Raw genomic sequence first — 57,671 nt, 5'->3', positions numbered from 1 at the left:
TGTGTACTGACATTAAAGCACGTTCTGCACGACGGCATACAGCACGAGCTTGATGTGCATAACTACATGCTAGGCTACCCGAAGGCAAGATAAACTCTTTGAGCATTGGCAGAGATTCATTCATGTGATCAATTTCTTTTTCAAGAAATTCGATACAAATTGGTTGGAGTAAGTGGTAGTTGGGAATACAAATTTCGCCGCCTAAATCAAATAACCAATGTTGAATCAAGCTTAAACTTTTATCCCAATCAGCTTTATTTTCAATTTGAGATGCGCTGATTTGTGCTCTTAATACACCAATCGTGGCATTAAGTTCATCTACATCACCTAGCGCATTAATTCGTAAGTCATCTTTAGCGACACGTGAGCCATCCCCAAGTCCTGTTGTGCCTGAATCACCTGTACGTGTATAGATTTTACTTAAACGATGTCCCATGAAGCTGTCCTACAAATAAAAAGGGGATAATGTCGGTCAGAACATTACCCCGAAATTGGAGTTAAGAAAATATTTTTATTGTCTCGATTATGCGATTAGTAACGGAAAGTCACACCCGCAGAAGCTTGGCGACCACCGTTTACATACCAACCATCACCAAAATTATCAGCAGTTCTGTACTCAACATCACCCATATTCTCAATATTACTGAAAACTTTAATATTAGGGTTGATATTCCAGTACATGTTTAAATCAACGGTTGCATAACCAGGAGCTTTAACTTTATTGGCATTATCTGCATAAATATCTGAGCGTGCGATAATTGAGGCGCTTATTCCATAAATTGAATTTTCAAGTCCAGTCGTTAAAGTGAGGGTCTGTTTAGGCTTATATGCAACTCTCAGATCAGTCTTTTTATCTTTTGAATCAACATAAGCGTATTCTGTGTTTAGGAATAGGTCATCTTTTTTCCATTTAAGACCTAGCTCACCACCATTGATTTCAGCTTTATCTATGTTGATATACGTTGAGTTCGGGCTTGAGTATTTATAGCTGATTAAATTTTTTATTTCAGTATGGTAAGCAGATAAAAAGGCATTTAGGTTTTGCCCAATTCTTTGATCTACACCAATTTCATAGGAAATACTTTCTTCTGGTTTGAGATCAGGATTACCATAGGTATTTCCATAGGACTTTTCTGAAAAATAATAGAGTTCTGTCAGGGATGGTGCTTTAAAAGCTGATCCGATACTGGCATAAATACTTGTTTCGGGTAATACTTGATAACGAACAGCTCCTTGACCGATTGTATGTGTACCGAATAGTTCATTATCTTCAGTACGAACACCAACCTGAGTATTTAGCTTATCTGTCTTATACTGATGTTGAACATAATAACCGGTAGAATCGATACTTTGTTTTTTATCTTTTACATCATTACTTTTAAAATCTGATTTTAGATAAGTTACACCTGCGAGTAGATTATTCTTAGAGTCTATATTCCAGTTTAAGTTTAGATCACCTTCATTGTTTTCTGTATCAAAGTGGTCTGGATCACTATCTTTTACTTGTTGGTTATCAATAAAGTTTGAATAACGTGCAGATAATGTAAGGTTCTCAGTAACACCATATTGAATGCTTGAATTAATTAGGCGATTCTCAAATATACGCTCTGCATTATTTTTGCTGATCATGTAATTGTAGAATTGACTCAGCCCTTCATTCTGACTGATTGACAGGTCAGTTCTAATATTCTTTTTATTGTCGTAACCTACTTTCGCACTATAACCTTTCTGATCATAAGCGGCTTTTTGATCTTTGCTTTGATTATCTAGAACTCGTGTTCCATCACTTTCTAGACGTTGTCCTCTAATTTGTGTATAAAAACCATCTTGAATAAGGTCAGCTCCCGCAATGGCTTTATAGGTATTATTTTCCCCATAGATACCTGTAATAAAACCGCTATTTTTTGTTGGAGTTGAGGTTATCATTTGAGCCACTCCACCAATTGCCTCTGTTCCATATTGTACAGAGGCTGGACCTTTAAGAATTTCTATCTGTTCAAGATCAGATGAATCAAGAAATGATGGATAAATTGCAGCAAGGTGGTTTTGGCTATTTAGACGAGCGCCATCTTTTAATATGAGAGTGTGATTTGGTCGAGTTCCACGAATTGAGATTTCTGTGATCTGACCTATTCCGCCACTTTGTTTGACAAAAACAGAAGGATCACGCTGAATTAAATCTGATAAGTTGAGAGCAGGATTCTTTTCAATCGTTTTTTGATCAATCACAGTCAGACGTGCAGGAACATTCTTTAACTTTTCTTCAGAACGAGATGCCGTCACAACAATCGTATCTAGCGTCGCGGTTTTCGCGCTTGATTGATCTTGAGCAAAAGTAGTTGAAGAAAACCCCATCGCAATAGCGATAGCACCAACTAAACGTGTCGGTTGAAAAATAGTAGACATGATGTCGCTCCATACATTCACCCGTCGTGAATGTTAAAGTGGAAATAAACAACAAGCAGGTCTCCGGACTTCACTATATCATCACAATGACGATGCTATTAATCATCTTCCCACATCATTCAGATGCAGTGATTTGGCGTTTAGCTAAGATTAATAATTCGGTGTTACCGTTGCGAGGGCAGTGTTGGACTTACACCAACTTCCCTATAAGCAAAAGAATGTGCTTTAGACTTGTTGCGAAATGATGCGAAGTATAGAGTGTTCACGTTTTTTAAACAATTGCATTTGGAAATGAACTTTGACCAAAGTATGTCAAATTGCTTTACAATGTGAGAGTAGTAAATAGTCATCTCAAATTGGACATCAAATGCGTCAAACACAATTGCGAACTCGTGCCAAAATTTGTGGAATTACTCGAACTCAAGATGTTGAGGCTGTTGTACAAGCAGGAGCAGATGCGATTGGATTGGTATTCTTTCCCCCAAGCCCACGTCATGTCAGTATTGAACAAGCGCAAATTTTGGCAAGCTCAGTACCCGCTTATGTTCAGTTGGTCGGTTTATTTGTAAATGCAAGCGCAGAAGAAATCCAAACAGTGCTTGATTCAGTTCCGTTGGATGTATTACAACTACATGGTGATGAAACACCTGAACAATGCCGACAAATTGCGTTGCATTGCAAACGCCGTTGGTACAAAGCCATTCAGGTTAAACCCGATTTAGACATTTTGACCGAAATTCAACGCTATCAAGCTTTGGGAGCCAGTGCGGTTCTACTTGATGCGTGGCATCCTGATTTAAAAGGTGGAACAGGTCACTGTTTCGATTGGAATAAATTTCCAAAACTCGATATTCCACTAATCTTGGCAGGGGGCTTAACCCCTGAAAATGTGAGTGACGCTATTGATACTACAGCAGCTTTTGCTGTGGATGTCAGCGGAGGCGTAGAGTCCGCTAAAGGTATAAAAGACCAACAACTCATTGAAAAATTTATGCAAGGAGTCCAACGTGGATCAGCAAAACCTTAGTCAACAAAATCAGGCGATTGACTACACCCAGTTTCCAGATGCTCAGGGGCATTTTGGTATTCATGGTGGGCGTTTTGTGTCAGAAACGCTTATGGCTGCACTTGAAGACTTAGAACGTCTTTATGGTCGTATGAAAAATGATGCTCAGTTTTTAGCAGAGTTTGACCGTGATCTTGCGTTTTATGTTGGTCGTCCAAGTCCACTTTATCATGCTGAACGATGGTCTCAGCATCTCGGCGGTGCGCAAATTTACTTAAAACGTGAGGACCTAAACCATACTGGCTCTCATAAAGTAAATAATACGATTGGTCAGGCTTTATTGGCAAAACTTTCGGGCAAAAAACGAATCATTGCTGAAACAGGTGCTGGTCAACATGGTGTTGCGACCGCAACCATCGCTGCTCGCTTGGGTATGGAGTGCGTGGTGTACATGGGTGCTGAAGATGTAAAACGTCAGGCGATGAATGTCTATCGCATGCGTTTGCTTGGCGCAAAAGTTGTACCAGTGCAAAGCGGATCCAAAACTTTAAAAGATGCATTGAATGAAGCGATGCGCGATTGGGTCACCAATGTTGATACGACTTATTATGTCATTGGTACGGTTGCTGGTCCGCACCCATATCCACAGCTTGTACGTGATTTCCAATCAATCATTGGTCGTGAAGCACGTCAACAGATCCAAGCACAAGCAGGGCGTTTACCTGATGCCTTGGTGGCTTGTGTGGGCGGAGGTTCAAATGCAATGGGCTTGTTCTATCCATTCCTGAATGATCAGGATGTGAAAATGTACGGTGTTGAAGCGGCAGGTTTCGGCATTGAAACAGGCAAACACTCAGCGCCATTGAATGCAGGCCATGTGGGTGTATTACATGGTAACCGTACTTACCTCATGTCGGATGAGCAAGGTCAGATTATTGAAACACATAGTATTTCAGCAGGTTTGGATTATCCTGGTGTAGGGCCTGAACACAGTTTCTTAAAAGATATGCATCGTGTGGAATATGTGCCAATTAAAGATGATGAAGCCTTACAAGGCTTCCGTGATTTAACTCAGATTGAAGGCATCATTCCTGCGCTTGAAAGTTCACATGCGATGGCCTATGTGACCAAACTTGCGCCGACCATGTCCAAAGATCAAATTATTATTGCCACCGTTTCGGGTCGTGGCGATAAAGATTTAATGACGGTTGCGAAAATTGATGGTATTCCGATGGTCGACTTATAAAACTGAATAGGTGTGTGATAAGATCGGCTAAAGCGTGTGCCTAAGCCATATTAATATTGTGACTAGTTGTACATGGACGTATAACACAAGAATAATCATAAGGGATGATGAGGGATGAAATATTCCTTAGCTACGTATTTCAGTAAAGCCTTTCTTGCAATTTTAGATTGGGATTTAGTTAAAAAATCCCAAGTTATATTGCTGTATGCGAGTTTTACGGCTGCTGTTATATATTTTATACAAATAAAATATATGTATCACCCTTTAGCAAATACCGAGTTATTGCTTAAACTTCAGTGGTTGTATCCAATTGTATTTATTTTAAATATCCTTTTAATTTTGTTTGGTTTTCTTATTAAAAATAAGCCGAATGTGCATATTTATTATGTGTTGTTTTTATCGGTGTATTACCCATTTTCATTGTTAGGTTTGCCAATAGGCATTGGTTTGCTGAACATGTTAAATGGCGTTATTTTTATGGGGATAACCTTTACCGCTTTGTTGTTATTCCCTCGTTTCTCTGTTTATTTTGGCTTGGTTGCTTATGTTATTGCGTGTTATTTATTATCTGCGCTTACGGTGTTGGGTTATTTAGATTATGCAGTGGCTTATAAGCCTTATACCTTGATGCATAAAGATGTTCAGAGCGCTCAGATTATTTATTCAATGTTTTACACCACTTTATATGCGGCATTTACCATTACGTTATTTGATATAAGTATAGAGCGTTGGCGCAGATATAATTCAAAAATAGAAAAACTCAGTTGTACTGATGAGTTAACAGGGCTGTTGAATCGCCGTGGGGTCAATGAGATTATTGATTTACAGATGCAGCAGGCACAAATTACCCATCGAGAAACATCGTTGATTATGGTGGATATTGATAATTTTAAAAATATTAATGATCAATATGGACATCATCCAGGAGATTTGGTTTTAAAACATGTCGCAAATATACTGCGAAAAAATTTACGAGCCAGTGATGTGATTGGACGTTATGGTGGTGAGGAATTTGTCATTTTATTACCATTTACTTCTATTGAAAATGCAGTGTTGTTGGCAGAGGTATGTCGTAAAGCATTAGAGCAAACTGCAGTTGAAGTGAAAGAAAATGAAATGCTTTATATCAAGGCGTGTTTTGGGGTAAGTAGTACAGCCTTTAGTGGTTTTGATTATACAGGCTTGTTTGAGCAAGCAGATAAGGCGATGTACCAAGCCAAACGGAATGGTAAAAATCAGGTCAGAACGGCATTTACGTTATAATTGAGTTGGGGAAATCTTGTGAAATTGATACAGAAAAATGGCCAGCCTCGTTATGGGCGTTTTGATCAGATACCTTCACAGATCAATTTGGATGACTATATTTATAAAACGCCTTATGGCCAAGTACTAAAAGGCTGGCGCAAGCAGCTGAAATATAAAAAATTTAAATTCTGTGGTTTACAACATGAGCATTACAGCATTGGTATTGCGATTGTCGATCTATCATGGGCAGGGCATGGCTTTTTCTATGTTTATGATCATCTTTCTAAAAAAGTAATCGAATGGAATGCGATTCAGCCATTAGCGTTGAAAACCCAACTTGATGAACAACCTTTATTTAGTCAAAGCTATTTTAAAAAATCTGCTTATCAATTTGATATGCAACACGCCAATGGTGTGCGTTATATCCAAGTGACCAAACATGGCGAAGTACAACTGAAAGCGCGTATTTTTTGTGCAGGCACTGATGCTTTAAGTTTATGTAGCCCAACTGGGATCAATGGCTGGACGTATACACAAAAACAAACCACTTTGGCAGTAGAAGGCTTTTTTATTAGCCCAGATCAACAGCAGATCGAATTTAATACGTATAGTCTCGCTGCACTCGATGATACCTGTGGTTTTTTACGACCTGAAACCGCTTGGTTTTGGTTGTCTTGTCAGTTCCGTGATGCAAATGATCGCCGTATTGGCTTGAATCTCGCATCAGGTGTCAATGAAAGTTTTGGTAATGAAAATGCGTTGTGGGTTGATGGTCGTTTATATCCACTCACTGATATTTTATTTGAGCAACAAAATGAAAATTGTTGGTCAATTCGTTCTTTAGATGAGCGATTAAATTTGCTAGTTGAAACGGGTTGGTGTCGTTTTGAGAATATTAACTTACGTTTGATCGGTAGTCAGTTTAATCAGTGGCAAGCGAAAGTCTGCGGTACGATTGAACATGAAAATGTCGAACTGGTGATGTTAAATCAAGAATATGGGTTGTTAGAACAGCATTATGCGAAGTGGTGATAATGACAGAAAGAATCCCCTAAATTCAAAGGGGATTCTTTTGATACGTGAATTAAAGCCCTGCTTGCCAAAAAGCTTCACCCGCAGCAATTGGATCATTGGTCTTCGCTAAAGTATCAACCCAAACATCATATTGGCGAATAACAGGATGTTGATTTGGATGGAAATCCTTTTTAAACCAGTCACTATATTGAGATCTTTTTGCAGTCAAAATACCGTTACGACCGAAGAACCACGGTAAACCTTTACGTGCCATATCAAAGCGTTGTCTTAAATTAAAACCATCTGTTTTAAGCATGACATCTGTACGGTACAAAGTAAAACCAAACATCATCACTGTGGTGAAGAGCAGTGCAAAACGTCGAGTTGCTTCTGGTACATCACCGACTTGCTTCATCACATCAAAAGCAACATCACGATGTTCCATTTCTTCAATCGCATGCCAAGCGAATAGCGCACGAACAAATGGATCTGCCTCCGCTAAAGTCTCTTTTTTACTATAAAAAGTATCTGCCATTAACGCAGTTAAATGCTCTGCAGCTGCGGTCATGGCAATGTTGTATTGAGCTGAACGGTTTTTTAGTTCAAATCTAAAAATCTTTTTCAACCGAGCAGTGAACTGATCAACAGGCATACCTTGTTCTTTCATGATCTGATTCATTTTGTCATGTGCAATACCATGCTGTGCTTCCTGACGGATAAAATCAGCCACACGCTCTTGCAAATCAGGATCATTAATTTTGTCGCGGAATAAACGCACACATTCAATAAAATAGCGTTCGCCATCAGGGAAAGTTAGGCTTAATGCATCAAACATACGAGTACGAAATGGATCACCACCAAACCAAAAACGTGGTGCTTGGTCTAAATGAAAATCTAGTTTTGTTCTAACAACTGGCTCAACTTGATAGGAAACATGTGCATTCATTTTTTGCTATTCCTTGTCTTTTCTTCATGAACTCAGTATGGAAAAAGTCCGATGAAATGTTTTGACAGTTACAGCCAAGTTTTATACAAATAACGACAGATCAGGATGAGATCGGCATATGTCAGTTAAAATTATTATTGGATATTTGCGATTGTTTAATCGTGTTTTACAACAAGAACAAATTGATTTGTCTAAAGTTGTTGCGCCTGAGCTTTGGCAAGCTTTTCATACTTGCTTGGAAAATCCAGATGAGCATGATTTTGATGTCGAACGTTATGCGTTGCTTTTGCAATCGGCACAAGCTTATTTCCCTCGACCGATTACATTAGTATTGGCTGAACATGCCAATTTGCAAGATTTGGGTTTAATGGGATATTTGGCTTCAACCAGTTTAGATCTGCAACAGGCGTTACAGCTTTTACAACGTTATTATTCTTTAGTCTTTAAACAAACGAATTTAGAACAACTGAATGTTCAGCAGTTTTCTGATTATATTCAAATTGTTTGGGGAGCATCCTATAGTGATTATCGGGAAATGTATGAGCTAAATCTGGCGCTGATCTTTAAAATTTCTCAGTCTATTGTACAAGATGCCCTCATTCCACCACAGATGATTCAATTTGGTTACGCACCACATACAGCTTTATATCATTTTGAAAAATTTTATGGTTGTCCGATCCAAATTCAAGCTGGACAATATGCAATTCGCTTTTCAAATCAAATTTTAAAAGCAAAAAGCATCGCTGCAGACCAACAATTAAACCATGTACTCTCGACTCAAGCTCAGCAATCACTGAATAGCATTGCTTCTTTTGAGATTCAGCAACAACAGTTCCGTCAAAAAATACAAACGCATATTGAACAAGGACTTTTACAGCAAGAAGAACTACTGCTCAGTTATGTTGCTAAGCGTTTGCATTGTTCAGAACGAACATTACAACGCCAACTCAAAACCTATCAGCTTAATTTTCAAGATATTTTAGATCAGTACCGTTTGGAACAAAGTAAACTGTATTTGCAACAGGGCAAATCATTGTCAGAAATTGCGGAACGTTTAAATTATGCTGATCAAAGTGCGTTTGGGCGGGCGTTTAAGCGTTGGACAGGAATTACACCCAAGCAGTTTTTGAAATCTCTTTAACTTTAAAGCAAGCTAAAGAGATTTATGGATTGTTTTTAGCGTGTTTTTAAACGTGGATAATTAAAAACAATTGCAAGGATTGCGCACACTGCAAGAATCCAGCAATAGTAGATATTGCCAATTAGTTCAACTGGCGAAAGTTTGGCAATTGAACAAGCAAGCAGTAATTGAGCACCGTAGGGAATAATTCCTTGGATTACGCAAGAAAAAATATCAAGTAAAGCTGCACTTCGCTTAGGGTCAACACCATATTCTTTCGCTACTTCACGTGCCATATCTCCTGATAAAATAATCGCAACGGTATTATTGGCGACAAATAAATTTGAGAATATGACCAGAAAACTCATGCCTAATTCACCTGCACGCTGTTTGCCAAATTTGAATAGACGTGTAATCGTATAAATACGTTGAATAAGCCATTGCAAACCGCCTTCTTTTTGCATCAGGGTAGACAAACCACCTAGCAACATGGAAAGTAATGCCACCTCAAACATGCCAACAAAGCCATCATAAATTGAGTTATTGAGTTTTAATAAATCAAATTCAGGTTTTTCAATGAGACCAATCACACCTGACAAAATAACACCAATCATTAATACAGCAAGTACATGCAAGCGTGTAAAGGCAAGAAAAAAAACAGCTAAATAAGGCAAAATAAGCAATAAATCATAAGGTTTTGATGGAATGGAATCTGTTTGGTGACTCATCATTATATAAAGCATTAATGTAATGATTGCGGCAGGAAAGGCAATCCACACATTCACCCTAAATTTATCTCGAAGTTCAACATTTTGGCTACGTGTGGCAGCGATCGTTGTATCCGAAATCATAGATAAATTATCACCAAACATAGCGCCTCCCACCACTGCACCTATGGCATAGAGAGGTGCTATCTCTGTTGCTTGGGAAAAACCGAATGCAATTGGTGCACAAGCTGCGATGGTGCCCATAGACGTTCCCATGGCTGTTGCAATAAACGCAGCAATAATAAATAACATGGGTAACACAAATTCAGGCGAAATCAGCGAAAGTCCCAACTGTACTGTCGCATCGACACTGCCTATGGCACTGGAGACACTGGCAAAAGCACCTGCCAACATAAATACCATAAACATTAAAATCAAATTTGGATGGCTAGCGCCTTGTAGGAATTCCTCAATTGCCGTATTGAGTTTCTGTTTATAAAGTAGTAATGCCAGAATAACGGCTGGAATTGCTGCGATAGGTGCTTTGACTTGATAGAATGCAAATTCTGTCCCGATCATTGAATGATAGAGACCACTCCCGAGAAAGATGATCAAAAATACCAATAGTGGTAGCAAAGCAAGGGCATTGCTTTGTACTTTTTCCTGAGTGTGGGAAGACATAAAAATAAAAAGAAAACTTAAAAATTGCGAGTAGTATAAAGGAGCTGAGCTCATTTCTAAAATCAGCCTCGATGAAGCTAAAATTAGGAAGCTTTGATCATTGAGAAAAAGCTGAAAATATAGATAAATGTAGCAGGGCAGTTGTAAGTAGCAACATTCACTGCTGCAATCACGTCAAACTCTGTTCAATGAACAAAAAATAGCGTTACAATGCAGTGTTATTGTATGACTACAAACAACTCCTCAATTTATATAAATCAAGGAAAGCATAATCCTATGTCACGTCTTGCCACTCGTTTTGAACAGCTTAAATCTCAGCACCGTAAAGCGCTTGTTTCTTATGTTATGGCAGGAGATCCGCATCCACAAGTCACGGTTCCATTGCTTCATCAAATGGTTGAAGCAGGCGTTGATGTAGTTGAGTTGGGTTTGCCATTCTCAGACCCAATGGCGGATGGTCCAGTGATTGCCTTAGCTGCTGAACGTGCTTTAGCAGGTGGATCGAGCACACTCGATGCTTTGAATATGGTGAAAGAATTTCGCGAAAAAGATCAAACGACACCCGTTGTTTTAATGGGGTATTTAAATCCTGTTGAAGTGATTGGTTATGAAAAGTTTGTGGCTTATGCGAAAGAGTGTGGTGTTGATGGTGTACTTTTGGTGGACTTACCGCCTGAAGAATCAAAGCAATTTGGCGATGTCTTAAAACAAAATGAGATGGATCAAATTTTCTTACTCGCACCAACATCAACTGATAAACGTATTCAGCATGTTGTAAATCAAGCCAGTGGCTTTGTTTACTATGTGTCGTTAAAAGGTGTGACAGGTGCAGCAACACTAGATACCTCTGAAGCAGCAGCTCGTATTGCGAAAATTAAGAGCATGACTAACGTTCCTGTTGGAGTTGGTTTTGGGATTAGTGATGCAGCTTCTGCAAAAGCAATGGGTCAAGTTGCTGATGCCGTAATCGTAGGAAGTGCTTTCGTTAAATCTTTTGCGACATTGCCAGCAGACGAAGCTGTGCAACAGACGGTGAATAAAGTGAAGGAGCTTCGAGCCGCGCTCGATGAGTTAGTATGAGTCAAGAATTAACAGCAGGGAAGGTTCTGAGCCCATCAACGCCTTGGACAGAGCGTCAAGTGCCTGGTATTCAAGTTGCGAATGAACAACAAACATTCAAAGCAACATTTACGGAACCAACCATTGAATGTCCTGAATGTCATGCCTTAGTAACACGTACGGCAATGTCATTTAATGCCTACGTATGCCCACAATGCGATGAGCATTTGCGTATGCGCGCACGTGATCGTTTGAATTGGTTCTTTGATCAAGTCAATGCAGAGTTAGGTCAAGAATTTAGTGCGAAAGATCCATTGAAGTTTGTGGATAGCAGACCTTATCCAGAGCGTATGCGTGAAGCACAAGATAAAACTGGTGAAACAGAAGCGTTAGTTGTAATGCAAGGTTCATTAAAAGGTTTGGACTTGGTGGCTTGTGCATTTGAGTTCGACTTTATGGGTGGTTCAATGGGGACCGTTGTTGGTGATCGTTTTATTCAAGCGGCAGAACGAGCAATTCAACTCCATCAACCGTTAATTTGTTTTGCTGCTTCAGGCGGTGCTCGTATGCAAGAAGGCATGTTGTCTTTAATGCAAATGGCGCGTACTTCGGCTGCGATTCAAAAAATGAAAGAAGCTCGTGTTCCATACCTCGTTGTATTGACTCATCCCGTCTATGGAGGTGTAACAGCTTCATTAGCGATGTTAGGTGATGTACATATTGCTGAACCGAAAGCGATGATTGGTTTTGCAGGTAAACGTGTCATTGAACAAACAGTTCGCGAGAAGTTAGAAGAACCATTCCAACGTGCAGAATATTTGCTTGATCATGGTGTGGTCGATCAAATTGTTCATCGTCATGCATTACGTGATACTGTATATAGACTCGTAGCTAAACTGATGAATTTACCTTGAAACTGGACGCACCACATTCTACAGATACATTAACAACATGGCTCGATTATTGGGGCCATGTTCATGTTACAGGCATTGATTTAGGTTTAGAGCGCGTAATTCCCGTTGCTGAAAAGTTGGGAGTTATGCAACCTCAAGCAAAAGTTTTTACTGTGGCAGGAACGAATGGTAAAGGCTCAACAACAACGACACTCGCTGCAATTTTAAATGCACAAGGTTATAAAGTTGGTTTGTATCAATCACCGCATATTTATCGTTTTAATGAGCGGGTAAAACTTGCTGGGATTGAAGTTGATGATCAAAGCTTAGTTGATGCCTTTGTGTTGGTTGACCAAGCCCGCCGAGAATGTGGTTTATCATTGTCCTTTTTTGAAGCAACCACTTTGGCTGCTTTTCTTATTTTCAAACTAAAACAATGTGATGTCTGGGTACTTGAGGTTGGCTTAGGCGGTCGTCTGGATGTCGTGAATGTGATTGATCCTGATATTGCCGTGATTACCAATATTGGTTTAGATCATGTTGATTGGTTAGGTGACACGATAGAAAAAATCGCCTTTGAGAAAGCAGGGATTATTCGTCCGAATATTCCAGTGGTATTTGCTGGTCAACAGCAATTACCCCAAGCGATTCAAGATAAAGTAGCTGAAACTCAAGCAGATCTATATGCGCTGAATCGAGATTATTTTTATCAACTTAATGATGATGGTCAAACTTGGTCATTTGCATCCTCTGGCACAACGCTAAAACTGCCAATCGGTCAGCTTGCATTAGATAATATTTCGACTGCTGTTGCAGCGGTACTGGTGAGTGGTATTGAGGTCTCTCAGGCAGCGATTGCAACAGGTATTCAGCAAGCACGTTTGCAAGGTCGTTTTGAAATACGGCAAATTCAAGACAAAACAGTGATTTTTGATGCTGGACATAATCCACATGGCGTCGAATTTTTATTGAATCAGTTGCGAAAATTCTTAAAATACAATAAACAGTACACAGATGTTGTCGCAGTATTTTCAATGCTGGCAGATAAAGATATCTCGTCTGTCACCGATTTACTAAAAACAACAGTAAAAGATTGGTTTATTGCTAGTTTAAATGTACCTAGAGCAGCCCCATTGCATCAATTACATGATGCATTACAAGGTCAACAGGTATATGAGTACGGTAATATCCAGCAAGCCTTTGAAGATGTGCTGAAGCAAAGTAATAACAATCAGCTGATTTTAGTCTGTGGATCGTTTCATACCTTAGAAGCGGTTTGGGAGTATTTAGAACAATGTCAATGAATAACAAACAACGCTGGATGGGAGGCGTTGTTCTATTGGGTGGAGGTGTTTTATTGGCAGCATTACTCCTTAAAGGTAATGACGAAATAGGGCATAACAAAACGCAAACGGCAATTACACACCCAATTCCTAAAACAGAACCTAAAACTCAAACAGCTCAATCGACCCAAGAAGGTGAAATGGTTTCATTACAACCATTAGCCGTAGATGTTGAGACAGAAAAAAGATTGCTTGAAGAACAACGCCGTTCTCGTGAGAAAGCCGTTGCTGAACAAGAAGCACGTGCAGCTGATTTTCTAAAAATGCAACAAGAAGCTGAAGCTGCTGCTGCGCGTAAAGCAGCCGAAGAATACGCTGCAATTAATGCACGCCGTACAGCCGAACAGGAAAGCTCTGATAACATTCCGCCAGAGCTTGGCGAAGATGATAAAACTAAGACACAACGAGCGACCGAAGAAAAAAATAAATTAGATGAAAAGAAAAAATTAGAACAGCAAAAAGCAGATCAGCAGAAAAGTGATACTGATAAAAAGTTAGCGGAAGACAAGCGCAAGGCTGAAGCCGAAAAAAAGTTGGCAGAAGAGAAGCGTAAGGCAGAAGCTGAAAAAAAGGCTGAGGAAGATAAGCGTAAAGCTGACGCTGATAAAAAAGCGTTAGAAGAAAAGCGTAAAGTTGAGGCAGACAAGAAAATTGCCGAAGATAAACGTAAAGCCGAAGCTGAGAAAAAAGCAGCTGAAGAGAAGCGTAAAGCTGAAGCTGAGAAAAAATCGGCTGACGAGAAAAAGCGTAAAGCTGATGCTGAGAAAAAAGCCGAAGCTGAAAAGGCTCGTGATCTCATGGAAAATGGAGATAAAAAGTGGATGGTACAAGTGGCATTGGCTGCCAACCAAGCTAATGCAGATGCAGTTGTATCTAAATTGCGTGCCAAAGGTTATAAGGTTACAACAAGCCCGACTTCAAAAGGAATTCGTATCATGGTTGGACCATCGAAGGATCGAGATGTTGCAGATGCAGCACGTAAAAAAATTACTTCTGATGAAAGTTTAAATATGAAATCAGCGTGGGTGATTGATTGGGTTCCACTTGATCAGCGATAACAAAAGATAAACGACGAGATCAAAGCTGGAAAGCGTCTGGTTTTGACCTTGTTACAAGTGTTCTATTTCTGCGGGCAGTGAGTACAAGATGAGTAGCGGCTTTAAGATATTAGAACACTTTATATTTTCAGAGGATTCGAGTGTTAGTGCACTTTCTGGCGCGGCTTGTGTGGGGGATGATCTCTACTTGGTTGGAGATGATGTGGGTTACTTACTCAAAACTGACCGAAAAAATAACATCAATCGTGCGACTAATTTTGAAAAAATTCCATTATTTGAACAGCCTAAGCATACGACACTAACGGTATTTAGTAAAAAAACTAAACCAGACTTTGAAGCGCTTAGCTGTATTCGCTTTGACGGACAACCTCAGTTACTGGTGATGGGTTCAGGTTCTACAGAAAATCGAAAAAAAGCATTATTGTATAATCCAGCTGATCATCAGGTTCATGTTTTACTTGATACCTCGGATTATGATTTTTTAGAACATTGTTTGGCGTTGACTGGTGGCGCTGATCTCAATATAGAAGCAGTTTGTTCAGATCAAAACAATTTATACATTTTTCAACGTGGCAATATCAATCGTTTTCATGGTGTTTTAGTCTTTGATTTAATACAGATTCAAAATGGAAAATCATTAGAATGTGCGCTCAAAAAATCATTCAATCTGACATTACCAGAGCTTGAAGGGGCAGCAAGTGGTATTTCTGATGCTTATTTTTTTGTGGAGAAAAATCTAATTGTTGCCACTGCTGCGGTTGAGCAAACATTAAATACTTATGATGATGGCGCGGTGCTAGGCAGTTTTATTTTGGTGTTATCGCCTGAGGGAAAAATTTTATATACACATCTGATTCAGGATTCGAAAGGACAAACTCTTGCTATTAAAGTAGAAGGAATTACATGGTTAGAGTCGACATCGGATGGTGAGGTATTTTTATTGGTCACGGATAGCGATGGTGGTGATTCTGAAGTTTTTAAACTATTACTTAGCAACTCTGTTTTTGCCAATTCTTCACGTTAGTCCGTATTTCTTAACTTACCATTCAACTTATAAAATTAGGTTTTTAAAAAGCCCAATAAAAAATGCATAAAACCCAAAAATTAAAGAAACAAATCTTACACGTCTAAGCTCTATCTCTCTAAAAATTGGATTTAATCTAAAACTCATCTCGCAATCTAAATAGATGCTGGATTCGAAAGTTGTTGTTGAATCCATTTTATATTTTCAGGGGTGAAAAGGTGGTCAATATTTTTCCAAATAATATGATAGCCGTATCCTCCTTGTTTCATTTCTTTAACCGCATCTTCAATTGCCCAATGCTCAAAAATAATTCGATACATCGCAATTGTGGCACCAGTTCGATCTGAGCCATGATAGCAATGCACTAGGATTTTCTGGTTTTGTTGTTTAGCAGTTTGAATAACACGCATTGCTTCTAACAAGTCTTTACGATTGATTGCCCAAGTATTGATTGGAATGTGTACCAGATTAAAAGGCTGATCTTTTAAAACTTTGGCATCTTCATTTCTAGCTCTCAAATTGATAATCGTATTAATTTGATGAGCTTCAAGGCTTGGGATCAAATCAATACTCGGCTGTTCGCTACGAAAAACATCTGAACTAATTTGATAAAAATTATGAGTGTTAGAAATAAGAGTTCCCCAATTTTGAGGACGTTGGTCTTTTTCTAAACTCGAATGCTGCATACACCCAGAAACATTAAGCGTTGATAAAAGAACAACAGTGATAAGCGCTTTTTTCATATTATTGATAACGATCAAATTCAACAGGATCATGCGCACAAATTAACTCAATACTCGGTTCATGTTGAGCCAGATATTGTAACTGTTTAAGGTTATGTAACCTTTGTCGATTATCTTCTGCCAATAAACGTTCAGTAAAATCTAAGGCTCTCAATTTGTTTTTTGGATTGAGTTCTAAATGGGTGTAATACGCATCACCACAGAATAAAATCCAGCCTTCAGCTTTTTTAATTGCAATACCACAATGTCCAGCAGTATGACCAATCAATGGAATCATCAATATTTCATCTTGGAAAAAAGGAAGACCTTGAACCCTTTTTAAATTAAACCAAGCTTCACCATTTGTATGTTCAGCAAAATTCCAATGACGATGTTGTTTAAATTGTTCAGTTTTATAACGAAGTTTACCTTTGGCTGTTAATGTCTGTGTTGCATTAAACTCGGAAGCTAAAATATGCACGGTTGCATTAGGAAAATCTGAGATACCACCTGCATGATCAAAATCAAGATGTGTGACAAAGATATGTTGCACATCTTCAGGGCGTAAACCTAATTTTTGAATTTGTTCGATGGCACTTAATTTGAGATTGGGCACAATCGAACCAAATTGAGTCAGTAATGAACCTAGACGTTGTTCAGTGTGCAAATAGTCCTGTGTACCCAAGCCTGTATCAATTAAAACCAGACCTCGATCAGTTTCAATAAGTAGGCAATGACAAACTAGATGTGCTTTCCAGCCTTTCTGTCCAAATAGGGGAGCACAAACAGGGCAGAAGCTTCCGCAATGGAGATGATGGATGTTATAAATCATCGTGATTGTTATTCTATTTTGAAGAGAATTATTTTTATAACGTATCGACTAAAAAATACCAACAAGTTTTTATTTTGCGATTTAAAAAGCCTATCGGGTCGATAGGCAATAGAGTTTGTTATTCAGATTCAAAATTTTTACTGTTCGACTTGCGTTCGTAACGAGCGTTATTCGTTTTGTGTACTGCGCACTTCGTTTGTATTGCGCTGGGTTTGAAGCCTTTAGTCGGCTTCAATCTTTTAACTCACAGTATAGCTGTTTCGACTTGCGTTCGTAACGAGCGTTGCTCGTTTTGTGTACTACGCACTTCGTTTGTCTTGCGCTGCGTTTGAAGCCTTTAGTCGGCTTCAATCTTGCTCAGGTTGTGGTGTTAAACGTAGATAAGGTTTCACTGCGGTATAGCCTTGAGGAAAGCGTTGTTTAATTTCCTCTTCATCTTTCAACGACGGTACAATGACGACATCTTCGCCATGTTGCCAATTTGCAGGTGTTGCGACTTTATGTTTATCTGTTAGCTGTAATGAATCAACCACTCGCAACACTTCATTAAAGTTACGACCTGTTGAGGCTGGATAAGTAATAATCAAGCGGACTTTTTTATTCGGATCAATAATGACCAGTGAGCGAACAGTTAAGGTCTCACTCGCATTTGGGTGGATAAAACCATATAGTTCAGAAACTTTACGATCTTTATCCGCAATAATTGGAAAGTTGACCGTTGTGTTTTGAGTTTCATTGATATCCTGAATCCAGCTTTTATGTGATTCCACATCATCCACAGATAAAGCGATTGCTTTTATGCCTCGTTTTGTGAATTCATCTTTGAGCTTTGCGGTGAACCCCAGTTCTGTCGTACAAACAGGTGTAAAATCAGCAGGATGTGAAAATAGAATCCCCCAGTGGTTACCTAGAAACTCATAAAAATCAATTCTTCCTTCGCTCGATTCTTGTTGGAAATTTGGAGCAATATCACCTAAACGTAATGTCATACTTCGTCCTTAGAACATTTTTAATCTTATGTGTGTTGGATTAATATGCGCCAGAAGGCTTAGAAGTAAAAATATTGTTTTTTGATGTTTTTATGAGTTTAAAAGATATAGAGTTTAGTTTGGTTGGAAAATTGATCGGAAATTCACATTTTAGTCGATGTAACTTATAGTCAAATTTGCTACATTAACTGACTTTGGTTGCTTGTGGTCAGAATTGCCTCGCAGATTTTTTTACCTGTTTGGATGTAAAGCCCTTGTAGTTCTTATTTCTGACTCCATAATAACAGCTAAGAAAAAATTACCTATTTAAACAAACAGGATTAGAGAGTTTATTCATGTTGGCAAGTCTGATCGGAGGTATCTTCGGTACTAAAAATGAGCGTGAGCTCAAACGCATGCGTAAAATTGTTGAACAAATCAATGCGCTTGAACCGACGATATCTGCTCTTAACGATGCAGACCTTTCTGCAAAAACTCAAGAATTCAAAGAAAGATTTAAAAACGGTGAAAGCCTAAATAAATTATTACCTGAAGCATTTGCAGTTTGTCGTGAAGCCGCAAAACGCGTGATGGGAATGCGTCACTATGATGTTCAGTTGATTGGTGGTATCACACTGCACGAAGGCAAAATTGCTGAGATGCGTACAGGTGAAGGTAAAACCCTGATGGGTACTTTAGCGTGTTACCTCAATGCATTGAGTGGTCAGGGTGTGCATGTCATCACCGTCAATGACTATCTTGCACAACGTGATGCTGAACTCAACCGCCCATTATTTGAGTTTTTGGGTTTAAGCATCGGTGTGATTTATTCGATGCAAATGCCTGCTGAGAAAGCACAAGCTTATTTGGCAGACATTACTTACGGTACCAACAACGAATTTGGTTTCGATTATCTACGTGACAACATGGTATTTTCTCTACAAGAGAAAAAACAACGTGGCTTAAGCTATGCGATCATCGATGAAGTTGACTCAATCTTGATTGATGAAGCACGTACACCACTCATTATTTCTGGACAAAGTGAAGATTCATCTCATTTGTATCAGTTGATTAATAGTATTCCACCAATACTACGTCCACAGAAAGAAGAAAAAGTGGCTGATGGTGGACATTTCTGGGTAGATGAGAAACAACGTACAGTTGAAATGACTGAAGTGGGTTACGAGACTGTTGAACAAGAATTAATTCGTATGGGATTGTTGGCTGAGGGTGAGAGTCTTTACTCAGCGACCAATTTGAATTTGGTTCACCATGTGACTGCTGCAATTCGCGCGCATTACTTATATCAAAAGAACGTTCACTACATTATTGGCATTAATCCTCAGACTCAAAAAGAAGAAGTGATTATTGTTGATGAGAGTACGGGTCGTACCATGCCTGGTCGTCGTTGGTCTGAAGGTTTACATCAAGCGGTTGAAGCCAAAGAAAATATGGAAATCCAGCCTGAAAACCAAACTTTGGCAACCACAACGTTCCAGAACTATTTCCGTTTATATAAAAAGCTTTCAGGTATGACAGGTACAGCTGATACTGAAGCTGCTGAAATGAAAGAAATCTATGGTTTAGATGTTGTTATTATCCCAACTCACCGTCCGATGGTGCGTAAGGATCATAACGACTTAATTTATTTAAATCGTAACGGTAAATACAACGCAATTATCGAAGAAATTACCAATATTCGTAAACAAGGTGTTGCGCCGATTTTGATCGGTACCGCAACGATTGAAGCAAGTGAAATATTATCTTCAAAACTGCTGCAAGCAGGGATTCATCATGAAGTTTTGAACGCAAAACAACATGAGCGTGAAGCAGATATTATTGCGCAAGCAGGTAGCCCAAATGCCGTCACGATTGCAACCAACATGGCGGGTCGTGGTACGGATATTTTGCTGGGTGGTAACTGGAAAGCAAAACTTGCCAAAATTGAAAATCCTAGCCCTGAAGACGAAGCTCGTTTACAAGCACAATGGGAAAAAGATCATGAAGATGTGTTAAATTCTGGTGGTTTACATATCATTGGTTCAGAGCGTCATGAATCACGTCGTATTGATAACCAGCTTCGTGGTCGTGCAGGTCGTCAAGGTGACCCAGGTGTATCACGCTTCTATTTATCACTTGAAGATGATTTGATGCGTATCTTTGCGGGTGATCGTGTCGTTGCGATGATGCGTGCAATGGGCTTGCAAGAAAATGAAGCCATTGAGCACAAAATGGTGAGTCGTTCGATCGAAAATGCGCAGCGCAAAGTTGAAGCACGTAACTTTGATATTCGTAAAAATCTATTGAAGTACGACGATGTAAATAATGAACAACGTAAAATTATTTACTCACAACGTGATGAGATTTTGGCAGAAAGTACATTACAAGATTATATCGAAGAGATGCATAAAGAGGTGATGAAAGGGGTAATTGCGAACTTCATTCCACCTGAATCAATCCATGATCAATGGGATATTCCTGGTCTAGAAACTGCTTTACGCACGGATCTAGGTATCGAGCTTCCTGTACAGCAGTGGTTAGATCAAGATCGCCGCTTGGATGAGGAAGGCTTGATTGCGCGTATTTCTGATGAAGTAATTGCACGTTATCGTCAACGCCGTCAGCAAATGGGTGATGAGTCAGCCGCAATGCTCGAACGTCACTTTATGTTGAATTCACTTGATCGTCATTGGAAAGATCATTTAGCAGCGATGGATTATTTACGTCAAGGGATCCATTTACGTGGCTATGCTCAGAAAAATCCTGAGCAAGAGTATAAGAAAGAAGCGTTTAATTTGTTCGTGAATATGTTGGGTATTATTAAATCAGATGTTGTAACTGATCTATCTCGCGTTCACGTACCAACAGCAGAAGAGTTGGCTGAATTAGAAGCTCAGCAACAACGTCAAGCTGAATCTATGCGTCTTTCTTTTGAACATGATGATGTTGATGGTTTAACAGGTGAAGTGACGATTTCTGAAGAGAGTGGTAGCTTATCTGGAAATGCAGTATTTCCAGTACCAGAAAGCCGTAATGCGCCATGCCCATGTGGTTCAGGTCTAAAATATAAACAATGTCACGGTAAAATTTAAAATTTTGACTTAGTTTGTATTCAAATGAAAAGCAGAGCATTTGCTCTGCTTTTTTACGAGAAGTAACTTGTGTCTAGAGCAACTTTGTAGTTTTATTATGAGAATTATCCTCCTTAATTGGATTCGCATTAAAAGCGGGAAGACAATGAAAAAGCCATTACAACTTTTAATTTTAGCGAGTGCTGCATTATCTGGCGTTGTACTTGCAGATAACGTTCCTCAAACGACTACGGTCGATAAAGTGCTTGCAGCAAAAGGGGCGACTACTGCTGAGGCGCAGGTTAAACGTGAAGTTACTACTGTGATTAGTCCACGTACAGGTATTCGTTATACTCTCGGTGATACAGGTAATCGTCCAATCGTGTTACAAACTGCGGCAATTGCACCAGCAAATTCTGCCAATATTAATCGTATCGTGGCATCAAATCCTGCTTTGTCTGCTAAGAGTCAGGAAAAAGCCAAGATTGCCCTGATTGGTGAGGCTGCGGTTCAGGGGGCAGATATGGCGGCCCAAACAGCCAGTGCTCAAGCACCTCAGACAAATCAATAATATTGTTTGGCAATAAAAAAGAGATGCTCAGCATCTCTTTTTTATAATCAGCTTTTATAAAAAGCTAGGTAAAAGTATTAGACCAATAATGATTGCAAACATCAGCCATTTTGCAAGATAGTAAACTTTACGATTACGTTGTTTTAAACCACGACCATAGTGATGTACAGCATAACCATACTTGAAAATTCGATTGATAAAACCAGTTTTATCTTGATCATCATTGGGTGAACTTGCAGCAGACATCACGTTTCGTCCGAACCAATGATTTACTTTCTGTGCCCAACCCCATTTCATTGGACGTTCAATATCGCAGAATAAAATAATACGTGTTTCATCTGTTTGATTATGTGCCCAATGGACATAAGTTTCATCAAAAACAGTGGCTTCACCATCTCTCCAAGAATAACGCTCCTGATCGACTTCAATGAAACAGTCATCGCTATTCGGTGTGACTAAACCTAAGTGGTAGCGAACAGAGCCCGCATAAGGATCACGATGTTTACCAAGATAACTACCAGATGGTAATTCAGTAAACATGGCTGCTTTTACTGAAGGAATACTTTCCAACAGAGCGACTGTTTTGGGGCAGAGTTGTTGTGCTGATGGGTGGCTATCTTGATACCATTTCAGATAAAAGCGTTTCCAACCGCGTTTAAAAAAAGTATTAAAACCAGCATCATTATTTTTTTCTGAAGCTTTAATTTGATTTTGAAGTTGGATCGCTTCTTCTCGAATCACTTGCCAGTTATCTTGTAATGGTTTCAGTTCTGGGAACTGCGCCACATCAAAGAACGGTTGGTTAGGCAGTTTAGAGAAACCAGTCATAAACATGTTAACTGGGGCTAGGAATGTAGAATGGTCGAATAATTGTCGAGATGCTTTTAATCGTTCCTTGCCACGATAATAAGTGTATAGGAAGCTGACTAAAAATACGGCAACGATAATCACTGCGTACATATATACAGTCGTCTAAAAAATAGGAGGGGAGTATTTTAGCACAAAAAATATTTTGCAGAATGTTGTTGTTAGACCAAGTGTAAAAGGCTTGAAATTGCCCGATAAATGGTTATCGGATGATTAATTAAATAAATCATCCGAGAATAAAAGGTGTGATTAAATTTGGTTATTTACATCATCATTTTTGGTTTCACGAATCAGTAAAAATGCAATTAAAGATAATACAGAAGCTAAGCTTAGATATAAACCGACAGCCCCTAAACCATAACTTTCTGCAAGTTGAGTCGCGATATAAGGTGCAAATGAAGCACCAAAAATTCCAGCTAAATTAAAGGTTAATGCTGAACCTGTATAACGTACTGATGTTGGAAAAATCTCTGAAAGCACAGTTCCAATTGGTCCATAGGTCAACCCCATGATTGAAAGTCCAATACACAAGAATAAAAACACCAATATTGGGCTACCCGAACCAAGGAATGGAGCGAAGCATAAGCCAAATAGTGCTGATAATACACAGACAGCGATTGATGTGGTTTTGCGTCCAAATTTTTCAGCTAAAATGGCTGAAACTGGAATAAATGCAGCAAAACACAAAGTTGCGGCTAGTTGAAGTTGTAAAAACTCACCTCGTGTATAGCCTAATTGAGTTGTTCCCCATGTTAGAGCAAATACTGTCGTAAGATAAAACACCACAAAAGTACAGATTGCCGCAATCGTACCGAGAATTAACATTGGTAGATGCTTGGTCATGACTTCTTTAAATGGCACATTGACTTCTTTTTGCTTATTTAGCACCTTTTGAAAGGCTGGTGTTTCATGCAGTTTTAAACGAATGTAGAGACCAACAAGAACCAATACAGCACTGGAAATAAATGGAACACGCCATCCCCAAGTCATAAAATCTTGCTCGGACATAAAGGCATTCAATAATAGAAATGAGCCTGTTGCCAAAATGAAGCCAATTGGCGCACCGAGTTGAGGAAACATACCATACCATGCACGTTTACCCTCTGGGGCATTTTCAGTGGCAAGTAAAACCGCGCCACTCCATTCACCGCCTAAGCCCAAGCCTTGTCCTAAACGGCATAAGGCAAGTAGCAATGGGGCAACAATGCCAATCTGGGCATAGGTTGGAAGCAGCCCGATACAGACAGTGGAAATTCCCATAGTGAGCAGGGCGGCAACCAGTGTGGCTTTACGCCCGATCCGATCACCCAGATGTCCAAAAATCGCCGCACCAATTGGGCGGGCAATAAAGGCGATGGCAAAGGTTGCCAGTGATTTGAGTACCGCAGCACCATCACTGCTTTCAGGAAAAAATAAATGGGGGAAAATCAGCACTGCCGCTGTGGCGTAGATATAAAAGTCGAAAAACTCAATCGTAGTACCCACCAGACTGGCAAATAATACCCGTACCTTTGAATTACTGGCCACTTCAGTGGTGACAGTCGTAGCGTTTGACGACATACAAAACCTTAATGTGATTTATTCAGGAAACAGTAAAACCTGTCCTGAAAATTTTTTTGAATGCGGAATTTACCCAGCAATCTGCCTGTGATGCATGGATTTATAATACATAGCAATAGATCGCTAAAAAGTGTAAACCTGCCCCTAATAGCACAAAAACATGCCAAATTGCGTGGCTATATCTTACCTTTTTTAACGCATAAAACAATGTGCCAACGGTATAGGCAAGTCCACCTGCAATTAATAGTTGAATTGCTTCTTTTGAAAGGTGGCGTTGCATATCATCCATGACCAAAACTGCCAACCATCCCATCACAAGATAAGCGGCTAATGAAACTTTTTGAAAGCGATGAATAAAAACTAACTTAAATAGCGTGCCAATCAGTGCAATGACCCATAAAGCAATCAGTAAATAGTGGGCTTTAGCTGTCGGAATCGCGATGCTCAGAAATGGGGTATATGTACCTGCGATGAGATAATAAATCGCAGTATGGTCCAGTTTTTTATACCAATAGCGTTTACGCTCATCTTGAGCAAAATGATAAATCATTGAGCTACTCAGTAATAAGACTAAGCTAAAACCATATACCCATAAACTGAACCATTGTCCTAAAGGCAGCTGTTGACCTTTAATAATGAGTAAGATAGAAGCAATCAGTGCTAATACAGCTCCAATACCATGACTATAAGCATTAATTCGTTCTTCTTTCGGGTCATAGCTCAACAAGGTATTTACGGTCATCAGATTTATTGTTTGCATAAAAATACAACTGTATCGTAATGCAATTTCCCTTTTAAAGTAAGACGCTTTAGAATTTAGTTTCTATTTGTCAGGTTTTCATTATGTTTGCGCCGAAATTTTCTTTTGAACAAGAGCAGCAGTTTTTCTTGGATATCCAGCAATCTATTGAAAATAAAAGCTTTGAACGACTGATTCTCAGTCAGTACAAGGGTGATGTGGCAGATCTGGAAAAAATGACTTTTCGCATGATTGAGTTGCAGGGGCAGGCAACACTGTCTTGTTTATATCATCACACCACTCAGGATGTGACTAAAAATTACACTCTAACTGATGGTGTAGAAAAGATTGCTGAGTTACTGAATCTATCTAAACAAGCTAATTTATTCACTTTGAATCAAGATATCCAATTAAAGAAAAATAAAAAGAAAGCGATGTTAAATTATCAAAAAAAGCAAACATCAGTACTTAAAGTTGAACAACAACAGCACAATCGTGAAAAGCAACGTTATGTACAGCAGCAAAGTCCTTTTTTAAGACATTTAGGCATTACAGATGAAAAAGGCCAGATTGTTCCAAGTATGGCGCGAAAGTGGAAGCAGATTAATAAATTTATTGAAATCTTTTCAAATGCCTATGAACAGATTGATGCTTCGCAACAGCAATTAAATATCGTTGATTTTGGTTCAGGTAAAGGTTATTTAACTTTTGCATTGTATGATTATTTACAGTCGCAACAAAAAACACCATTGATCACAGGAGTGGAATTGCGTTCCAACTTAGTCGAGTTTTGTCAGAATGTAGCTGATCAGGTAGGTTTCAATCATCTTGATTTCTTTGAAGGTGATGTACGTAGTTATCAACCTGAGAAATTGGACGTGATGATTGCTTTACATGCCTGTGATATTGCCACCGATTTTGCGATTCATACAGGTATTCGTCTGAATGCTTCAATGATTATGTGTGCGCCATGTTGTCATAAAGAACTTCGCCCACAATTACATAGCCCAGAAGTATTACAGCCGATGCTGCAATTTGGTATTCATGCGGGGCAACAGGCTGAAATGTTGACGGATACCCTACGTGCCTTATTACTGAAAGCATATGGTTATGAAACCAAAGTATTCGAGTTTGTTGCCTTAGAACATACCAGTAAAAATAAAATGATTTTGGCGACGAAACGTAAAGCACTTCAACAGCCTGATCCAAAAATTATGCAACAAATCCAAGCCTTAAAAGCCATGTATGGCATTGAAAAACAAAGCCTAGAATTATTATTGCAAGATCAAATGCCAATCGAAAATATTGGCTGCAAATGTTAATCAAGTCTGGGGATTGTATGTATCAGGTCAAACACGGACGTTGGGATCAATTACAGCAAGATGCTAAATTGATCCGAACGCAGGTTTTTATTTGTGAACAAGGTATTACTGAAGCAGATGAGTGGGATGATCAAGATCTGATTTCTCAGCATTTTGTGATCTATGATCAAGACCAGCCAATCGCGACTGCACGTTTACTCGAAAATAACAGTGTAGGGCGGGTTGCTGTACTAAAAGCCTATCGGGGGCAAGGTCTTGGACAAATGATTATGCTAGAAATTATTAGTTATGCTCAAAAGCAACGTCGATCAGTATTGACATTATCCTCTCAAGTCCATGCGATCTCATTCTATAAAAAGCTAGGTTTTACTGTACAAGGTAATTCATATGATGAGTGCGGAATTCCGCACATTGAAATGACGATGAGTCTAAACACTTTATAGATAAAAATCATATTGAGAGGGCTTACTCAATAGATCATGATTGTCTAAGTTTATACTCTAATGCTACTTTTTTGGGCTCTGCTCAATAACTTCTGATGCAGCAGAAGCATGTTCATGTTGAGCAAGTTCTTTCTCTTGTTGGGCTTTACGCTGTGCACCAGGCATATAATCAGGTTCTTGAGACATTGCTAAATAAAAAAAACTGAGAAATATGGTACTTAATACGCCCACAATAATGACAAACTTCCATCCTAATACCGTTTCTTCATTTGAGTTTTTTTGTGGTGATGGTTGATTGCTCATAATAAATTCCAAAAATTAAAATTTTAAGGTTGCAGCATTAATCAATAAAATTAATAAAACCTTAAATATTATATGGCTTTCAAATTACCTTGGGGAATTTATTTATATTTTGTATTTGATTCAATGCGTAAGAGTCTGCAAAAGTCAGTTAAAAAAATCGCATTGTAGATATTGAAAATAGAAAAAGCATAAATGATTGAATAATTTGGGATAGAAACAACTAAATTATTCAATCATGATTCATTCAAGATTTGGTCGTGTAGACTCAGAGGTTCTTCCAATCCTCAATCGCTTTTAAACCCGTTTCTATACCTACATCGTAGCTATAGCGAATTTTTGCTTTGTTTTTAGAAAGTCGACCTGCCATGTTTTTTAGATCAGGGGGGCAAACTTCAAGAATTTGTTGTTTTGAGGCGGAGCGAACAAATTGCACCGAATCATTATAACGTTGAGTTCTGTTGAGCAAGCTTTGTGCAAAACCACGTTTTTGTTTAAACACATATTTAGCAAGCAACTGATCACCTTTGCTACTAGCTTTATAATAATTCTTTGGCCGTGTTCGCAATACCATAAGTTTCGAAACATCATGTTGCTGAGCAGCCCAATGTATTGGGAGGGCATCCGCAACACCACCATCAAAGTAGGGTTCACCAAATACGTCAACTGCTTGACGTGTGAGGACGGGGATAGAACTAGATGCTCTTAATCCATCTAAAATATTGTCTTTAGATGCTCTGATATAAGTGGCTTCACCTGAAATCGCATGGGTGAGCACCATATAAAATTCAGGATGATTTTCAAATAGATGTGTCTGATTTAAAGGATATTCTTTTTCAACTACATCCCACATCCATTTTAAATCCAATAAATCGCCGCCTTTAAAGAAGCGACCGTAATGAATAAACTCAGAGCGAAGGGAATAATCTAAATAGATTTGTAGAGTACGGCCTTGCTGAGCAGCTAAGTAATTTGCGACATTGGTTGAACCAGAAGAAACACCAACACATAGGTCAAAAGGATTAAATTGTTGCTGTAAAAATGCATCTAAGACACCGCTGGTAAATGCACCACGCATTCCACCACCTTCAACAACCAGTGCCTGACGATTTTGGTGAAGCATTGAAAATCTCGAATAACATGATAAATCCCTGTTTAACACGGATTCATCATGATCGACAATAATATTTTAGTGATGATGTTCATGCTCCGCATGCATTGTTTCGGTTGTCATCGATGACTCTGACATTTCAGATTGAGCTGCTGCTTTCTTCTGATTCATTGGCATATAGTCTGGTTCGTTGTTCATCGCCAAGTAAAAAATCACCATAAAAAGAAAACTTAAAATACAGGTGATAATGAGTGCTTTCCAACCCCAAGGTGAGGTTTCTGGACAGAGTTTTTCAGACATAGGATTTTTCCTAAAGAGAGAAAATAAATAGCCTTATAGCATAAAAGTATAATTCACTCCGTGTGCAGATGTTAATAAGCAAATCAAAAATCGACTTTTGTCCAATATGGATTACAGGATCGGATTGTTAAAATAGTCATAGTATTCAATACAATGAACACAGATTCTTTCAAGGTAGATAAGAAACTGAGCCTTTTTAAAGGCTAATTATCTATTTTGAAGATCATAATAATATTGATGAAAAACAAAATGTGATGGAGAAAAGAATGATTTTGGATTCAACGGATACGGATATTTTTGCAGCTGTTACGCAGTTTTATGTACGTTTAAGACGGGTAACGGGGCGTGTGGTTGATGTGCTTTATATGGTGGAAAATCAAGAATATGCACAGCATCTCATTGATTATGCTAAAACAATAGATGATACTGAGTTGCAAAGCCATGTGAATCATCTCACACGATCTTTTAATCTCGTGAAAGTGCCAGTTGTGGTAGAACAACCTGAGCAAGTTGTGGAACGACCTGTGCCTCAAAGAGTTTGGTTCTTAGGTTAAACCTTACTTTTTAAAGATCTAAAATAAATATTCCTCCCCCTTTGATCAAAGAGGGAGGACATACAAACAGCTTAGTTTAGAAGCGTCATACTATTTAAATACTTCACCTGATTCAGCATGTTTTCTAAGTAATGCAGGTGCTATAAAGCGTTCGCCATATTTAGAAGCTAATTCTTCTGAGCGCTGGAGAGATTTCTCAATTCCATTTTGGTTTAGGAACTGGATTGCTCCTCCTGTCCACGGTGCGAAACCGATTCCAAAAATCGAGCCGACATTGGCATCAATGACTGATTCTAGAACGCCTTCCTCATAGCAGCGTAAAGTATCGAGTGCCTGAACAAACAAGAAACGATCAATCATATCTTGTTCGGAAATATCATTGGCTTTCGTCCAGCGGCTGAGTCCATCCCACAAATGTTTTTTGCCATTTTCAGGATATTCATAGAAGCCTGCACCCGCTGCCTTACCTTTACGATTCAGCTCGTGAATCATGGTGTGAACTACTTCATCTACAGGAGTTTTTGGTAATTCCTTACCCTCAGCCTGTAGGGCTTTACGGGTTTCACTCGCAACATGTTCAGTCAGAGTTAAAGAGACTTCATCCTGAATCGCAAGTGGGCCGACTGGCATACCTGCCTTGAGTGCCGCCATTTCAATTTTGGCTGGATGAACACCTTCAGCAAGTAGGCGCATACCTTCTTGAATGAACGTACCAAAGACACGACTGGTAAAGAAACCACGACTGTCATTCACCACAATTGGCGTTTTAGCAATTTGTTGTACAAAGTCATAAGCCTTCGCCAATGTTTCTGCCGAAGTTTCCTTCCCCTTGATAATTTCAACCAACTGCATTTTGTCTACAGGGCTAAAGAAATGTAAGCCAATAAAGTTTTTGGTATCTTTACTTGCAGTCGCTAAACCCGTGATTGGTAAGGTAGACGTATTCGATGCAAAAATGCCACCTTCAGCTAAATACTGTTCAGCTTCTTGAGTCACCTTAGCTTTGAGTTCTTGATTTTCAAATACTGCTTCAATAATTAAATCACAGCCTTGTAAATCAGCTGCATTAGCAGTAGCCGTAATAAGCGCTAACACTTGATCGCGTTTTTCCGCTGACATACGACCCTGTGAAACACGTTTATCAAGTAGCTTTTGCGAGTAAGCTTTGCCTTTCTCTGCATTTTCAACAGATACGTCTTTGAGTACGACAGGAATGCCTTTGATTGCGGTTGAGTAGGCAATCCCTGCACCCATCATGCCTGCACCTAAAACACCGACTTTCTTCGCTTGCCATTTAGCAATTTCAGTAGGACGACTCGCACCTGATTTAATTGCATTTAGACCATGCCAAAACGTACCGATCATGTTCTTGGAAATCTGACCTACTGTCAGTTGTGTAAAGTAACGTGACTCGATACGTAAAGCGGTATCCACATCGACTTGCGCACCTTCAACCGCAGCCGCCATGATTGCTTCAGGGGCAGGGTAGCAGCCTTTGGTTTTGTCACGTAGCATTGCAGGAGCAATCGCAAGCACTTGTGCAACCGCAGGAGTGCTTGGACTGCCACCCGGGATTTTGTAGCCTTTCACATCAAATGGTTGCTGTGCTGCTTTTGTAGAAGGTGGATTAGCTTTTACCCAAGCAATGGCTTTTTCTAACAGCTCTTGTTCATTCTCAGCCGTGTCATGTACCAAACCAAGAGATTTTGCTTTATCGACACCAAATTGCTTACCTTCCATGAGGAACGGGAATGCATTTTGTAAGCCGAGCAGACGCACCATACGGACGATACCACCGCCACCTGGAAGTAAACCTAAAGTCACTTCAGGTAAACCAAATTTAGTTTTTGGATCATTGATTGCAATACGATAATGACAACCTAAAGCGATTTCCCAACCACCACCAAGCGCAGTGCCGTTTAAAGCTGCAACAACAGGCACACCTAAAGTTTCGATTGTGCGTAAGTCACCTTTGAGTTTTTCAATCATCTTGAAAAATTCAGTGGCGTGTTCAGGTTGTACCTGAATCAGCTCATCTAGGTCACCACCAGCAAAGAAGGTTTTCTTAGCTGAACGGAAAATAATACCTTTCAGATCAGTTTCAGCTTTAAGCTTTTGACTGACTTCATCTAAAGCATTACGGAACTCTGCATTCATGGTGTTTGCAGATTGACCAGATGAATCTAGTGTAAGAATTACAATATTGTCAGCGTTTTTTTCGTATTTAATAGCGCTCATGTTGTTCTCCTTACACCAACTCGATAATGGTAGCGATACCCATACCACCACCGACACATAATGTTGCTAGACCACGTTTTTTACCTTGACGCTCTAATTCATCTAACAAAGTTCCTAGAATCATGGCACCAGTTGCACCCAATGGATGTCCCATCGCAATCGCACCACCATTGACGTTGACTTTCTCAGCAGGAACTTTCAGTTCTGTAATAAAACGCATCACCACAGCTGCAAAAGCTTCATTCACTTCAAATAAATCAATATCGTTGATGCTCAAGCCTGCTTTTTCTAATGCTTTACGTGCAGCAGGGGCAGGACCAGTCAACATAATGGTTGGATCTGTACCGACTAATGCAGTTGCAAGCACCTTGGCACGAGGTTTTAAACCTTGCTCTTTGACTGCTTTTTCAGAAGCCAATAACACCACCGCAGCACCATCGACGATACCTGATGAGTTACCTGCATGATGAACGTGATTAATTTTTTGCGCTTCAGGATACTTCTGTAAAGCAACAGCATCGAAGCCCATTTGACCCATCATTTCAAAGCTAGCATTCAGTTTTGCTAAACCTTCAACTGTGGTATTCCCTTTGATAAATTCATCTTTTTCTAAGATTGTTACACCTGCATGATCTTTCACAGGCACAACTGATTTATCGAAATAACCATTTGCCTGAGCGGCAGCAGCCTTTTGTTGCGAACCGACCGCAAATGCATCTACATCTGCGCGGCTATAACCATCTAAAGTTGCGATTAAGTCTGCACCTACACCTTGTGGAACAAAAGACGATTTCAAATTGGTTTCTGGATCAAGCGCCCATGGACCACCATCAGAACCCATTGGAATGCGTGACATTGACTCCACACCGCCAGCAACCACAACATCTTCCCAACCTGAACGAACTTTTTGTGCTGCCAAGTTCACCGCTTCTAAACCAGAAGCACAGAAGCGGTTGATTTGGACACCTGCGACATCATCATTCCAACCTGCAGCAATCGCAGCAGTTTTGGCAATATCCCCACCTTGATCACCAATCGGTGTCACACAACCGAGAACGATATCATCGACTTTAGATGTGTCGAGTTGATGGCGTTGTTGTAATTCATTTAATAATGTTGTGAGTAAAGTAATTGGTTTTACTTCATGTAATGAGCCGTCTTTTTTTCCTTTTCCGCGTGGTGTGCGAATGGCATCAATAATATAGGCCTCGCTCATAGCTGTTCCTTGTATTGCCTTAAATTAAAATCATCGTGCTTCGAGTGTACTCAATTTAAGTGGCAGTGCAATGATGATAAACATTGGCAAGCTTGATGTTTTTCGCCAATTTTAATCGTTAAAATGGCATGCATAAATAAAATAAGGAAAACAGCATGAGTCAAATCCAGTTTTTTAGCAGTCAGGCTGGGGGAATACAGTTAGAGCTTAATCTGGGACAGGAAACTGTTTGGTTAAGTCAGGCATAGATGGCAGAGTTGTTTGGCACAAAACGCCCTGCAATTACCAAACATTTGGGAAACATCTTTAAAGTTGGTGAACTTGAACAAAGTTCAGTATGTTCCATTTTGGAACATACTGCGAGTGATGGCAAAATTTATCACACTCAGTTTTATTTTATTGAAAGAGATTGTTGAATAATAAAGAGATCGGTCCGTATTCTCAAAGTCAGCGGAATAGATAGCCTGAGCTTTCAGACTATCTATATGCAGTGATTTATAAATGCTGTCCGTGTAGTTGGCGATATAAACCAGGCGTAACACCTGTCCATTTCTTGAAGGCACGGTGGAAGGTACTGGTTTCGCTAAAGCCAACTTGTTGAGCAACATCTTCAAGGGTAAGGTTTGGTGTTAATAATAAATGAATTGCAGCATCACGACGTAAGGCATCTTTGACCCCTTGATAGCTTTTACCTTCCGCAGCCAAACGACGACGCAATGTTTGAGGTGATAAATACAACATTGATGCAACATCATTGAGGGTTGGCATTTCTTCACCAATTTGGCTCTTCAATACATCTCGGATACGTGAAGTGAGTGAGTTGGTATTCTTGAATTTTACCAGTAATTGTGCAGGTGCCGCTTTCAAAAACTCTTCTAAGGTTTTGTCATCTTGGCGTATTGGTAAATCTAGATAATCAGCAGCAAATGTGATTTCCGTACGTTGTGCATCGAATTGCATCACAGGCGCAAAGAACAGCGCATCATATTCATCTGCGTGGTTAGGGCGTTCATAGCCAAAATGAACACGTTCCAGTGGCAGGCGGCGTTCGATTAACCATGATGCAAGTCCATGCCAAATCATCAGCATGCTTTCAGTAATAAAATGATCAGGGTCAAGCGCTTTAGGAATGTGAGGCACTAAACGTGCTTCATGCTTGTCACGTTCCAAGCTTACCGACCATTCATCTCCAAACAATTTGTAGAACTGGGAGGAGAGTTCCAGTGCCTGTCCAAGTGTTTTCGAATGTATGATTAATTGGCACATAATGGCAAATGTACCTAAACGACGAGGCTGTACATCAAAACCAACGTGTTCGTCTTGGGTGACCATCCATAACATTTTGACAAAACGAGTATATTGCTCAGGGGAGATTCGCGCTTTGGGTTGACGCAGCAGTTCTGCCTCAATTCCAACATGTGAAAGTAATGTTTCAACGTCCATGCCTAGGCGTTTTACACCTGTTAAAGCCGCATTCACGAAGTGGATGCTGATCGTATCACGGCTCATATTGAATCCTTCAGTTTCTTTACTATTCACGATAATTGACCTAAATAACCGTCTAAAATATCTAATTGAGCAATTGACAAGAAAAAATATTGCTCACTAAGTACATGTTAAATTGCCGAAACGATCAAGGTAAATGGCTGAACATGACATTGTTTTTCTGTTTATCCGAACCTAGTATAAAAGAAAATTTGAACAATATGAGTAAAAATTATTATGCCATCTGCTTTAAAAGGATTGAAAGTTCTAGATTTTTCTACTTTATTGCCTGGTCCATTTGCAAGTATGTATCTTGCGGATATGGGTGCAGAAGTGATCCATGTGGAATCTCCAACGCGTCCAGATCTCGTGAGAATTATGCCACCCTATGCCAATGGGCAAGCCACTGCACATAGTTATCTGAATCGAAATAAACAGTCGATTGCGCTTGATCTAAAAGATCCAAACAATATTGAACTGATCAAAAATAAAATTTCTGAGTTTGATATTGTCTTGGAACAGTTTCGTCCTGATGTCATGCGCCGTTTAGGTTTGGACTATGAGACTTTGGCAGAGATTAATCCACGTTTAATCTATTGCTCGATTACGGGATATGGCCAAACAGGAAGTTATAAAGATCGTGCTGGGCATGATATTAACTATCTGGCCCTTGCAGGGATTTCTGGGCATAGTGGCCGTCAAGATAGTGGCCCACCACCACTTGGAATTCAAATTGCGGATGTGGCAGGTGGTTCTTTGCATGCGGTGATTGGTATCTTAGCTGCGGTTGTTGAGCGTCAACGTAGTGGTCTTGGACAATATATTGATATTTCCATGACAGATTGTGTGGCAAGTTTAAACAGCATGGCTGCTTCAGCGAGCTTGGCAGGTCAGACGCCACAAGCACCAGAACAAGGGATGTTAAATGGTGCGAGTTTTTATGATTATTATGAAACCAAAGATGGGCGTTATTTCTCAGTCGGAAGTTTAGAGCCACAATTTATGGCGGGTTTGGCAGCGGCTTTAGAATTGCCATTACTTCTTGCCAAAGGCACATCATTTGATCCTGAAGACCGCCAAGCGGTGAAACAAGCATTACAAGAAAAGTTTAAAAGCCAAGATTTTGTAGTATGGCAGCAACTTTTTAAAACCTTAGATATTTGTGTGGAACCTGTCTTGAGCCTTGACGAAGCATTGGTCTCTCCAATTGCTGAACAACGTGGTTGGGTCGTGGATGTACCATTATCTGAAAATAGTGAACAAACCGAAGCGCAATTGGCATGTCCAATTAAGTTCTCACGTTCACAAATTAAATATGCCTTTATTGGTCAGGGTCTAGGTGAGGGTAAGTGGTAGACAATATGTGAGATTCATCACTGTATTGTTAAGATGTTGTATAGATCTACTTCGATCTCAATAAAATTCTAGGTTGACAAGATACTGAGGCGCAGTGATGTTCGTTGCAGCAACCCAAGATAATTATCTTCGTGCATTCAATGTTTCAAATGGCGATAAGTTATCGGAAGCACTTTTACCTGCGGGTGGACAGGCGACTCGAATGACCTATGAAATCAATGGCAAGCAATATGTGGTGATTATGGCGGGTGGGCATGGTTCATTTGGGACGAAAAAAAGGTGATTATTTAGTCGCTTACACATTGCCAGATAAGAACTAATTTCATTTAGAAAATGATTGTAAAAGCTCAGATTTGTCTGAGATTTTTCTATTTGTGGCAATTAGATAGGCTTATCAATAAAATCGTTATTAAATATGCAAAAAAAGCATTTTGTTGATGAATAAAAGCTCGCTATGCTAGTCACCTTTATAATGAATGACTAGCCATACGCCATGTATTTATATACGGATTTCGATCAACAACTGATTAACCAACGTGTTGCTCAGTTTCGCGATCAAACAGAACGCTATTTAGCAGGAAAATTGACCGAAGACGAATATCGTCCATTACGTTTGCAAAATGGTCTGTACGTGCAACGTTATGCACCTATGCTCCGTATCGCTGTGCCGTATGGCTTGATGAATACTAAACAACTCAGAAAAATTGCTGAAATTGCGACTGAATATGATCGTGGTTATGCCCACGTTTCAACTCGTCAAAATATTCAGTTGAACTGGCCTGCTTTAGAAAATGTACCTGATATTCTTGCTGAGCTAGCAACAGTACAAATGCATGCAGTACAAACCTCAGGTAACTGTATTCGTAATACCACGACTGATCAGTTTGCAGGTGTGGTTGCAGGTGAGATTGCAGACCCACGTCCGACGTGTGAATTGATTCGTCAGTGGAGTACTTTCCATCCTGAATTTGCCTTCTTGCCACGTAAGTTCAAGATTGCAGTTTCTGCTTTAGAAGAAACGGATCGTGCTGCAACAGCTTTCCATGATATTGGTGTTTATATCGTTCGCAATGAAGCGGGCGAAATGGGCTATAAAATCATGGTTGGTGGTGGCTTGGGCCGTACCCCAATCATTGGTAGCGTAATCCGTGAGTTCTTGCCACGTGAAGATTTGATTGCTTATTTAGAAGCGACCTTACGTGTCTATAACTTGCATGGTCGTCGTGATAACAAATACAAAGCACGTATTAAGATTTTGGTGAAAGCATTAACACCACAGGTATTTGCCGAAAAAGTTGAAGCCGAATTTGAACACACACGTGAAGCATTGAAGATTCAGCCTGAAATCTTGAAAAAATTGGATGAAGAATTCACTCCGTTTGATTATCAAGAGTTAGACGATCAAGATTTCACAGCATTGTTTGCTGAATATCCTAAATTCAAACAATGGTTCAACGTGAATACCAATGCACATAAAGTCAAAGGCTATCGTATTGTGACGATTTCTTTGAAACGTGCAGGCGTTGCCCCTGGTGATATGACTTCTGAAGAAATGAATTTAATTGCTGACTTGGCAGATAAATACACCTTTGGTGAATTCCGTACCACACATGAACAAAATATTTCACTTGTGGATGTACCACAAAAAGATTTATTTGAATTATGGCAAACCTTAGAACAGAACAATATGGCACGTGCACATATTGGTTTTATTACCGATATTATTTGCTGTCCGGGCGGTGATTTCTGTTCATTGGCCAATGCGAAATCAATTCCAATTTCAGAAGCGATTAGCCGTCGTTTTGATGATTTAGATACGATCTATAATCTTGGTGAACTTGATCTGAATATCTCAGGCTGTATGAATGCTTGTGGTCATCACCATGTGGGTAACATTGGTATCCTTGGTGTAGATAAAAAAGGTGCAGAATTTTATCAAATCACGCTAGGCGGTAACGCGAATCATGATGCGTCTATCGGTGATATCTTAGGACCATCTTTTGCTGCTGATGCAGTGCCTGATATCATTGAAGAAATCCTAAATACTTACCTTGATCTACGTACTGAAGGTGAGCGTTTTATTGATACGTATCGCCGTGTTGGCATCCAACCATTTAAGGAGCGTGCTTATGCTTAATACATCGCTACAAGTGCTGTTCAAAGATGGCACGATTGCTGATAATACTTATCAAGTGATTGCTGAAGATGGCGTAATTCCACAAGGTGATGTGGTTGTAACAATGGCTCAGTTAGATCAATTGGTAAATATACAAGCTAAAAAAGCGTTATACATTACTGTTAATGATTCACCTGAAACTCATCAATTTCCATTAAATGAATTAGATGCGATCTTCATTGAGTTCGCAGGTTTCAATGATGGACGTGGTTATTCATTTGCAGCATTATTACGCCGTCAGGGCTATCAGGGTGAATTGCGTGCAGTGGGTGATGTGTTCAAGGACGTTTTAAACTATTTAAAACGTTCAGGCTTTGATAGCTTTGTTATCAAAGAGGGCAAGGACATTCACGAAGCAGCTGCTGGACTTCAAGATTTCACCAATCCGTATCAAGCTTCAACTGCTGTGCCACAAGCGAGTTACCAAACAGGTGCTTAAGCTCATTTAAGTAAAAAAGCTGAACTCAGGTTCAGCTTTTTTTATTGCGTATCATTTAAGACTTATAGATTGAAGAATAACAATGCTGACCTTTATTGCAAAAATAAATCCTGGGGTGATTTGGCTGCTTTTCGCCATCGCAACTGATGTGCTCTCAACTTTTTATTCTGCCAAAGCAAATGGATTAGTGAATAAACTCGATCAAGGAATCGCCTTGGTTTTATATCTTGTTTCTTTTACTTGTGCTGCGATTGCATTGAAGTATATGCAAGCTGGGATTTTATATGTGCTTTGGTCTGGGCTAGGTGTTATTGCGACAGCTGCTTTAGCAAAAGTTTTTTTAGGGCAGCATATTGATTTAGCAGGGTGGGTTGGGATTGGATTTATCACTATCGGATTAATGATTATTGCTCAGTATTCTAATATTGATGTTTAATAAGGAATATAGAATGACAGTTATTTTTAAATTTGTTATAAAAAATTAAAGCATTTATTTAGAAAGAACATGTTTAAATTTTTAAAAAAGATATTTTGTTCATCTGAGCCATATATAAATACAGCTGAAATATTGGCAGAACGCCAAGCATTTGAGCAAACACATATATCGAATATTCCTCAGCCTGAACCAGAAATCGCAGATATTCCATTTATTAGAAAGAGTTTGGATGAGTTGATATGGTTACTGAGAGATTATGATGGCTATGCACGACAACGGACATTAGAACATTTAAAAGATTGCTACGAACAAGAATTATTTCCTGCCTTATTATTTCGTTTAAGTGATTATATAGAAATAAATCGAGAGTTGGCAGCACAACATTTTCAACGTTGGAGTCAGCGTCCTGAATTTACTCAATTGTGTATAGACCATTTTTTACAAATTGCCGCAGTACAACAACGTGTACGCACTGTCCCTGAAATTGAAAATTTATTACTGAATACCGTAGCGAAAAATAAAGATTATTTGCAGCACACAGTCAGTTCTGAACAAGGTCAATTACCTCGTGTACTATTGACTTATATTGTAGAACATCAATGGATTGAGCAAGAGCAATTACTTGAATTATCTAAGGTTGCGAAAGATCAAATTGTGCGTAAATTTTGGTTAGATCATATTATTCAAAATGAATCAGCGCAAAAATTATTATTTGAATTGAAGTATAGCCAATTTAGAGATGTGCAATATCATTTATTCGATGTTCTGTATCAACGAAAAATTCTAAATACTGACGATATCATTGACTTATGGCATAGTCGTTTTTTATCTGTGATGGATTATGCTTATTTTGCATTAAGACAACAAAATTTTGATTTTGAAAATTATTTTAATCAGCATCCGATTACGTTGCTCAGTTCCCAACAGGCGAAAATTCGAGCATATCAATGGGTTTTGTTTAAAGGGGAGCAAGCGCAGTTTTTTGAGATCATTGAAAAAATTGAAATCATTTCGATTGCGAATGCTTTAGTTCTATTTGCTTTAAAACAAAACTTTATTCAACTTTATCAGTATTTAGATTATTTTACGTTAACACAGCAGAAGTTATTATCACATCAGTTTTTTAAAGCAAAAGCCTATAGCACAACTCAGCCAACATTGGATGAGTTAGAGCAGTATCTTCAATTAACTACAGCAGATATATCATTCGAGCACAGACTTAATTTAACCCAAAACTATGATTTATGGGATCAGGTCTATTGGTTTGTAACACAGCAAAAATATGTACAGACAGAAGAAGAGCAGCAGAATTTTGATGATCAAGTAAAATATCGTTTACAGTTTTTGCACTATAGAATTTATCCGCCAAGATGGACAGTTGTGCAAAAGGATGAGATGAAACAACATCTTCCAATATTTGCACAAAAGTATCCTGAAATTTTTAATGAGATGGATATTAAGAAGATGTTAGACAAGTATTTTAGTTAATTCATAATAAAAGCGATGCAATATGAGACATATTGCATCAAAACATTGAGGTGTTTTAAATAGTTGAGTCAAGCTGACAATTGACCATCCACTTGATTCCGAACTGATCTGTGAAAGCACCATACAGTGCGCCCCAAAAGGTTTTTTCTAATTGCATTTCAATATGGCCACGTACAGAAAGCTGGTTGAATAAACGTCGTGCCTCCATTTCATCGTGTTCAATATTGATTGAAATATAATGATTGTTGCCTTGGGTGAAAATACTATTCGGAGAGCAGAACTGATCATTAACGTCTGAACCCATGAGTACGGTATATTCATTAATAGGTAAGGAAACATGCAGAATTAAGCATTTATCTGCTTCTGATAACATAACCCCTTCTGTAGGTGGCATATCACCATAGCGACTGATCATTGCGAACTCACCACCAAAAACAGATTGGTAAAAAATAAATGCTTGTTCAGCTTGTCCTTTGAAATTGAGGTAATGGTTGAGCTGCATGAGGAAACTCCTTGTTGTTTTTTTATACAGCCCATAACTTATCGGGATTTTGATAATTGGTGCATTATTTTTTGTAATTATGAAAATAAAAAATCCTGCACTTGGCAGGATTTTTAGTTAATCGAATTAATGATTAGATCAATTCAATTGCAACTGCTGTTGCTTCACCACCACCAATACAAAGCGCCGCAACACCTTTTTTACCACCAGTGCGTTTAAGTGCATGAATCAACGTCAAAATGATACGTGAACCCGTAGAGCCAACTGGATGACCAAGTGCACAAGCACCGCCATTAATATTGACTTTTTCTGTATCTAATTTGAAGTCATCAATTGGGCACATTGTAACCATTGCAAAAGCTTCATTGATTTCCCAAAGATCAACATCTTGTGCATCCCAACCAGCTTTTTTCAAAACTTTTTCAATCGCCCCTACAGGAGCAATCGTAAATTCAGAAGGATGTTGAGAGTTTGATGCGGTTGCAATAATTTTTGCTAAAGGTTGTAAACCACGTTGAGTAGCGACTTCACTAGAGGTTAACACTAAAGCAGAAGCGCCATCAGAAATTGAACTCGCATTTGCCGCAGTAATCGTACCGTCTTTTGCAAAAGCAGGTTTCAAACTTGGAATTTTGTCAATTTTTGCATTTAATGGTTGTTCATCTTGATCAACAACAACATCACCTTTACGGCTAGACACTGTTACTGGAACGATTTCATCTTTGAAATAACCTTCAGTAATTGCTTTCTGTGCACGTTGTAGAGAACGTATAGCGAAATCATCCATTTGTTCACGTGTATAGCTACGTTTATTTGCCATATCTTGTGCAAATGATCCCATTAAGCGGCCAGTTTCTGCATCTTCTAAACCATCAAGGAACATATGATCCTTAATTTCACCATGACCCATGCGATAACCTGCACGTGCCTTAGGTAAAACATAAGGAGCATTGGTCATTGACTCCATACCACCCGCAACCACGATTGCAGCACTACCAGCTTTGATCATATCTGCAGCTTGCATCACAGCTTTCATGCCAGAACCACAAAGTTTGTTAATGGTTACTGCACCAGTAGAATCTGGCAAACCTGCTTTACGCATAGCTTGACGAGCTGGACCTTGTTTTAAACCTGCTGGTAACACACAGCCCATGATTACTTCTTCTACATCAGTAGGCTGTAATCCCGAACGAGCAATTGCTTCTTTAATGGTGATTGCACCTAATTCGGGTGCAGTTGCGCTTGATAATGCGCCTTGGAAGCCGCCCATTGCTGTACGAGCGCCATTGACAATTACGATGTCAGTCATTGTGTGTCTCCAGACTTATAATTTGCAGAGAATGTTCAAAACCTATGCAGTATATTAAAAAAAGCATGCGAATAAAGTATTTTACGTCGTTTAGGCTAGACTGAAGAGTTTTTAACACGTGGTAATTTCTTTACTACGTATGTGCCCCATATTGCTGAGAATTAATTGAGTATGATGATTAGAATCATTCATACAATAAAAGAAACTTCCATTTGAGCCTCTTGGTAGCCCTGTATCACCTTGGAAAGTAAGTGAATTTATTCTTAATGTACCCCTCCAATCTAATTTCCCATACTTATAATGAAATGCTGTGGAATACAATAAAGGATCATTTGAATCACGTTGCCGGTTAGCATTTAAATCAAGGAATCCGATTAGTCCACTGTTCCAATCTGAATCGCAGCTAGTTAAGTCTTTACTTGCGCATAAAGTCACATTTTTATGATGAATCTGTGCGTCAGATTTGGATTTTTGTATGTAAATTGTGAGTGTTCTTTTCATATGATTTACTTCATTTGAAATCAATAATTGATTCAAATAAGGTAAACTGAGGCATGCTAGAATCGCACAAATAGCAAGTGTGACTATTAATTCACTCAGAGTGAATCCTCTAACTTTTAACATTTTTTTACCTTTTGATAGTTTTGTAATTTTTTTATTAACAAAGTGTTAAGTAATTACTGTATTTATTAAATTAAGTTTAGTATTAGAAAACTAACCATTACTTCATCAAGCAAATACTGCTAAAATTGAAGAAAGCGAACAATAAGCTATTCGAGCTTTAAAGTTGAATTGAAAATTTACTGAACTACAACGGAAATTGTAAGAAATTTTGTCAATAATTTGCGGGGTTAAAGTTATCAAGCACTTGGAAAATTCATCAAGTGTTTGTATGATTCAAAGTGAAGTGAATAGCTTAAAAATAATACTGTAAACATTTTATGTTCGCAGGGCCAAAACTCATAGGCTAAGCTTGAACAACAAACAATTGTTATCTCTGGAGGATATCCATGAAATTGAGTCGTATTGCACTTGCTATGCTTGTTGCTGCTCCTTTAGCTGCTGCTAATGCGGGTGTAACAGTAACTCCATTAATGCTTGGTTACACATTCCAAGACACTAAACATAATAACGGTGATAAGCATTTAACAGATGGTCCTGAGCTTCAGGATGATTTATTTGTTGGTGCAGCACTTGGTGTTGAATTAACGCCTTGGTTAGGTTTTGAGGCTGAATATAATCAAGTTAAGGGTGATGTGGACACAGTTAGTCCTAATGCTGAGTACAAACAACAGCAAATCAATGGTAACTTCTATGTTACTTCTGATTTAATCACTAAAAACTATGACAGCAAAATTAAGCCATATGTATTATTAGGTGCTGGTCATTATAAATATACTTTTGATGATGTTAACCGCGGTATTCGTGGTGACAAAGAAGAAGGTACTTTAGGTAATGCTGGTTTTGGTGCATTCTGGCGCTTAAATGATGCTTTATCTCTTCGTACTGAAGCTCGTGGTACTTATAACATCGATGAAGACTTCTGGAACTACACAGCTCTTGCTGGTTTAAACGTAGTTCTTGGCGGTCACTTGAAGCCAGCTGCTCCAGTAGTAGAAGTTGCTCCAGTTGAACCAGTACCAGTTCAACCACAGCCACAGCCACAGCCACAAGAATTGACTGAAGACCTTAACATGGAACTTCGTGTATTCTTTGATACGAACAAGTCTGACATCAAGCCACAATACAAGTCTGAAATCGCGAAAGTAGCTGAGAAATTAGCTGAATACCCGAATGCGACTGCACGTATTGAAGGTCACACTGATAACACTGGTCCACGTAAGTTAAACGAACGTTTATCTTTAGCTCGTGCTAACTCTGTTAAATCAGCGCTTGTTAACGAATATAACGTTAACGAATCTCGCTTGACGACTCAAGGCTTTGCTTGGGATCAACCGATTGCTGACAACAAGACTAAAGAAGGTCGTGCCATGAACCGTCGCGTATTCGCTGCGATCACTGGTAGCCGTACTGTTCTTGCACAGCCAGGTCAACAAGCTCAATAATTTGAGTTTTTGAACTGAATAAAAAAGCGACTCTGATGAGTCGCTTTTTTATATGGGTTTGTATACAAGTGATTTGAATATATAAACATTTTAATTACTCCTACAAAATAATTTGACTGATGTGTTTGATTAATATTTTCTAGAATTTACCAAACTTCTTTTCTAAGCTGTTGTTTGGTGTTTTGTCTTTCTCGACGGTGCTGAGCTCTAGGTTTTTCTGTTTCATGGATCCCTCCTTTTTGTAGTAAAGGGGAGAGCGCAACAGGATTACGAACTTTGATTTTAGGCATTGCTTTAAGTTTCATCTATTTAACCTTTTATACATAGAACTTGTTTAAGGGTGTGCACGATTTCGATTAAATCTGATTGGTTTGCCATGACTTGATCGATATCTTTATATGCACTTGGTATTTCGTCAATTACACCACTGTCTTTACGACATTCAATACCTTGGGTCTGTTGAATCAAATCCTCTTGACCAAAAAGTAATTTGGCTTTACTACGGCTTATTTTTCGTCCTGCGCCATGTGAACATGAGCAAAATGAATCAGGATTCGCTTTGCCTTTCACAATATAAGAGCGAGCCCCCATAGAACCAGGAATGATGCCTAATTCATCTTGGCCCGCTCGAATTGCCCCCTTACGTGTGATTAAGAGATGCTCACCAAAATGAGTTTCTTGACTGACGTAATTATGGTGGCAATTAATCGCTTCTTTGGTCATTTGAAAAGGTGGTAGCAGTGGGCGGATTGCCTCTAAAATCAGACGCATCATTTCACGTCGGTTTTCAAATGCATATTCTTGTGCCCATTCCACGGCTTCAACATAGTCATTAAAACTATTTGAGCCTTCTGCAAAATAACTCAAGTCCTTATCTGGGACATGCCCAAATCGATGTTGAGCTTCTTTCTTTGCTAGCTCGATAAAATAAGTTCCAATCACATTACCTAAACCACGACTACCCGAATGGAGCATGACCCAAACGTCCTGATTTTCATCTAAACAGAGTTCGATAAAGTGATTGCCACCGCCTAAGGTGCCGAGTTGTTTTTGCCATGTCGCATCAAACTTTCTGAGCATCCGAACTAAGCCAGGGTGCTTTTTAATGATCGGCTGCAAGCGTTTTTCCAGTGGAATAATGCTTGAGGCTTTCGCCTTAATTTGTTTGTGTAATTCAAAGCCTACAGGGACTTTACGTTCAATTGCATGGCGTAAAGGTGTGAGATTATCTGGCAACTGTGATGCTTTGAGATTGAGTCGGATAGCATTCATGCCACAACCGATGTCGACACCGACAGCAGCAGGAATAATTGCATGTTTGGTTGGAATGACGCTGCCAACAGTTGCGCCTTTACCGACATGCACATCAGGCATCACGGCAATATGTGAATACACAAATTGCAGTTGTGCCATTTTCTTTAGTTGTTCAATGCTTTCGCTATCAATATCATTGGTGAATATTTTTACTGGAACACCATATTCAGCATCAGCATTAAGTATTTTTTGTACGCCCATTTTGTTTGCTCGGTTATTTTAATATTGTGTCCGAATAGGCATAAAAAAACCTAGCGAATGCTAGGTTAAGTAGAGCATTCGGACAAGTGATGATTGGATTTGTACACTTGTCCGTGAGTCGACAGTGCCAAATCTTAGCGTGTTGTTCCTTGTAGTGCTGGCATGATGTCGTACTCCTATATAATAGTGTAGCTGAAAATATGAGCTAATAATTTTACTGATATTTAGTTAAGGGTCAAGTGAATTTTTGGCTTTTTATTCGCCTTCTTTCACGTTCATGTCTTTATATGCAATCAACTTAGTTTTGTGCTTCCATTTATAGCCCAACCAGATCGCCAAAAATAATGGGATACTGATATAAGTTGAAACTAAGCCTAACCAATCAATTTTGCCACCTAGCACAGCTTGATAGTTTTGTCCTAAAATAATGATTGAACACAGAATAAAGGCAAACCATGGTGCAAATGGGAAAAACTTGGCACGGTAAGCCAAATCTTCTAATTTATAACCTTGAGCAATATAACCTTTACGGAAACGATAATGTGAAATTGCAATTCCTAACCAAACGATAAAACCACACATCCCAGACATATTTAACAACCAGTTAAATACTTGTTTTTCGCCGATAAATGTGGTCAAGAAGCACAGAGCAGCAACGGCAGTGGTTGCATAAAGTGCATTCATGGGTACGCCACGACCATCAAGTTTTGAGAACCATTTTGGCGCTCGTCCTTCTTTTGCCATATCGAACAGCATACGTGTAGATGAGTACATCCCAGAGTTACCTGCAGATAAAATCGCACTGAGAATAACCGCATTCATCAAGCTTGCAGCAAAGGCAAAGCCTGCTTTTTCGTACAATAAGGTAAATGGTGAGAGTGCAATATCTTCACTTTGTGCGGCTTTTAATAGAAGTGGGTCATCATAGCTGACCAATGTACCAATGATAAAAATACATAAGATATAAAACAGTAAAATACGCCAGAAGATTTGTTTAATCGCCAAAGGAATCGTTTTCTTTGGATCTTTCGATTCACCTGCGGCAACACCAACCATTTCAGTTCCTTGGAAGGAGAATCCAGCGATCATGGCAACACCAATCAGGGCTTGTAAGCCGCCAACAAACGGTGCATCTTTATAATGCCAGTGTTGAAAGGTTGATACATTCGGTGTCATCATAATTTTAAAAATCATCCAGATACCGATGACAATAAACACAATGATTGCAAGCACTTTAATCAAAGAAAATAAGAATTCACTTTCACCAAAGCCTTTTACCGTCAATGCATTAATCGCAAAAATAATGGTAAGGAAGATTGCACTCCAATAAAACCCAGGAATATCTGGGAACCAGAATTTCATGATGAACTGAACTGCGACCAATTCAAAAGCAACGGTAATTGCCCAGTTATACCAATAGTTCCAGCCTAAGGCGAAACCAAAACCATCTTCGACATAACGACTGCCATAGGTGAAGAATGCACCTGAAGTTGGATTGTGCGTGGCTAATTCACCGAGACTCGTCATCAAGAAATAAATCATGATCCCGATGAGAGCATAGGCCAATAACGCACCACCGGGGCCGGCTGTTGCGATTGTTGAACCTGAAGCAAGGAATAAGCCTGTACCAATTGATCCGCCAATGGCAATCATATTCAGGTGGCGTGCTCCGAGCTGACGCTGAAGGTGTTGAGGAGCAGATGTATCGCTCATAAAAATTCCTTAAACTGTTTATTTCGCACAGGCATATAACACTTTGAATCCCTGTTGATCTGCCTTCACAAGACATTGACCAAAGCTCTGCTCTATCAGAGGTGGATAATTTAGAAAACGATTCGCCACGATCCATAGTTCACCTGAATTTTTCAGATGCTTTTTCGCCAATTGGCAGAGCTCTTCACTTGCATCGTAATTGGTATGAATGCCTTGATGAAAAGGTGGATTACTTACGATGGCATCTAGATCTTTAGGCGCATCAACAAAACTTGTGACAGGCTGTAGATGTAGCTGTGCTAAGTTCAGATCATTTTTTTGAAAAGTGAACTCAGTAGACCGTAATGCAAATGCATCAACATCAAGTGCAAAAATGTGCTGGTTTGGATTTATTTTGGCTAAATAAGCACTAATAATTCCAGCACCGCAACCAAAGTCGGCAATCTTACCTGATTTTACTTGGCTCAGGTAAGGGAGTAATACGGCTGTTCCAACATCTAAATGGTCTTGACTAAATACACCCGGTAAAGCACAGATTTCGAGCTGTTCTTGATTGACTTGCACAATATAGTTTTTTAACCAATGGTCAAGTGGTTTGTGTATTTCTCTCTTTTCAATTTTCATGTGCCAAAATTGACAGTGGCGTGCACTATCAATTTTAAAGGCTTTACCATATTGCAGGAGTTGTTTTGCAGCACGTTCAACACCGCCTTTTTTTTCACCCACTAGAAATACGCTTTGACCGAGTGTTAACTGGCTAACCACGACATGAAGAATATAATTCAATAACTCTTTAGATTTTGGAACGAAAATAACAACCTGATCAAAACTTGCTTGTGGAAACTCAACTGAGAAATATGAATTTATACCAGTGCTTTGAAAACCTTGATGATCAGCATAATTCCAAGTCCAGACAGACGCTTGTACTTGATGAGGTAAATTTTTGGCGAGTTGATCGTTGGGCGCATTAATCAGTAAGATTTGCCCATTTAAATAATCTTGTTGTCGTATAACGACTTCACTACGTGGATCCATTTTGATCTCTCATCAAAAACAAAGCCCAGTGGTGAAACTGGACAATTACGATGGTTAAAAGACTATTTTTGAGTTTCAGGTAAAACAATATTTAAAATCAACGCGGCAATACCACCCGTTGCAACACCTGAGCTGAAAATGTTTTTGAATAATTCAGGAAGATGTTCAAGGATTTGTGGAACTTGTGCTACACCTAAACCTAATGCAAGAGAAATCGCAATAATTAATAACGCGCGGCGGTCAAGATGAATACTTGAAAGAATGTTAATTCCAGATGCAGCCACCGCACCGAACATCACCATTACCGCACCACCTAGCACTGCTTGGGGAACAGCTTGAATGACTGCAGCTACAGCAGGGAAGAGACCTAAAATGATCAATAGGATCGCAATCCAGATCCCAACATAGCGACTTGCCACACCAGTGAGTTGAATCACGCCATTGTTTTGTGCAAACACTGAACTTGGGAAGGTGTTGAAGATACCTGCTAAAAATGAGTTGGCACCATTCACAAGTACACCACCTTTAATGCGTTGCATCCAAATAGGGCCGTCTACAGGTTGGTTGGAGATTTTGCTGGTCGCTGTCACATCGCCAATGGCTTCAAGTGAAGTAACGAGATAGATGAATGCCATTGGAATGAATAAGCTCCAAGAGAAGCTTAGACCAAAATGCATAGGGGTAGGAATCTGAATTAATGGGGCATCTTGCAATACGGAAAAGTTTAAATGACCCATAAAGCCTGCAAGAATGTAACCAATCACCAATGCGATTAAAATTGCTGAACTTTTTACCCAAATAATTTGAACACGATTCAATAAAATAATGACCGCCAGTACTGTACATGACATGATCAGATTGTCTGTATTGGCAAAAGTATGATCTTGCATGGCCATATAACCGCCTCCCATGCTAATCAGACCTTCTTTAATCAGTGTCAAACCAATTAAGAGAACAACGATACCTGTAACTAAAGGGGTAATTAATTGTTTTACCCAAGGTAGAATCCGAGACACGCCCATTTCAATAAATGAACCTGCAATTACCACACCGAAAATAGCAGCCATCACTTGCTCAACAGGCGTACCTGCAGCAACCATGGCGCTACCAATACCAATAATTGGGCCAATAAAGTTAAAACTTGTCCCTTGAACAATCAATAGTCCTGCACCGAAAGGACCGACCTTTTTACACTGTAAAAAGGTTGCAATTCCTGAGATGATCAGAGACATTGAAAGGATCATATTGGTGTCTTCACGAGATACACCAAGTGCTAAGCAAATTAATAATCCTGGAGTGACAATCGGGACTAAAATTGCTAAAAGATGTTGTAAAGCCGCTAAAAATGCGATGAACGGTTTTGGACGATCATTGAGTCCGTAGACGAGATCAAGTGGCTGTTCGGGTTGAGAATTTGACATGGGAGTATAAGAAAAGCGATAAGCAATAGTGGAATATTCTAATAGAGTTAGCCTACTTTACCAACGATTCTGAAACAGTTCGTCCGAAAAAAAGTTTCATGTCAACAAACTGTCACTACTAAAGTTTAGGATTTTTCTATATAATCTGCCCTCAAATTTTAAGCGTATCGAATTCTATGTCTGATATTAAGAATCTCCGCAATATCGCAATTATTGCGCACGTCGACCACGGTAAAACCACGCTTGTCGATAAATTACTTCAACAATCTGGTGCTTTAGGTGACCGTGCAGGCGAGATTGAGCGTGTCATGGACTCGAATGCGCTTGAAAGTGAACGTGGTATTACTATTCTTGCAAAAAATACGTCAATTACGTGGTTAGATCAACGTACTGACACAACTTACCGTATCAATATCGTAGACACACCAGGACATGCGGACTTCGGCGGTGAAGTTGAACGTGTAATGTCGATGGTTGACTGTGTATTGCTTCTTGTTGACTCTCAAGAAGGTCCAATGCCACAAACTCGCTTTGTAACGCAAAAAGCGTTCGCGCGTGGTTTGAAGCCAATCGTAATTATCAACAAAGTTGATAAGCCAAGTGCACGTTGCGACTGGGTAATCGATCAAGTATTTGACTTGTTTGATAACTTGGGTGCAACTGATGAACAGTTAGATTTCCCAATCGTTTATGCTTCTGGTTTACGTGGTGTAGCTGGTCCTTCTCCTGAAGAATTAGCGGAAGATATGACACCATTGTTCCAAACTATCGTTGATATCGTTGAACCACCAGCAGTTGATGTTGATGGTCCATTCCAAATGCAGATTTCTTCACTTGACTATAACAGCTTCGTTGGTGTTATCGGTGTTGGTCGTATTCAGCGTGGTGGTGTAAAAACGAATACTCCTGTGACTGTGATTGATAAAGAAGGCAATACACGTAACGGTCGTATCTTAAAAATCATGGGTTACCACGGTTTAGAGCGTATTGATGTTGAAGAAGCATCAGCAGGTGATATTGTTTGTATCACTGGTATTGATGCACTCAATATTTCTGACACAATTTGTGATCAAAAAAATGTAGAAGCTTTGCCACCATTGTCTGTAGATGAACCTACGGTTTCGATGACATTCCAAGTCAACAACTCACCGTTTGCTGGTAAAGAAGGTAAATTTGTAACTTCACGTAATATTCGTGAACGTCTTGATCGTGAATTGATTCACAACGTTGCATTACGCGTTGAAGATACTGATAGTCCAGACCGCTTTAAAGTTTCTGGTCGTGGTGAACTTCACCTTTCAGTATTGATTGAAAATATGCGCCGTGAAGGCTTTGAAATGGGCGTATCACGTCCACAAGTGATCATGAAAGAAGTCGATGGCGAAAGACAAGAGCCATACGAAAACGTAACGTTTGATGTTGAAGAGCAACATCAAGGTTCAGTAATGGAACAAATGGGTCACCGTAAAGGCGAAATGACCAATATGGAAGTTGACGGAAAAGGTCGTATCCGTATTGAAGCAACTGTACCTTCACGTGGTTTAATTGGATTCCGTTCTGAGTTCTTAACCATGACTTCTGGTACAGGGATCATGACATCAAGCTTCTCGCACTACGGTCCTGTTAAGCAAGGTACTGTTGCGAAGCGTCAAAACGGTGTACTGATTTCTATGGTTCAAGGTACTTGCTTGGGCTATGCATTATTCAGCTTACAAGACCGTGGTCGTTTATTCGCTAAACCTCAGTTAGAAGTTTATGAAGGTATGATCGTGGGTATTAACTCGCGTTCGGACGATATGGTTGTTAACCCAACTAAAGCAAAACAATTAACCAACGTTCGTGCGTCTGGTACGGATGATGCTTTAACTTTAACGCCTGCAATTGAATATACGCTTGAACAAGCACTTGAATTCATTGAAGATGATGAGTTGGTTGAAGTAACACCAAAATCGATCCGTATTCGCAAACGTTACTTAACTGAAAACGAACGTAAGCGTAACCGTGATAAATAATTTTTCTTCACTGAAAAATGACAAAACCGCTAAATTTATTTAGCGGTTTTTTATTGCATAAATTTCAGGGTAGGGACATCCTTAAACATATATTTTTATTAAAATAAAAAAGTGTTGTTAAAGTGTGAAATAGCTTTCTTTTTTTGATGAAAATATTAAATTATGAGCATTATGTGGATAGCCGCAACTGTGTAATAAACAATGCAAAATGGGTTGCGATTAAGTTCAACTCTGGAGAGTTATAAATGAGTATTATTCAAGAATTTAAAGAATTTGCTATCAAAGGCAATATGATGGATCTTGCCATTGGTGTCATCATTGGTGGTGCATTTGGTAAAATTATTGATTCATTGGTGAAAGATATCATCATGCCACTTATTTCAGTTATTACTGGTGGGGGTGTTGATTTTACACAGAAGTTTATTGTGCTCGGAGACAATCCAAATAATTTACAGTCTTTAGATCAATTAACGAAAGCAGGTGTCAATGTTTTAACCTATGGTAATTTCTTAACCATCTTTATTAATTTCATTATTTTGGCATGGGTTGTGTTTCTTATGGTGAAAGTAATGAATCGTATGCGTAAACAAAAAGAAGCAGCGCCAGCAGCACCAGCGCCTACACCTGAAGATATTCAATTATTACGTGAAATTAGAGACTCTTTGAAAAAATAAGTACTTATTATTTTCCTAAAAAACGGCATTTAAAAATGCCGTTTTTTTATTGGAAATAGATAATTCCATATTTGGAACGCAAGCTTTTACATGGAAAATTGCAAGATTTGACTTTAAAATATCTGCATATTTGAATGGAACAGCAATCATGAACCAACTATTTGTCTATGGCACACTTTGCCCAAATCGGGAAAATGCACATATTTTGGGTGGAATCGGTGGAGATTGGCAAAAAGCATCGGTACACGGCACAATTCATATTTTAGATTGGGGACCAGACAAAGGTTTACCTGCCTTAGTTTTAGCTGAACAAGATCCATTAATCATGGGATATTTATTCAGCACGGAAAAATTAGAACAAAACTGGCAAATGTTAGATGAGTTTGAAGGATTCCAATATGAGCGAGTCGTTGCTGAGGTTATCTTGGAATCTGGTGAAAAAATACATGCATGGACTTATGTGATGAAACCGCAAGAATTAAAATAACTGAGAAGAGGAGAGAGCTTAAAATAATTAAGCTCAAACCATTATCTTAAGCCATCCATGCGAAATTTGACTTCAATTAAGTGAAAACCAAATTGGCTTTTGATCGGGCCGTGTAAGATTCGTTCTGCTGCTGTAAAAACTAATTTATCAATAACAGGGACCAATTGCCCCTTTTTCACTTCACCGAGTTCGCCTCCACGTTTAGCTGAGTTGCAAGTAGAGTATTGTTTGGCGATTTTGCTAAAATCAGCACCAGACTGAATTCGTTTTTTTAGCTGTTCGGCTAAGTCTTTATCTTTGACGAGAATATGTCGAACAATTGCGGTTTGCATAAGGTTGTTCTCCTTGATTGCATCTTAAATGGTCTATCCTTTGCTTAGTTTCAAAGGTTGGCATTGTGGACAAAATACACTAGCACGTTGACCTAACTTTAAGTTTTCTAATGTAGTTTCACAATTAACACACATTTCACCTGCGCGACCATAAGCTAAAAGTGTCTGCTGAAAGTAACCATTTTCACCCATGGCATTACTATAGTCACGCAAAGTTGATCCACCTAAATCAATTGCTTGTTTTAAGATGCGTTTTACTTCGATGACTAACTTTTCCACTTGTGCTTTGCTCAGCGTCGAAGCAGGTTGCGCAGGATGAACCCCAATGTTGAATAAACTTTCAGTTGCATAAATATTGCCCACACCAACCACTATATGGTTATCCATTAAAGCAATTTTAATGCCGACATTTTTTTTAGCTAATTTTTCATGCAAATATGTTGGATTAAAATTTTCAGTTAATGGTTCTGGCCCTAGCGTATCAATCAATTTACTTTGATTGGTTTCATCTAACCATAGAATACACCCAAAGCGCCGTGGGTCATGGTAGCGGAGTTGCTGATCTTCAAATTCGATCACAAGATGGTCATGCTTTTTTAATTCATCACTGGATTGACATAGGCGAAAGCTTCCTGACATACCTAAGTGCCAAAGCATTTGATCTTGTTCAAATTCAGCCAAAATATATTTGGAACGACGTTTGAGTTGAGTTAAACGTTGACCAATTAATTTTTCAATATCATCAGGGATAGGCCAGCGCAAACTAGGATTGTGTACTCTTACAGCTTGTACACGTTGCTCTAAAAGCGGCAGTAAACTGGTTTTTGTGGTTTCAACTTCAGGAAGTTCTGGCATAGTGAGCTCAAGTTGTTTCAACAACAATACAATGAGGGTAAATCTTTAACTTACAATTATGACGATATTTAATTTGATTGGCTAATCATCATTAAAATTGATTTTTGGTTTTTTAGCTAAGGTTAGAGATCTAATCTAATTATAAAATAATGAAATACTTACTTTAAAAAGCTTGCCCTTAAATTCTGTGAAACAAGGAATTTTCATATCTTTAGTAAAAACAAATTTTTTATATGGTTGTGTTGCAATAAGCATGGGTTTGAATGGTTCTTTTGCTTGGGCTGCTGAATCAGAAGTCGATCGGCCCATACAACTTCCGACAATAAAGATCGGAGCAACTCGTACTGACACAGCTTATATTGAAACACCAGCATCAATCTTTAGGGTAGATATGCCTAAAAATGATCAGAGCTTAGAAGTTGATTTAACTGAGCTTGTGAAGGGGATACCAAGTGTTCAACTGCGCAATCGAGAGAATTATGCCCAAGATTTGCAACTTTCTATGCGTGGTTTTGGTGCACATCCCACATTTGAAGTTCGTGGAATTCTTTTATATAGCGATGCTATTCCTGCCACAATGCCAGATTGACAAAGGCAAACCTCAAATATTGATTTAAGGAATTTAAGTCATCTTGAAGTATTAACAGGTCCATTTTCTTCGTTATATGGAAATTCTTCAGGAGGTACGATTTTAGTAAAAACAAAGGAAGGACAGGGTAAAGATTCGATAGAAATGAGTTGTGCGGACGGTAGTCATCACAAAAATCATGCTGGTTTAGTTTTTAATACGGTTTAAAAAATCAAAATGAACCAAGTTATATGATTAACTCATCCTATTTTGATACAGATGGTTATCGCGATCATAGCAGTACAGAAAGTATCAAACCAATTCTGAAAAGAATACATGTTTACTTTTTAATGACAACTTAAACAATTGCATCGGCTTATACAGGATACATATTTTGCTATACGGATTGGAGTTTAAATGGATTTACCCCTATAGATAATTTATTTAATAAACAATATATCGGTTCAGTGATTGTGAACGAAGGAAATAATCGCTTCTTTGAACCTGCAGATGGGCGCAATTGGAGTGCAGGGATTAAGTTAAGCAAACAATTTTAAATAAAAAGCAGCACTCTATAGGGTGGAAGTGCTGCTGAATTGATTATTAGTTCTTTGTTTTTACTGAAGCTGCTTTTTTTGCAGCAATTGCTTCTTCAACTTTAGCCAATGATTCCTTCGCATTTGGATAGTTAGCTGCTGCTAAGCGAGTAAAAATATTTTTTGCCTGCTCTAAATCTTGGTCAACAATACCTCCATTTGCTAACATATTGCCGAGAACCATTAAAGATGGTGCATAACCTTTTTTAGCTAAATCTTTAAGGCTATCAATCGCCTGTGCTTGCATAATAGGATTGTTATTTTTAACACCAACACTCAAATCGTAGATTGTTTTGAGATGTTTTGCTGGATAATAATCTTTCCGTAGCAATGGTAATAGTTTCTGAACAGCGATCTGATCGTATTCAGGTTTACCTTGCTCAAATAAAATTTTTGCAGTTTCAACAATGGCTTCATTAGAGCCTTGTTTAGAAGCTTTATCTAAATATTCTTTGTATTTTTGATTATTCTTAGTGATGCCCAAATCACCTTTATGATAAGCCTGTGCTAATGTATAACTGGCTTGAGCAAAGCCTTTATTTGAAGCATCTTGATAATGCTGTGCGGCTTTCTTTTCATCCTTTACTGTGCCTTGACCAACTTGAGTCATATAACCTAGGTTATAAATTGCTTGGGCATTCCCTGTATCTGCGAGACGCTGCATTTCTTGAAACGCAGCAGGGTAGTTTTTTGCTTCGTATAGTTTAGTTGCTTGAGCAAATGTATCTGGTTTTGCAGTTACTTTACTATCAGCCGCAAATGTTGAATGACTTGTAGCAAGAATTAAGCTGGCAATCAGCAACTTTTTCATTTTATTTATTCCTTTCACAGATATCTGCTTTAATCCATTACATGGCAGTTTTGAATGCCTTCATCATAAAAGTTTGCTGTGAAATGTAAATATGGATTTTGTATAAATCTTGCTTAATTAATTTATTTTAATTTTTATATTATTTAATATAAATCAGAATCTTATATTGTAAGTGGTGGCTTGCCAGTCAACTGAAAAGCCACGCCTAATTAGATACTATTTTTTAGTTTGTGCTTCTAATAGAAGTTGTTCAATTTGTTGGGCATTTTGTGGTAAGCCCGCGACTCTAGTGCCATTTTCAAGGAAGATTGTAGGTGTCCCACTAATTTCTAGATTTTGTCCTAAAGCAATATTTTTCTGTACAGGTGTTTCACATGTACCTGAATTTTGGGCTAACTTACGATGTAGCATGTAATCTTCCCAAGCCTCATATTGGTTTTTGGCACACCAAATTTTATTTGCTGCAGTTTCAGCTTGTGGATGCAATTTCTTAAGTGGGAATAAAAAAATGTAGACCGTTACATTGTTGATTGAGGTCATATATTGTTCAAGTTTTTGACAATATGGGCAATCGGGATCGGTAAAGACATACAAAGTACGTTCGCCTTTACCTTTGATGTGCTTAATGGCTTGTTTGAGAGGAAGTTGTTTTACATCAATTTTACTCAGTTCAGAAATACGATCTTCTGTTAGGTTTTTCTGATTTTTTACATCGAGTAAATTGCCAAAAAAAAGATATTTAGCACTTTCATCTGTATAGATAATCTTACCAGACACATAGACTTCATAAATTCCACTTAGTGGAGATGGGGTGACTGAAGTAATGGGAATATCTGGATAATTTTTTTTAAAGTTTTGTTCTAAGGTTTTGCTATCAGCATGTACTATTTGTAAGCTTAATAGACTCAGTGATAAGGCTGATAGCCAAGTTTTCATGGTTATTTTCATTTGAGAGAGATATTGTTGAGAATAGGTGAACAATAACCTTCATTTCGATTCTCGACAAGAATGATCATTAAACTTTATTTCAAATAAGGCTGCATTGCCAATTGCAGTAATTCAATCAGTTAGGGATCCATCTCTATATCGACCAGAAGCATCTATCCATATAGAGCCTCTGATGTTTGAAAGAGTATAAAGATCTGGAATAGGTGTTTTATCTATAAATTCTGGTTTTAATTCATTAGGAAGGCTTTGGATTCTTTAATTAATTTTTTCTGTGTTAGCAAAACTAGATTGCATATTAAATAAAGCGGTAGCCATCGTAATCATAAAAAGTAATGTAGACTTGAGTACAGCTAATTCCGATAAATTGAACAAAATAAAAAAGTATTTGTTTTAAATAGGAGTATATGCTTAATTTTAATTAAAGGATCTTATTTATAATTAAAAAGCCCTAGGGTCTGTTGAGAATTACCGAGAGTTAATTAAACTCGCGCACAATTGAATCATGGCTTCAAAACTCGTATCTGTTTTACAACTACGCATCGCTATACGTTTAAATTCTTTTAACTTACAAAAATAGTTTTCAATGAGATGACGCCATTTATACATAGTCGTATCAAATGCTCTCATTACTTTTCGATTAGATTTGGGTGGGATCACCACTTTCACTTTACGTTCATTGAGTTCTTGGATGAGCCAATCTGCATCAAATGCTTTATCAGCCAGTAATGCTTGAAAATCAACATCTTCAATTAAAGGTTTAGTTTCTACTAAATCGTGATATTGACCAGGCATTAATCGAAACTTAATAAGGTTGCCTAGACTATCCACTAAGGCAAGAATTTTACAGGTCATTCCACCTCGAGATTTACCTATAGACTGTTTGAA

At 38.8% G+C, this 57,671-nt stretch carries 54 protein-coding genes, 3 pseudogenes and 1 riboswitch (1 of these 58 running past the window's edge); of the genes and pseudogenes, 27 read left to right on the top strand and 30 right to left on the bottom strand.

The features are described 5' to 3' along the window. Together CDG56_RS04570 and CDG56_RS04565 are read right to left on the bottom strand one after the other, a co-directional pair. On the bottom strand, positions 1-436 hold the 5' portion of the coding sequence (locus CDG56_RS04570; RefSeq protein ID WP_087547072.1) for a cob(I)yrinic acid a,c-diamide adenosyltransferase. The gene continues 152 nt to the left of window position 1, outside the view; only the first 436 of its 588 coding nucleotides appear in the window; it begins with the start codon at positions 434-436; its stop codon lies beyond the left edge, outside the window. 95 nt (positions 437-531) lie between these two features. Continuing rightward, positions 532-2,406, bottom strand: a complete 1,875-nt coding sequence (locus CDG56_RS04565) for a TonB-dependent receptor plug domain-containing protein (RefSeq protein ID WP_087547071.1) — start codon at positions 2,404-2,406, stop codon at positions 532-534. Between the two features lie 36 nt (positions 2,407-2,442). Then, positions 2,443-2,656: riboswitch (cobalamin riboswitch) on the bottom strand. Positions 2,657-2,773: 117 nt separating this feature from the next. Here CDG56_RS04565 and CDG56_RS04560 point away from each other — a divergent pair. From CDG56_RS04560 to CDG56_RS04545, 4 genes are all read left to right on the top strand, one after another. Next, positions 2,774-3,433, top strand: coding sequence for a phosphoribosylanthranilate isomerase (locus tag CDG56_RS04560; RefSeq protein ID WP_087547070.1), 660 nt, complete (start codon positions 2,774-2,776; stop codon positions 3,431-3,433). Then, on the top strand, positions 3,414-4,658 hold the full coding sequence (gene trpB, locus CDG56_RS04555) for a tryptophan synthase subunit beta (RefSeq protein WP_087544576.1): 1,245 nt from the start codon (positions 3,414-3,416) through the stop codon (positions 4,656-4,658). The genes CDG56_RS04560 and trpB overlap by 20 nt, the downstream gene beginning before the upstream one ends. Before the next feature lie 114 nt (positions 4,659-4,772). Continuing rightward, complete coding sequence (locus CDG56_RS04550; RefSeq protein ID WP_087547069.1) at positions 4,773-5,921, top strand: GGDEF domain-containing protein; 1,149 nt, start codon at positions 4,773-4,775, stop codon at positions 5,919-5,921. 18 nt (positions 5,922-5,939) lie between these two features. After that, entirely contained in the window at positions 5,940-6,935 is a 996-nt protein-coding gene (locus CDG56_RS04545; protein WP_087547068.1) for a DUF2804 domain-containing protein, read from the top strand. A gap of 52 nt (positions 6,936-6,987) precedes the next feature. Here CDG56_RS04545 and CDG56_RS04540 read toward each other — a convergent pair whose 3' ends face one another. Beyond that, a complete protein-coding gene (locus CDG56_RS04540; protein ID WP_005162153.1) occupies positions 6,988-7,863 on the bottom strand; it encodes a metal-dependent hydrolase in 876 nt (291 codons plus the stop codon). A gap of 118 nt (positions 7,864-7,981) precedes the next feature. On the opposite strand from CDG56_RS04540, the gene CDG56_RS04535 reads away from it, so the two are divergent. Beyond that, positions 7,982-9,004 carry an AraC family transcriptional regulator gene (locus CDG56_RS04535; RefSeq protein ID WP_087547067.1) on the top strand — a complete coding sequence of 341 codons (1,023 nt, stop codon included), beginning with the start codon at positions 7,982-7,984 and terminating at the stop codon, positions 9,002-9,004. Between the two features lie 35 nt (positions 9,005-9,039). On the opposite strand, the gene CDG56_RS04530 is transcribed toward CDG56_RS04535, so the two are convergent. Beyond that, complete coding sequence (locus tag CDG56_RS04530) at positions 9,040-10,371, bottom strand: Na+/H+ antiporter NhaC family protein (protein ID WP_087547116.1); 1,332 nt, start codon at positions 10,369-10,371, stop codon at positions 9,040-9,042. A gap of 276 nt (positions 10,372-10,647) precedes the next feature. Here CDG56_RS04530 and trpA point away from each other — a divergent pair, with 276 nt between their 5' ends. The 5 genes from trpA (at position 10,648) to CDG56_RS04505 (ending at position 15,748) form a co-directional block, all read left to right on the top strand. After that, a complete protein-coding gene (trpA, locus tag CDG56_RS04525; protein ID WP_087547066.1) occupies positions 10,648-11,451 on the top strand; it encodes a tryptophan synthase subunit alpha in 804 nt (267 codons plus the stop codon). Further along, positions 11,448-12,344 carry an acetyl-CoA carboxylase, carboxyltransferase subunit beta gene (accD, locus tag CDG56_RS04520; protein ID WP_087535690.1) on the top strand — a complete coding sequence of 299 codons (897 nt, stop codon included), beginning with the start codon at positions 11,448-11,450 and terminating at the stop codon, positions 12,342-12,344. Before trpA ends, accD begins: the two co-directional genes overlap by 4 nt. Further along, positions 12,341-13,627 carry a bifunctional tetrahydrofolate synthase/dihydrofolate synthase gene (gene folC / locus CDG56_RS04515; RefSeq protein ID WP_087535691.1) on the top strand — a complete coding sequence of 429 codons (1,287 nt, stop codon included), beginning with the start codon at positions 12,341-12,343 and terminating at the stop codon, positions 13,625-13,627. Before accD ends, folC begins: the two co-directional genes overlap by 4 nt. Continuing rightward, a complete protein-coding gene (locus CDG56_RS04510; RefSeq protein ID WP_087547065.1) occupies positions 13,618-14,724 on the top strand; it encodes an SPOR domain-containing protein in 1,107 nt (368 codons plus the stop codon). Before folC ends, CDG56_RS04510 begins: the two co-directional genes overlap by 10 nt. An 88-nt stretch (positions 14,725-14,812) precedes the next feature. After that, positions 14,813-15,748 (top strand): DUF6929 family protein, encoded by a 936-nt coding sequence (locus CDG56_RS04505; protein WP_087547064.1) that lies wholly within the window; start codon positions 14,813-14,815, stop codon positions 15,746-15,748. A 155-nt stretch (positions 15,749-15,903) separates the two neighbouring features. On the opposite strand, the gene CDG56_RS04500 is transcribed toward CDG56_RS04505, so the two are convergent. From CDG56_RS04500 to CDG56_RS04490, 3 genes are all read right to left on the bottom strand, one after another. Further along, positions 15,904-16,491 (bottom strand): dual specificity protein phosphatase family protein, encoded by a 588-nt coding sequence (locus CDG56_RS04500; RefSeq protein ID WP_005162137.1) that lies wholly within the window; start codon positions 16,489-16,491, stop codon positions 15,904-15,906. A gap of 1 nt (position 16,492) precedes the next feature. Further along, positions 16,493-17,302, bottom strand: coding sequence for an MBL fold metallo-hydrolase (locus CDG56_RS04495; RefSeq protein ID WP_005162136.1), 810 nt, complete (start codon positions 17,300-17,302; stop codon positions 16,493-16,495). A gap of 347 nt (positions 17,303-17,649) precedes the next feature. Beyond that, complete coding sequence (locus CDG56_RS04490; protein ID WP_087547063.1) at positions 17,650-18,291, bottom strand: peroxiredoxin; 642 nt, start codon at positions 18,289-18,291, stop codon at positions 17,650-17,652. 335 nt (positions 18,292-18,626) lie between these two features. Between CDG56_RS04490 and secA the strand changes: the two genes are divergently transcribed. Both secA and CDG56_RS04480 read left to right on the top strand, forming a co-directional pair. Beyond that, the gene (gene secA, locus CDG56_RS04485) at positions 18,627-21,362 is read left to right on the top strand and encodes a preprotein translocase subunit SecA (protein ID WP_087547062.1); all 2,736 of its coding nucleotides are present in this window, start codon (positions 18,627-18,629) and stop codon (positions 21,360-21,362) included. A 145-nt stretch (positions 21,363-21,507) separates the two neighbouring features. Continuing rightward, positions 21,508-21,912, top strand: coding sequence for a hypothetical protein (locus CDG56_RS04480; protein WP_087547061.1), 405 nt, complete (start codon positions 21,508-21,510; stop codon positions 21,910-21,912). Positions 21,913-21,966: 54 nt separating this feature from the next. Here CDG56_RS04480 and lpxO read toward each other — a convergent pair whose 3' ends face one another. From lpxO to trhA, 3 genes are all read right to left on the bottom strand, one after another. Further along, a complete protein-coding gene (lpxO, locus tag CDG56_RS04475) occupies positions 21,967-22,872 on the bottom strand; it encodes a lipid A hydroxylase LpxO (RefSeq protein WP_087535698.1) in 906 nt (301 codons plus the stop codon). A gap of 156 nt (positions 22,873-23,028) precedes the next feature. Next, positions 23,029-24,339, bottom strand: coding sequence for an MFS transporter (locus CDG56_RS04470; protein ID WP_087547060.1), 1,311 nt, complete (start codon positions 24,337-24,339; stop codon positions 23,029-23,031). Positions 24,340-24,439: 100 nt separating this feature from the next. After that, a complete protein-coding gene (trhA, locus tag CDG56_RS04465) occupies positions 24,440-25,081 on the bottom strand; it encodes a PAQR family membrane homeostasis protein TrhA (RefSeq protein ID WP_087547115.1) in 642 nt (213 codons plus the stop codon). 101 nt (positions 25,082-25,182) lie between these two features. Between trhA and CDG56_RS04460 the strand changes: the two genes are divergently transcribed. Together CDG56_RS04460 and CDG56_RS04455 are read left to right on the top strand one after the other, a co-directional pair. Next, positions 25,183-26,400, top strand: a complete 1,218-nt coding sequence (locus CDG56_RS04460) for a class I SAM-dependent methyltransferase (RefSeq protein ID WP_087547059.1) — start codon at positions 25,183-25,185, stop codon at positions 26,398-26,400. Positions 26,401-26,417: 17 nt separating this feature from the next. Next, positions 26,418-26,843: a GNAT family N-acetyltransferase gene (locus tag CDG56_RS04455; protein WP_087547058.1), complete on the top strand. Its 426-nt coding sequence runs from the start codon at positions 26,418-26,420 to the stop codon at positions 26,841-26,843. A 63-nt stretch (positions 26,844-26,906) separates the two neighbouring features. On the opposite strand, the gene CDG56_RS04450 is transcribed toward CDG56_RS04455, so the two are convergent. The 3 genes from CDG56_RS04450 to CDG56_RS04440 form a co-directional block, all read right to left on the bottom strand. Beyond that, positions 26,907-27,146: a hypothetical protein gene (locus CDG56_RS04450; RefSeq protein WP_087547057.1), complete on the bottom strand. Its 240-nt coding sequence runs from the start codon at positions 27,144-27,146 to the stop codon at positions 26,907-26,909. Between the two features lie 265 nt (positions 27,147-27,411). After that, positions 27,412-28,266: a patatin family protein gene (locus CDG56_RS04445; protein WP_087547056.1), complete on the bottom strand. Its 855-nt coding sequence runs from the start codon at positions 28,264-28,266 to the stop codon at positions 27,412-27,414. Positions 28,267-28,332: 66 nt separating this feature from the next. After that, complete coding sequence (locus CDG56_RS04440; protein ID WP_004664735.1) at positions 28,333-28,554, bottom strand: hypothetical protein; 222 nt, start codon at positions 28,552-28,554, stop codon at positions 28,333-28,335. 266 nt (positions 28,555-28,820) lie between these two features. On the opposite strand from CDG56_RS04440, the gene CDG56_RS04435 reads away from it, so the two are divergent. Further along, positions 28,821-29,108: a hypothetical protein gene (locus CDG56_RS04435; protein WP_005162108.1), complete on the top strand. Its 288-nt coding sequence runs from the start codon at positions 28,821-28,823 to the stop codon at positions 29,106-29,108. A gap of 90 nt (positions 29,109-29,198) precedes the next feature. Here CDG56_RS04435 and CDG56_RS04430 read toward each other — a convergent pair whose 3' ends face one another. Together CDG56_RS04430 and CDG56_RS04425 are read right to left on the bottom strand one after the other, a co-directional pair. Further along, a complete protein-coding gene (locus CDG56_RS04430) occupies positions 29,199-31,346 on the bottom strand; it encodes a 3-hydroxyacyl-CoA dehydrogenase NAD-binding domain-containing protein (RefSeq protein WP_087547055.1) in 2,148 nt (715 codons plus the stop codon). A 10-nt stretch (positions 31,347-31,356) separates the two neighbouring features. Further along, entirely contained in the window at positions 31,357-32,562 is a 1,206-nt protein-coding gene (locus CDG56_RS04425; protein ID WP_004799949.1) for an acetyl-CoA C-acetyltransferase, read from the bottom strand. A 248-nt stretch (positions 32,563-32,810) separates the two neighbouring features. On the opposite strand from CDG56_RS04425, the gene CDG56_RS17030 reads away from it, so the two are divergent. After that, positions 32,811-32,978 carry a hypothetical protein gene (locus CDG56_RS17030; RefSeq protein ID WP_171295098.1) on the top strand — a complete coding sequence of 56 codons (168 nt, stop codon included), beginning with the start codon at positions 32,811-32,813 and terminating at the stop codon, positions 32,976-32,978. Between the two features lie 79 nt (positions 32,979-33,057). Here the strand turns inward: CDG56_RS17030 and CDG56_RS04420 are convergent, their stop codons facing one another. Next, a complete protein-coding gene (locus CDG56_RS04420) occupies positions 33,058-34,071 on the bottom strand; it encodes an AraC family transcriptional regulator (RefSeq protein WP_005162097.1) in 1,014 nt (337 codons plus the stop codon). A 213-nt stretch (positions 34,072-34,284) separates the two neighbouring features. Here CDG56_RS04420 and CDG56_RS04415 point away from each other — a divergent pair, with 213 nt between their 5' ends. The 6 genes and pseudogenes from CDG56_RS04415 (at position 34,285) to CDG56_RS04390 (ending at position 39,942) form a co-directional block, all read left to right on the top strand. Continuing rightward, a complete protein-coding gene (locus CDG56_RS04415) occupies positions 34,285-35,403 on the top strand; it encodes a CaiB/BaiF CoA transferase family protein (protein WP_087547054.1) in 1,119 nt (372 codons plus the stop codon). Between the two features lie 88 nt (positions 35,404-35,491). Further along, positions 35,492-35,723 (top strand): annotated as a pseudogene (locus CDG56_RS04410) (hypothetical protein); the annotation flags it as partial. Between the two features lie 173 nt (positions 35,724-35,896). Then, complete coding sequence (locus CDG56_RS04405) at positions 35,897-37,540, top strand: nitrite/sulfite reductase (RefSeq protein ID WP_087547053.1); 1,644 nt, start codon at positions 35,897-35,899, stop codon at positions 37,538-37,540. After that, positions 37,533-38,018, top strand: a complete 486-nt coding sequence (locus tag CDG56_RS04400) for a DUF934 domain-containing protein (RefSeq protein WP_087547052.1) — start codon at positions 37,533-37,535, stop codon at positions 38,016-38,018. Before CDG56_RS04405 ends, CDG56_RS04400 begins: the two co-directional genes overlap by 8 nt. Positions 38,019-38,100: 82 nt before the next feature. Beyond that, positions 38,101-38,454 (top strand): DMT family transporter, encoded by a 354-nt coding sequence (locus CDG56_RS04395; protein ID WP_087543165.1) that lies wholly within the window; start codon positions 38,101-38,103, stop codon positions 38,452-38,454. 69 nt (positions 38,455-38,523) lie between these two features. Then, positions 38,524-39,942 (top strand): hypothetical protein, encoded by a 1,419-nt coding sequence (locus tag CDG56_RS04390; protein ID WP_087547051.1) that lies wholly within the window; start codon positions 38,524-38,526, stop codon positions 39,940-39,942. Positions 39,943-39,997: 55 nt separating this feature from the next. Here CDG56_RS04390 and CDG56_RS04385 read toward each other — a convergent pair whose 3' ends face one another. The 3 genes from CDG56_RS04385 to CDG56_RS04375 form a co-directional block, all read right to left on the bottom strand. Beyond that, the gene (locus CDG56_RS04385; RefSeq protein ID WP_087543169.1) at positions 39,998-40,444 is read right to left on the bottom strand and encodes a VOC family protein; all 447 of its coding nucleotides are present in this window, start codon (positions 40,442-40,444) and stop codon (positions 39,998-40,000) included. Between the two features lie 133 nt (positions 40,445-40,577). After that, positions 40,578-41,753 (bottom strand): thiolase family protein, encoded by a 1,176-nt coding sequence (locus tag CDG56_RS04380; protein ID WP_087547050.1) that lies wholly within the window; start codon positions 41,751-41,753, stop codon positions 40,578-40,580. Between the two features lie 111 nt (positions 41,754-41,864). After that, positions 41,865-42,377 carry a GspH/FimT family pseudopilin gene (locus CDG56_RS04375; protein ID WP_087547049.1) on the bottom strand — a complete coding sequence of 171 codons (513 nt, stop codon included), beginning with the start codon at positions 42,375-42,377 and terminating at the stop codon, positions 41,865-41,867. Positions 42,378-42,763: 386 nt separating this feature from the next. On the opposite strand from CDG56_RS04375, the gene omp38 reads away from it, so the two are divergent. Further along, positions 42,764-43,819 carry an outer membrane protein Omp38 gene (omp38, locus tag CDG56_RS04370; protein WP_087547048.1) on the top strand — a complete coding sequence of 352 codons (1,056 nt, stop codon included), beginning with the start codon at positions 42,764-42,766 and terminating at the stop codon, positions 43,817-43,819. A gap of 146 nt (positions 43,820-43,965) precedes the next feature. Here omp38 and CDG56_RS17025 read toward each other — a convergent pair whose 3' ends face one another. The 5 genes from CDG56_RS17025 to CDG56_RS04350 form a co-directional block, all read right to left on the bottom strand. Continuing rightward, positions 43,966-44,124, bottom strand: a complete 159-nt coding sequence (locus tag CDG56_RS17025) for a hypothetical protein (RefSeq protein ID WP_005162067.1) — start codon at positions 44,122-44,124, stop codon at positions 43,966-43,968. A gap of 4 nt (positions 44,125-44,128) precedes the next feature. Further along, entirely contained in the window at positions 44,129-45,334 is a 1,206-nt protein-coding gene (locus CDG56_RS04365) for an RtcB family protein (RefSeq protein WP_087547047.1), read from the bottom strand. A gap of 255 nt (positions 45,335-45,589) precedes the next feature. After that, complete coding sequence (locus CDG56_RS04360; protein WP_087547046.1) at positions 45,590-47,047, bottom strand: amino acid permease; 1,458 nt, start codon at positions 47,045-47,047, stop codon at positions 45,590-45,592. An 18-nt stretch (positions 47,048-47,065) separates the two neighbouring features. Continuing rightward, positions 47,066-48,082: a methyltransferase gene (locus CDG56_RS04355; protein WP_087543178.1), complete on the bottom strand. Its 1,017-nt coding sequence runs from the start codon at positions 48,080-48,082 to the stop codon at positions 47,066-47,068. A gap of 62 nt (positions 48,083-48,144) precedes the next feature. Then, positions 48,145-49,503, bottom strand: coding sequence for a uracil-xanthine permease family protein (locus tag CDG56_RS04350; RefSeq protein ID WP_087547045.1), 1,359 nt, complete (start codon positions 49,501-49,503; stop codon positions 48,145-48,147). A gap of 176 nt (positions 49,504-49,679) precedes the next feature. On the opposite strand from CDG56_RS04350, the gene typA reads away from it, so the two are divergent. The 3 genes from typA (at position 49,680) to CDG56_RS04335 (ending at position 52,676) form a co-directional block, all read left to right on the top strand. Continuing rightward, positions 49,680-51,515, top strand: coding sequence for a translational GTPase TypA (gene typA / locus CDG56_RS04345; RefSeq protein ID WP_004664688.1), 1,836 nt, complete (start codon positions 49,680-49,682; stop codon positions 51,513-51,515). A gap of 245 nt (positions 51,516-51,760) precedes the next feature. Further along, positions 51,761-52,189: a large conductance mechanosensitive channel protein MscL gene (mscL, locus tag CDG56_RS04340; RefSeq protein WP_005162040.1), complete on the top strand. Its 429-nt coding sequence runs from the start codon at positions 51,761-51,763 to the stop codon at positions 52,187-52,189. A 148-nt stretch (positions 52,190-52,337) separates the two neighbouring features. Further along, positions 52,338-52,676 carry a gamma-glutamylcyclotransferase family protein gene (locus CDG56_RS04335; protein ID WP_087535716.1) on the top strand — a complete coding sequence of 113 codons (339 nt, stop codon included), beginning with the start codon at positions 52,338-52,340 and terminating at the stop codon, positions 52,674-52,676. A gap of 41 nt (positions 52,677-52,717) precedes the next feature. Here CDG56_RS04335 and CDG56_RS04330 read toward each other — a convergent pair whose 3' ends face one another. After that, entirely contained in the window at positions 52,718-53,008 is a 291-nt protein-coding gene (locus CDG56_RS04330) for a peptidylprolyl isomerase (RefSeq protein WP_004664683.1), read from the bottom strand. Positions 53,009-53,041: 33 nt separating this feature from the next. Then, the gene (mutM, locus tag CDG56_RS04325; protein ID WP_087547044.1) at positions 53,042-53,863 is read right to left on the bottom strand and encodes a bifunctional DNA-formamidopyrimidine glycosylase/DNA-(apurinic or apyrimidinic site) lyase; all 822 of its coding nucleotides are present in this window, start codon (positions 53,861-53,863) and stop codon (positions 53,042-53,044) included. Positions 53,864-54,116: 253 nt separating this feature from the next. Between mutM and CDG56_RS17235 the strand changes: the two are divergent. Further along, a pseudogene (locus tag CDG56_RS17235) lies at positions 54,117-54,745 on the top strand (TonB-dependent receptor plug domain-containing protein); the annotation flags it as partial. Positions 54,746-55,034: 289 nt separating this feature from the next. Here CDG56_RS17235 and CDG56_RS04315 read toward each other — a convergent pair. The 4 genes and pseudogenes from CDG56_RS04315 to CDG56_RS04300 all read right to left on the bottom strand — a co-directional run. Continuing rightward, positions 55,035-55,838 (bottom strand): tetratricopeptide repeat protein, encoded by an 804-nt coding sequence (locus CDG56_RS04315; protein WP_087547043.1) that lies wholly within the window; start codon positions 55,836-55,838, stop codon positions 55,035-55,037. A 216-nt stretch (positions 55,839-56,054) separates the two neighbouring features. Beyond that, positions 56,055-56,786, bottom strand: coding sequence for a DsbC family protein (locus tag CDG56_RS04310; protein WP_087547042.1), 732 nt, complete (start codon positions 56,784-56,786; stop codon positions 56,055-56,057). 135 nt (positions 56,787-56,921) lie between these two features. Then, positions 56,922-57,110: pseudogene (locus tag CDG56_RS17230) on the bottom strand (DsbC family protein); the annotation flags it as partial. 141 nt (positions 57,111-57,251) lie between these two features. Then, the coding region (locus tag CDG56_RS04300; protein ID WP_143225680.1) for an IS5 family transposase at positions 57,252-57,671 on the bottom strand (420 nt) is incomplete at its 5' end.

The sequence above is a fragment of the Acinetobacter sp. WCHA39 genome, from assembly GCF_002165385.1.
GTDB lineage: Bacteria > Pseudomonadota > Gammaproteobacteria > Pseudomonadales > Moraxellaceae > Acinetobacter.
This window is presented reverse-complemented; position numbering and strand designations above follow the sequence as displayed.

Excerpts from the sequence above, each read along its gene's own strand:
- typA (WP_004664688.1), top strand. The coding sequence starts at position 49,680 with ATGTCTGATATTAAGAATCTCCGCAATATCGCAATTATTGCGCACGTC.
- accD (WP_087535690.1), top strand. The coding sequence starts at position 11,448 with ATGAGTCAAGAATTAACAGCAGGGAAGGTTCTGAGCCCATCAACGCCT.
- CDG56_RS04505 (WP_087547064.1), top strand. The coding sequence starts at position 14,813 with ATGAGTAGCGGCTTTAAGATATTAGAACACTTTATATTTTCAGAGGAT.
- CDG56_RS04455 (WP_087547058.1), top strand. The coding sequence starts at position 26,418 with ATGTATCAGGTCAAACACGGACGTTGGGATCAATTACAGCAAGATGCT.
- CDG56_RS04460 (WP_087547059.1), top strand. The coding sequence starts at position 25,183 with ATGTTTGCGCCGAAATTTTCTTTTGAACAAGAGCAGCAGTTTTTCTTG.
- CDG56_RS04440 (WP_004664735.1), bottom strand. The coding sequence starts at position 28,554 with ATGTCTGAAAAACTCTGTCCAGAAACCTCACCTTGGGGTTGGAAAGCA.
- CDG56_RS04490 (WP_087547063.1), bottom strand. The coding sequence starts at position 18,291 with ATGACATTACGTTTAGGTGATATTGCTCCAAATTTCCAACAAGAATCG.
- CDG56_RS17030 (WP_171295098.1), top strand. The coding sequence starts at position 32,811 with ATGGCAGAGTTGTTTGGCACAAAACGCCCTGCAATTACCAAACATTTG.
- CDG56_RS04315 (WP_087547043.1), bottom strand. The coding sequence starts at position 55,838 with ATGAAAAAGTTGCTGATTGCCAGCTTAATTCTTGCTACAAGTCATTCA.
- CDG56_RS04560 (WP_087547070.1), top strand. The coding sequence starts at position 2,774 with ATGCGTCAAACACAATTGCGAACTCGTGCCAAAATTTGTGGAATTACT.
- CDG56_RS04415 (WP_087547054.1), top strand. The coding sequence starts at position 34,285 with ATGCCATCTGCTTTAAAAGGATTGAAAGTTCTAGATTTTTCTACTTTA.
- CDG56_RS04565 (WP_087547071.1), bottom strand. The coding sequence starts at position 2,406 with ATGTCTACTATTTTTCAACCGACACGTTTAGTTGGTGCTATCGCTATT.
- CDG56_RS04390 (WP_087547051.1), top strand. The coding sequence starts at position 38,524 with ATGTTTAAATTTTTAAAAAAGATATTTTGTTCATCTGAGCCATATATA.
- CDG56_RS04400 (WP_087547052.1), top strand. The coding sequence starts at position 37,533 with ATGCTTAATACATCGCTACAAGTGCTGTTCAAAGATGGCACGATTGCT.
- mutM (WP_087547044.1), bottom strand. The coding sequence starts at position 53,863 with ATGCCAGAACTTCCTGAAGTTGAAACCACAAAAACCAGTTTACTGCCG.
- CDG56_RS04350 (WP_087547045.1), bottom strand. The coding sequence starts at position 49,503 with ATGTCAAATTCTCAACCCGAACAGCCACTTGATCTCGTCTACGGACTC.
- CDG56_RS04500 (WP_005162137.1), bottom strand. The coding sequence starts at position 16,491 with ATGAAAAAAGCGCTTATCACTGTTGTTCTTTTATCAACGCTTAATGTT.
- secA (WP_087547062.1), top strand. The coding sequence starts at position 18,627 with ATGTTGGCAAGTCTGATCGGAGGTATCTTCGGTACTAAAAATGAGCGT.
- CDG56_RS04535 (WP_087547067.1), top strand. The coding sequence starts at position 7,982 with ATGTCAGTTAAAATTATTATTGGATATTTGCGATTGTTTAATCGTGTT.
- CDG56_RS04355 (WP_087543178.1), bottom strand. The coding sequence starts at position 48,082 with ATGGATCCACGTAGTGAAGTCGTTATACGACAACAAGATTATTTAAAT.
- CDG56_RS04385 (WP_087543169.1), bottom strand. The coding sequence starts at position 40,444 with ATGCAGCTCAACCATTACCTCAATTTCAAAGGACAAGCTGAACAAGCA.
- CDG56_RS04395 (WP_087543165.1), top strand. The coding sequence starts at position 38,101 with ATGCTGACCTTTATTGCAAAAATAAATCCTGGGGTGATTTGGCTGCTT.
- CDG56_RS04550 (WP_087547069.1), top strand. The coding sequence starts at position 4,773 with ATGAAATATTCCTTAGCTACGTATTTCAGTAAAGCCTTTCTTGCAATT.
- CDG56_RS04430 (WP_087547055.1), bottom strand. The coding sequence starts at position 31,346 with ATGAGCGCTATTAAATACGAAAAAAACGCTGACAATATTGTAATTCTT.
- CDG56_RS04425 (WP_004799949.1), bottom strand. The coding sequence starts at position 32,562 with ATGAGCGAGGCCTATATTATTGATGCCATTCGCACACCACGCGGAAAA.
- CDG56_RS04365 (WP_087547047.1), bottom strand. The coding sequence starts at position 45,334 with ATGGGCGTACAAAAAATACTTAATGCTGATGCTGAATATGGTGTTCCA.
- CDG56_RS04470 (WP_087547060.1), bottom strand. The coding sequence starts at position 24,339 with ATGTCGTCAAACGCTACGACTGTCACCACTGAAGTGGCCAGTAATTCA.
- lpxO (WP_087535698.1), bottom strand. The coding sequence starts at position 22,872 with ATGTACGCAGTGATTATCGTTGCCGTATTTTTAGTCAGCTTCCTATAC.
- CDG56_RS04495 (WP_005162136.1), bottom strand. The coding sequence starts at position 17,302 with ATGATTTATAACATCCATCATCTCCATTGCGGAAGCTTCTGCCCTGTT.
- CDG56_RS04405 (WP_087547053.1), top strand. The coding sequence starts at position 35,897 with ATGTATTTATATACGGATTTCGATCAACAACTGATTAACCAACGTGTT.
- CDG56_RS04510 (WP_087547065.1), top strand. The coding sequence starts at position 13,618 with ATGTCAATGAATAACAAACAACGCTGGATGGGAGGCGTTGTTCTATTG.
- CDG56_RS04450 (WP_087547057.1), bottom strand. The coding sequence starts at position 27,146 with ATGAGCAATCAACCATCACCACAAAAAAACTCAAATGAAGAAACGGTA.
- trpA (WP_087547066.1), top strand. The coding sequence starts at position 10,648 with ATGTCACGTCTTGCCACTCGTTTTGAACAGCTTAAATCTCAGCACCGT.
- omp38 (WP_087547048.1), top strand. The coding sequence starts at position 42,764 with ATGAAATTGAGTCGTATTGCACTTGCTATGCTTGTTGCTGCTCCTTTA.
- CDG56_RS04330 (WP_004664683.1), bottom strand. The coding sequence starts at position 53,008 with ATGCAAACCGCAATTGTTCGACATATTCTCGTCAAAGATAAAGACTTA.
- mscL (WP_005162040.1), top strand. The coding sequence starts at position 51,761 with ATGAGTATTATTCAAGAATTTAAAGAATTTGCTATCAAAGGCAATATG.
- CDG56_RS04420 (WP_005162097.1), bottom strand. The coding sequence starts at position 34,071 with ATGAGCCGTGATACGATCAGCATCCACTTCGTGAATGCGGCTTTAACA.
- trhA (WP_087547115.1), bottom strand. The coding sequence starts at position 25,081 with ATGACCGTAAATACCTTGTTGAGCTATGACCCGAAAGAAGAACGAATT.
- CDG56_RS04480 (WP_087547061.1), top strand. The coding sequence starts at position 21,508 with ATGAAAAAGCCATTACAACTTTTAATTTTAGCGAGTGCTGCATTATCT.
- CDG56_RS04435 (WP_005162108.1), top strand. The coding sequence starts at position 28,821 with ATGATTTTGGATTCAACGGATACGGATATTTTTGCAGCTGTTACGCAG.
- CDG56_RS04540 (WP_005162153.1), bottom strand. The coding sequence starts at position 7,863 with ATGAATGCACATGTTTCCTATCAAGTTGAGCCAGTTGTTAGAACAAAA.
- CDG56_RS04360 (WP_087547046.1), bottom strand. The coding sequence starts at position 47,047 with ATGAGCGATACATCTGCTCCTCAACACCTTCAGCGTCAGCTCGGAGCA.
- CDG56_RS17025 (WP_005162067.1), bottom strand. The coding sequence starts at position 44,124 with ATGAAACTTAAAGCAATGCCTAAAATCAAAGTTCGTAATCCTGTTGCG.
- CDG56_RS04375 (WP_087547049.1), bottom strand. The coding sequence starts at position 42,377 with ATGTTAAAAGTTAGAGGATTCACTCTGAGTGAATTAATAGTCACACTT.
- CDG56_RS04380 (WP_087547050.1), bottom strand. The coding sequence starts at position 41,753 with ATGACTGACATCGTAATTGTCAATGGCGCTCGTACAGCAATGGGCGGC.
- CDG56_RS04310 (WP_087547042.1), bottom strand. The coding sequence starts at position 56,786 with ATGAAAATAACCATGAAAACTTGGCTATCAGCCTTATCACTGAGTCTA.
- CDG56_RS04445 (WP_087547056.1), bottom strand. The coding sequence starts at position 28,266 with ATGCTTCACCAAAATCGTCAGGCACTGGTTGTTGAAGGTGGTGGAATG.
- CDG56_RS04335 (WP_087535716.1), top strand. The coding sequence starts at position 52,338 with ATGAACCAACTATTTGTCTATGGCACACTTTGCCCAAATCGGGAAAAT.
- CDG56_RS04530 (WP_087547116.1), bottom strand. The coding sequence starts at position 10,371 with ATGTCTTCCCACACTCAGGAAAAAGTACAAAGCAATGCCCTTGCTTTG.